Origin of the sequence: Marinobacter azerbaijanicus (assembly GCF_030250645.1) — a bacterium.
Taxonomy (GTDB): Bacteria; Pseudomonadota; Gammaproteobacteria; order Pseudomonadales; family Oleiphilaceae; genus Marinobacter; species Marinobacter azerbaijanicus.
On record NZ_JASSVS010000001.1, the window covers coordinates 1 to 57,671 of the forward strand.

The 57,671-nt window shown below is 55.8% G+C and carries 52 protein-coding genes and 1 tRNA gene (1 of these 53 running past the window's edge); 29 read left to right on the forward strand and 24 right to left on the reverse strand.

What is annotated here, in order from left to right; translation table 11 throughout:
• The first annotated feature begins 212 nt into the window (after positions 1-212).
• The 5 genes from QPM17_RS00005 (at position 213) to QPM17_RS00025 (ending at position 2,898) form a co-directional block, all read left to right on the forward strand.
• Positions 213-593, forward strand: a complete 381-nt coding sequence (locus QPM17_RS00005) for a hypothetical protein (RefSeq protein ID WP_285387664.1) — start codon at positions 213-215, stop codon at positions 591-593.
• 106 nt (positions 594-699) lie between these two features.
• On the forward strand, positions 700-978 hold the full coding sequence (locus tag QPM17_RS00010; protein WP_285387665.1) for a hypothetical protein: 279 nt from the start codon (positions 700-702) through the stop codon (positions 976-978).
• Positions 979-1,078: 100 nt separating this feature from the next.
• Positions 1,079-1,591 (forward strand): DUF411 domain-containing protein, encoded by a 513-nt coding sequence (locus tag QPM17_RS00015; protein ID WP_285387668.1) that lies wholly within the window; start codon positions 1,079-1,081, stop codon positions 1,589-1,591.
• A 10-nt stretch (positions 1,592-1,601) separates the two neighbouring features.
• On the forward strand, positions 1,602-2,456 hold the full coding sequence (locus QPM17_RS00020) for a beta propeller repeat protein (protein ID WP_285387670.1): 855 nt from the start codon (positions 1,602-1,604) through the stop codon (positions 2,454-2,456).
• Entirely contained in the window at positions 2,449-2,898 is a 450-nt protein-coding gene (locus tag QPM17_RS00025) for a c-type cytochrome (protein WP_285387672.1), read from the forward strand. Before QPM17_RS00020 ends, QPM17_RS00025 begins: the two co-directional genes overlap by 8 nt.
• 82 nt (positions 2,899-2,980) lie before the next feature.
• On the opposite strand, the gene QPM17_RS00030 is transcribed toward QPM17_RS00025, so the two are convergent.
• A complete protein-coding gene (locus QPM17_RS00030) occupies positions 2,981-4,981 on the reverse strand; it encodes a hypothetical protein (RefSeq protein WP_422732701.1) in 2,001 nt (666 codons plus the stop codon).
• A 281-nt stretch (positions 4,982-5,262) separates the two neighbouring features.
• Between QPM17_RS00030 and QPM17_RS00035 the strand changes: the two genes are divergently transcribed.
• A complete protein-coding gene (locus QPM17_RS00035; protein ID WP_285387674.1) occupies positions 5,263-6,570 on the forward strand; it encodes an ATP-grasp domain-containing protein in 1,308 nt (435 codons plus the stop codon).
• A 118-nt stretch (positions 6,571-6,688) separates the two neighbouring features.
• Positions 6,689-8,005: an MFS transporter gene (locus QPM17_RS00040; protein WP_285387677.1), complete on the forward strand. Its 1,317-nt coding sequence runs from the start codon at positions 6,689-6,691 to the stop codon at positions 8,003-8,005.
• 57 nt (positions 8,006-8,062) lie between these two features.
• Here the strand turns inward: QPM17_RS00040 and QPM17_RS00045 are convergent, their stop codons facing one another.
• The 6 genes from QPM17_RS00045 to QPM17_RS00070 all read right to left on the reverse strand — a co-directional run bounded on the left by QPM17_RS00045 (position 8,063) and on the right by QPM17_RS00070 (position 11,466).
• A complete protein-coding gene (locus QPM17_RS00045) occupies positions 8,063-8,389 on the reverse strand; it encodes a rhodanese-like domain-containing protein (protein WP_285387679.1) in 327 nt (108 codons plus the stop codon).
• 104 nt (positions 8,390-8,493) lie between these two features.
• Positions 8,494-9,186 (reverse strand): RES family NAD+ phosphorylase, encoded by a 693-nt coding sequence (locus QPM17_RS00050; protein WP_285387681.1) that lies wholly within the window; start codon positions 9,184-9,186, stop codon positions 8,494-8,496.
• The gene (locus QPM17_RS00055) at positions 9,183-9,584 is read right to left on the reverse strand and encodes an antitoxin Xre-like helix-turn-helix domain-containing protein (protein WP_285387683.1); all 402 of its coding nucleotides are present in this window, start codon (positions 9,582-9,584) and stop codon (positions 9,183-9,185) included. Before QPM17_RS00055 ends, QPM17_RS00050 begins: the two co-directional genes overlap by 4 nt.
• 101 nt (positions 9,585-9,685) lie before the next feature.
• Complete coding sequence (locus tag QPM17_RS00060; RefSeq protein WP_285387684.1) at positions 9,686-10,186, reverse strand: ATP-dependent zinc protease family protein; 501 nt, start codon at positions 10,184-10,186, stop codon at positions 9,686-9,688.
• 89 nt (positions 10,187-10,275) lie between these two features.
• On the reverse strand, positions 10,276-10,851 hold the full coding sequence (locus QPM17_RS00065; RefSeq protein WP_285387687.1) for an acyl carrier protein phosphodiesterase: 576 nt from the start codon (positions 10,849-10,851) through the stop codon (positions 10,276-10,278).
• A 69-nt stretch (positions 10,852-10,920) separates the two neighbouring features.
• Complete coding sequence (locus QPM17_RS00070) at positions 10,921-11,466, reverse strand: porin family protein (protein ID WP_285387689.1); 546 nt, start codon at positions 11,464-11,466, stop codon at positions 10,921-10,923.
• A 252-nt stretch (positions 11,467-11,718) separates the two neighbouring features.
• Between QPM17_RS00070 and QPM17_RS00075 the strand changes: the two genes are divergently transcribed.
• Positions 11,719-13,134, forward strand: coding sequence for a TrkH family potassium uptake protein (locus QPM17_RS00075; RefSeq protein ID WP_285387690.1), 1,416 nt, complete (start codon positions 11,719-11,721; stop codon positions 13,132-13,134).
• 8 nt (positions 13,135-13,142) lie between these two features.
• On the opposite strand, the gene glgP (QPM17_RS00080) is transcribed toward QPM17_RS00075, so the two are convergent.
• The 6 genes from glgP (QPM17_RS00080) to glgC form a co-directional block, all read right to left on the reverse strand.
• Positions 13,143-15,668, reverse strand: coding sequence for an alpha-glucan family phosphorylase (gene glgP, locus QPM17_RS00080; protein WP_285387691.1), 2,526 nt, complete (start codon positions 15,666-15,668; stop codon positions 13,143-13,145).
• A gap of 29 nt (positions 15,669-15,697) precedes the next feature.
• Positions 15,698-16,468: an SDR family NAD(P)-dependent oxidoreductase gene (locus QPM17_RS00085; RefSeq protein ID WP_285387693.1), complete on the reverse strand. Its 771-nt coding sequence runs from the start codon at positions 16,466-16,468 to the stop codon at positions 15,698-15,700.
• Positions 16,469-16,486: 18 nt separating this feature from the next.
• Positions 16,487-16,846 carry a PilZ domain-containing protein gene (locus tag QPM17_RS00090; protein ID WP_285387695.1) on the reverse strand — a complete coding sequence of 120 codons (360 nt, stop codon included), beginning with the start codon at positions 16,844-16,846 and terminating at the stop codon, positions 16,487-16,489.
• A 99-nt stretch (positions 16,847-16,945) separates the two neighbouring features.
• Positions 16,946-18,439: a 4-alpha-glucanotransferase gene (malQ, locus tag QPM17_RS00095; RefSeq protein ID WP_285387696.1), complete on the reverse strand. Its 1,494-nt coding sequence runs from the start codon at positions 18,437-18,439 to the stop codon at positions 16,946-16,948.
• Positions 18,436-20,163, reverse strand: a complete 1,728-nt coding sequence (locus tag QPM17_RS00100) for a glycoside hydrolase family 57 protein (protein WP_285387698.1) — start codon at positions 20,161-20,163, stop codon at positions 18,436-18,438. The genes malQ and QPM17_RS00100 overlap by 4 nt, the downstream gene beginning before the upstream one ends.
• Positions 20,153-21,415, reverse strand: coding sequence for a glucose-1-phosphate adenylyltransferase (glgC, locus tag QPM17_RS00105; RefSeq protein WP_285387700.1), 1,263 nt, complete (start codon positions 21,413-21,415; stop codon positions 20,153-20,155). The genes QPM17_RS00100 and glgC overlap by 11 nt, the downstream gene beginning before the upstream one ends.
• A 189-nt stretch (positions 21,416-21,604) precedes the next feature.
• On the opposite strand from glgC, the gene glgB reads away from it, so the two are divergent.
• Genes glgB through glgP (QPM17_RS00120) form a run of 3 tightly spaced genes read left to right on the forward strand, consistent with a single transcriptional unit; the run spans position 21,605 to position 27,536 of the window.
• Entirely contained in the window at positions 21,605-23,491 is a 1,887-nt protein-coding gene (gene glgB / locus QPM17_RS00110; protein ID WP_285387703.1) for a 1,4-alpha-glucan branching protein GlgB, read from the forward strand.
• Positions 23,488-24,942 (forward strand): glycogen synthase GlgA, encoded by a 1,455-nt coding sequence (gene glgA / locus QPM17_RS00115; RefSeq protein ID WP_285387705.1) that lies wholly within the window; start codon positions 23,488-23,490, stop codon positions 24,940-24,942. The genes glgB and glgA overlap by 4 nt, the downstream gene beginning before the upstream one ends.
• Before the next feature lie 41 nt (positions 24,943-24,983).
• Positions 24,984-27,536 (forward strand): alpha-glucan family phosphorylase, encoded by a 2,553-nt coding sequence (gene glgP / locus QPM17_RS00120; protein ID WP_285387707.1) that lies wholly within the window; start codon positions 24,984-24,986, stop codon positions 27,534-27,536.
• A 19-nt stretch (positions 27,537-27,555) separates the two neighbouring features.
• Here glgP (QPM17_RS00120) and QPM17_RS00125 read toward each other — a convergent pair whose 3' ends face one another.
• Positions 27,556-28,215, reverse strand: a complete 660-nt coding sequence (locus QPM17_RS00125) for an alpha/beta hydrolase (RefSeq protein WP_285387708.1) — start codon at positions 28,213-28,215, stop codon at positions 27,556-27,558.
• Between the two features lie 32 nt (positions 28,216-28,247).
• Complete coding sequence (locus QPM17_RS00130; protein WP_285387709.1) at positions 28,248-29,435, reverse strand: 1-acyl-sn-glycerol-3-phosphate acyltransferase; 1,188 nt, start codon at positions 29,433-29,435, stop codon at positions 28,248-28,250.
• Between the two features lie 152 nt (positions 29,436-29,587).
• Here QPM17_RS00130 and recQ point away from each other — a divergent pair, with 152 nt between their 5' ends.
• The gene (gene recQ, locus QPM17_RS00135) at positions 29,588-31,447 is read left to right on the forward strand and encodes a DNA helicase RecQ (protein WP_285387710.1); all 1,860 of its coding nucleotides are present in this window, start codon (positions 29,588-29,590) and stop codon (positions 31,445-31,447) included.
• Between the two features lie 9 nt (positions 31,448-31,456).
• On the opposite strand, the gene QPM17_RS00140 is transcribed toward recQ, so the two are convergent.
• Positions 31,457-32,008 carry a PaaI family thioesterase gene (locus tag QPM17_RS00140; RefSeq protein ID WP_285387712.1) on the reverse strand — a complete coding sequence of 184 codons (552 nt, stop codon included), beginning with the start codon at positions 32,006-32,008 and terminating at the stop codon, positions 31,457-31,459.
• 199 nt (positions 32,009-32,207) lie between these two features.
• On the opposite strand from QPM17_RS00140, the gene QPM17_RS00145 reads away from it, so the two are divergent.
• Positions 32,208-33,155, forward strand: a complete 948-nt coding sequence (locus QPM17_RS00145; RefSeq protein WP_285387715.1) for a hypothetical protein — start codon at positions 32,208-32,210, stop codon at positions 33,153-33,155.
• Here the strand turns inward: QPM17_RS00145 and QPM17_RS00150 are convergent.
• Positions 33,138-35,024 (reverse strand): methyl-accepting chemotaxis protein, encoded by a 1,887-nt coding sequence (locus QPM17_RS00150; protein WP_285387716.1) that lies wholly within the window; start codon positions 35,022-35,024, stop codon positions 33,138-33,140. The two genes, QPM17_RS00145 and QPM17_RS00150, sit on opposite strands and share 18 nt — an antisense overlap.
• A 183-nt stretch (positions 35,025-35,207) precedes the next feature.
• On the opposite strand from QPM17_RS00150, the gene QPM17_RS00155 reads away from it, so the two are divergent.
• From QPM17_RS00155 to selD, 4 genes are all read left to right on the forward strand, one after another.
• On the forward strand, positions 35,208-36,755 hold the full coding sequence (locus tag QPM17_RS00155) for a bifunctional GNAT family N-acetyltransferase/carbon-nitrogen hydrolase family protein (RefSeq protein WP_285387719.1): 1,548 nt from the start codon (positions 35,208-35,210) through the stop codon (positions 36,753-36,755).
• A gap of 122 nt (positions 36,756-36,877) precedes the next feature.
• A complete protein-coding gene (locus tag QPM17_RS00160) occupies positions 36,878-37,276 on the forward strand; it encodes a hypothetical protein (RefSeq protein ID WP_285387721.1) in 399 nt (132 codons plus the stop codon).
• A 46-nt stretch (positions 37,277-37,322) separates the two neighbouring features.
• Positions 37,323-37,997 carry a helix-hairpin-helix domain-containing protein gene (locus QPM17_RS00165; RefSeq protein ID WP_285387723.1) on the forward strand — a complete coding sequence of 225 codons (675 nt, stop codon included), beginning with the start codon at positions 37,323-37,325 and terminating at the stop codon, positions 37,995-37,997.
• A complete protein-coding gene (selD, locus tag QPM17_RS00170; protein ID WP_285387726.1) occupies positions 37,997-40,273 on the forward strand; it encodes a selenide, water dikinase SelD in 2,277 nt (758 codons plus the stop codon). The genes QPM17_RS00165 and selD overlap by 1 nt, the downstream gene beginning before the upstream one ends.
• On the opposite strand, the gene senB is transcribed toward selD, so the two are convergent.
• Positions 40,263-41,237 carry a selenoneine biosynthesis selenosugar synthase SenB gene (gene senB, locus QPM17_RS00175; RefSeq protein ID WP_285387727.1) on the reverse strand — a complete coding sequence of 325 codons (975 nt, stop codon included), beginning with the start codon at positions 41,235-41,237 and terminating at the stop codon, positions 40,263-40,265. The genes selD and senB overlap by 11 nt on opposite strands.
• A gap of 177 nt (positions 41,238-41,414) precedes the next feature.
• Between senB and QPM17_RS00180 the strand changes: the two genes are divergently transcribed.
• The 4 genes from QPM17_RS00180 to QPM17_RS00195 all read left to right on the forward strand — a co-directional run bounded on the left by QPM17_RS00180 (position 41,415) and on the right by QPM17_RS00195 (position 45,158).
• Positions 41,415-42,284, forward strand: coding sequence for a putative selenate ABC transporter substrate-binding protein (locus QPM17_RS00180; protein ID WP_285387729.1), 870 nt, complete (start codon positions 41,415-41,417; stop codon positions 42,282-42,284).
• Entirely contained in the window at positions 42,284-42,934 is a 651-nt protein-coding gene (locus QPM17_RS00185) for an ATP-binding cassette domain-containing protein (protein WP_285387731.1), read from the forward strand. Before QPM17_RS00180 ends, QPM17_RS00185 begins: the two co-directional genes overlap by 1 nt.
• A gap of 16 nt (positions 42,935-42,950) precedes the next feature.
• Positions 42,951-44,417, forward strand: a complete 1,467-nt coding sequence (locus tag QPM17_RS00190) for a PhnE/PtxC family ABC transporter permease (RefSeq protein ID WP_285387733.1) — start codon at positions 42,951-42,953, stop codon at positions 44,415-44,417.
• A 144-nt stretch (positions 44,418-44,561) separates the two neighbouring features.
• On the forward strand, positions 44,562-45,158 hold the full coding sequence (locus QPM17_RS00195) for a hypothetical protein (RefSeq protein ID WP_285387734.1): 597 nt from the start codon (positions 44,562-44,564) through the stop codon (positions 45,156-45,158).
• A 12-nt stretch (positions 45,159-45,170) separates the two neighbouring features.
• Here the strand turns inward: QPM17_RS00195 and QPM17_RS00200 are convergent, their stop codons facing one another.
• Both QPM17_RS00200 and QPM17_RS00205 read right to left on the reverse strand, forming a co-directional pair.
• Positions 45,171-45,491 (reverse strand): hypothetical protein, encoded by a 321-nt coding sequence (locus tag QPM17_RS00200; RefSeq protein ID WP_285387736.1) that lies wholly within the window; start codon positions 45,489-45,491, stop codon positions 45,171-45,173.
• Between the two features lie 68 nt (positions 45,492-45,559).
• Positions 45,560-46,042, reverse strand: coding sequence for a hypothetical protein (locus QPM17_RS00205; RefSeq protein WP_285387738.1), 483 nt, complete (start codon positions 46,040-46,042; stop codon positions 45,560-45,562).
• Between the two features lie 122 nt (positions 46,043-46,164).
• Between QPM17_RS00205 and QPM17_RS00210 the strand changes: the two genes are divergently transcribed.
• The 3 genes from QPM17_RS00210 to QPM17_RS00220 are packed head-to-tail and all read left to right on the forward strand — an operon-like array spanning position 46,165 to position 48,365.
• Entirely contained in the window at positions 46,165-47,085 is a 921-nt protein-coding gene (locus QPM17_RS00210; RefSeq protein ID WP_285387740.1) for an ABC transporter ATP-binding protein, read from the forward strand.
• Between the two features lie 15 nt (positions 47,086-47,100).
• Entirely contained in the window at positions 47,101-47,862 is a 762-nt protein-coding gene (locus QPM17_RS00215; RefSeq protein ID WP_285387742.1) for an ABC transporter permease, read from the forward strand.
• 47 nt (positions 47,863-47,909) lie between these two features.
• Positions 47,910-48,365: a DUF192 domain-containing protein gene (locus QPM17_RS00220; RefSeq protein WP_285388778.1), complete on the forward strand. Its 456-nt coding sequence runs from the start codon at positions 47,910-47,912 to the stop codon at positions 48,363-48,365.
• A 7-nt stretch (positions 48,366-48,372) separates the two neighbouring features.
• Here QPM17_RS00220 and QPM17_RS00225 read toward each other — a convergent pair whose 3' ends face one another.
• On the reverse strand, positions 48,373-49,158 hold the full coding sequence (locus QPM17_RS00225) for an enoyl-CoA hydratase (RefSeq protein ID WP_285387744.1): 786 nt from the start codon (positions 49,156-49,158) through the stop codon (positions 48,373-48,375).
• A 229-nt stretch (positions 49,159-49,387) separates the two neighbouring features.
• Between QPM17_RS00225 and QPM17_RS00230 the strand changes: the two genes are divergently transcribed.
• Genes QPM17_RS00230 through QPM17_RS00245 form a run of 4 tightly spaced genes read left to right on the forward strand, consistent with a single transcriptional unit; the run spans position 49,388 to position 55,235 of the window.
• Positions 49,388-51,991, forward strand: a complete 2,604-nt coding sequence (locus tag QPM17_RS00230) for a DUF6351 family protein (protein WP_285387745.1) — start codon at positions 49,388-49,390, stop codon at positions 51,989-51,991.
• Between the two features lie 37 nt (positions 51,992-52,028).
• The gene (locus QPM17_RS00235) at positions 52,029-53,495 is read left to right on the forward strand and encodes a patatin-like phospholipase family protein (RefSeq protein WP_285387747.1); all 1,467 of its coding nucleotides are present in this window, start codon (positions 52,029-52,031) and stop codon (positions 53,493-53,495) included.
• Between the two features lie 4 nt (positions 53,496-53,499).
• A complete protein-coding gene (locus QPM17_RS00240) occupies positions 53,500-54,378 on the forward strand; it encodes a DMT family transporter (protein ID WP_285387749.1) in 879 nt (292 codons plus the stop codon).
• Positions 54,379-54,431: 53 nt separating this feature from the next.
• Positions 54,432-55,235 (forward strand): enoyl-CoA hydratase-related protein, encoded by an 804-nt coding sequence (locus QPM17_RS00245; protein ID WP_285387751.1) that lies wholly within the window; start codon positions 54,432-54,434, stop codon positions 55,233-55,235.
• Positions 55,236-55,251: 16 nt separating this feature from the next.
• On the opposite strand, the gene QPM17_RS00250 is transcribed toward QPM17_RS00245, so the two are convergent.
• From QPM17_RS00250 to QPM17_RS00260, 3 genes are all read right to left on the reverse strand, one after another.
• Positions 55,252-56,124, reverse strand: coding sequence for a hypothetical protein (locus tag QPM17_RS00250; protein WP_285387753.1), 873 nt, complete (start codon positions 56,122-56,124; stop codon positions 55,252-55,254).
• 172 nt (positions 56,125-56,296) lie between these two features.
• Positions 56,297-56,383 (reverse strand) — tRNA-Leu (locus tag QPM17_RS00255).
• Between the two features lie 86 nt (positions 56,384-56,469).
• Positions 56,470-57,099 carry a class I SAM-dependent methyltransferase gene (locus QPM17_RS00260; protein ID WP_285387755.1) on the reverse strand — a complete coding sequence of 210 codons (630 nt, stop codon included), beginning with the start codon at positions 57,097-57,099 and terminating at the stop codon, positions 56,470-56,472.
• A 184-nt stretch (positions 57,100-57,283) separates the two neighbouring features.
• Here QPM17_RS00260 and QPM17_RS00265 point away from each other — a divergent pair, with 184 nt between their 5' ends.
• Positions 57,284-57,671, forward strand: partial view of a cytochrome ubiquinol oxidase subunit I gene (locus tag QPM17_RS00265; protein ID WP_285387756.1) — the beginning only. 1,043 nt of this gene lie beyond the right edge of the window; 388 of the gene's 1,431 nt are visible here — the first part of the coding sequence; it begins with the start codon at positions 57,284-57,286; the stop codon falls past the right edge of the window.

A 57,671-nucleotide genomic window follows, 5' to 3' on the forward strand; every position in this document is an offset into this window, starting at 1 on the left:
AGTTACAGCGGTAAAAAGGGGTTGCTTTTGGTTGGAATTGCGTCAAACCCGACGCATTCTAGTGCGCATAATGTATATTATGTTAAATGGTGTGCAGAAGTTGAATTGATTGGCTTATGAGTTCCACCTAAAAACCTGCTAGCATCGCGAACTAACAGCTCGACTCCTTGTCACATCCACGTGACTTCCACCATTTGGTGCTTTTAAACAAGATGACTGCAGCAAAGCGTCAAATCATTTCCGCACTTCTGTCACTGCTCCTGGTGCTGAGTGGCTCAGCTTTGGCTGTGCCCGGAGTATCAGGCGGCCAGTCGGATTCTGTGATGGTGGATTGTGGTTCTATTATGATGAGCCAGGCTGCTGATGGAGCGAGTTCCTCACCAGACAGCAAGAGCGACTGTGTTGTTGCTCCCGGCGTGGCCTGCTTAAGTGCAGGTGGTTTGAGCAAGTGCGGGGTGAGCGTCGCTCTGCTGCTTGCTGCAACAGAAAATTCTGTCGATAGCGGTTCCCAGCCTTTATCAACCGCCCGCGTGGCGATTTACCAGAACCCCTTTCTGGCTTCCATTACTCCCCCTCCACTATCTCACTCCTGAGTTTTAACCCGGATTCTTGCCCACAGCGGCAATGTCATTAACGTTAATTCTTGAAAGAAAGGCCCGTACTTTGATTTACCACGAGCCTTGGACTGGAGTGAATCTAATGCGTATTTCATATCCCAAGTTTGCGATCACTGCGGCTATTCTGGCCACTACTCTTGCCACCTACTCTGCCTTTGCCCATGAAGACAAAGCGACCGACATGATGTCCTCGAACGGCATGCCTGGAATGGGCGGCATGATGAGGATGATGAACACGATGTCTGATATATCCCCGGAAGACCGAAAAGCCATGACCGAGGCGTGCATGAAGATGATGCAGGGTCATGGTGGCGATGGCATGCACGGCGGAATGAAAGATAAAGGCACCGACGAGAAGTAACCCGTTGGATACCCGTTCGAGCTGAGGCTCTGGCCCTGGGGATGCAATACGCTCCCCCGGGGCTCGCCGTGCCCAAACCGATTCAAATCGAGGATTTTTTATGAATACCAGAAAACTCGCCCTGTATACGGGTGTAGCCGCTATCGTTATCGGCGCTGGCGCCACCACCTTGGCCATCCAGGCCGACGAATCTGCCGAGCCATCGGTTGCGCCAGCCGAGCGTGGAGAGACAGGCCAGGCCATCACCATTTACAAGAGCCCCAATTGCGGTTGTTGCCAGTCCTGGGCCGAGCACCTCGCGGCCAATGGTTTTGATACCCGCATCGTTGAGACCGACAACCTTAATGGAATCAAGCAGGAGTACGACGTGCCACGCGATATGGCGTCCTGCCACACCGCGCTGATCGATGATCTGGTGATTGAAGGTCATGTGCCGGCCAATGACATCGTCGCCTACCTTGAGAACCCGCAGTTCAACGCGGTTGGTCTGTCCGTACCCGGGATGCCCCATGGTACCCCTGGCATGGAAACCGGCCGGAAGGATGATTACCAGGTCATCGCCTTCAACGCCAATGGCCAGCAAGGTGTTTTCCGTGAACACAAGGATTACTGAGGTCAGCCCTATGAAAGCAATCTGTTACCGCCTGAATTCAGCCCTAACAGGCTTTTTCCTGCTCGCTTTCGCAGTCGTCATGCCGGCACTGGTTCAAGCACAGACTGCGAATGATGGCCAGCCAGTGAAGGCACTGACGACCAACTCGTCAGGCGCCTTACTGGTGCTTCGGGAAAGTGGCCTGTTTGTTCTTGACGGCAAGACAGCCACTGAGATTCCGCTGCCCCCGTCGGACTCAGTGCCCCGGCCCAACTCTCTGGCAACGGGCGCAGACGGCAGTCTGTACCTGTCGGGGCCAGGCCTTGGCATTTGGCGCTATGAGTATGCCAGCGAGCGCTGGCAGTCCCTCAGCCACACCCTGCCCGACCTGGGAATTACGGCCATTGCCGCACATGCCACCCAACCGGATACGCTCTACGCTTATCTTGGTGAAGGTGGCATGTTCCGATCCAGGGATGCCGGTGCCGAATGGATGAAGGTAGACAGTGGCCCCCGGGAGCCCGTGGAGGCGTTCCTTCACTCGGATATGCCTGGCAGTATGGAAAGTGGCTGGCTGTTCGCCGGCACCACCCGTGGAGTCGCACGCTCCATGGACTGTTTCTGCTTCTGGGGCGATGCCGGCGACTTGCGAGGGACTGTGACTGTCATCGGTTACGATCCTTCGGCCCCGGAGAATGTGTACGCCGTGATTGAGGGACAGCTTCACCACAGCTCGGACGGTGGCGAAACCTGGGCTGGGATTGAAACCCCTCAGGCAGTCACCGCTCTAACATTCTCGCCCACGGAAGGACTTTTGGTGGGCACGGAAAACGGAAATCTGCTTTCTCGCCATGCCTCTGGAGGATGGGGACCTGTTCATGAATAAGTGGCTTGTCCCGCTGGTTTTGCTCGTTGCCCCGGCCCTTGTGATGGCGGGGGGCGAGCCATCAAACGGAGACGGTGTTCCGACCGAAATGGCCGAGGGTCGCCAGATTTATGAGCAATACTGCGCCTCCTGCCACGGATGGCAGGGCGAAGGTGCGGCCGATTGGAACAAACCGGATGAGAAAGGCGAAATGCCTCCGCCACCGCACGATGAGACAGGCCACACCTGGCGCCACAGCGATGCCATGTTGTTCCGGATGATCGCGGAGGGATGGCGGCATCCCTTCAATGAAACGGACCAACTGACCATGCCTGCTTTCAAGGACAACCTCACCGACGAGGACATTCGGTCGGTAATCGAGTACCTGAAAACATTCTGGGCCGGGGATCAGCGCCGTTATCAACAAAGCGAAAGTCACAGCAGGGACAGGCATCCATCCTGATCCCTGGCAGTTTGCCCATGCCTCAGGTGTTTTCTAAGGTACCTGCTGGCATGGGGCAAGTAACTACACGAAAGCTGATGGTTTACTCATACACTACTGCCCAGCTGTTGCGGCCAAGCTCCGTAGCCCGGGCGATGTCTGCTTCCAGAACCGCTGATGTATCCCCCAGTTCCCTCGGGTCGAAATGAAACACGCACAAACGGGATGCAAATTCAGCGAACAATAGCGATGCTTCGCCATAGCGCTCACCATTACTCTGCGTCGAGCAGTTAATTCCCTGGCCCCAGTCCTGGCCGCTGTCGTTGTTGGGATTGAAGAAATAGACGCGTATCTCCCCTTCGCGATCCAGGTTGACCCGCAGGATTGTTATGGCATGGCGTCCAACCAGGCGTCCTCCACTGTCAGTGACAGCGATACCGGCCGGTTGCGGATGGACAACGGGTATATTGCCGTTATAGTAAGGGTGATAGCAGGCATAGAAGTGACGGATAAACTGCTCATATTCATGAATTTTCCCTGTCTCCCGGCTAATAACACTGAGAAATCCCTGCCCGACCCACCAGCCATACATCTCCGGATTGATCCAGCGGTGCAGGTCGTCGTCACGCACGCCGCACAGGTGCCCCATTTCGCCATAGATGCGGTCGAGGTGAGGTATAAGGATCAGTGAGACCGGATCCACATCGGTTGGTGGCTCCTTTGCCAGCCCTGCTTCCAGATGCTGCGAGGTAATCTGTTGCCCCTCGAAACGCATCATTACATCGTCATCACGGGCAGCCCAGGCCACCAGTTGCAGCAGGAAATCAGCGTCGTTAAACGCCCACATGGACAGCCCGATGACCGACTGGCAAGTAGGATTATTACCCTGCCCAACGCCCAATGGTTGCCCCAGTAGGCTCAGCACGCCAGCCAGCAGATAAACCCGTGGTGGATGCGCTCCGCCGAAAACAGCGCTCAGCCTGTCGGAGGCTGCAGGACACAATGTCAGTCCCAGCTGACGCCACAGGCCCGATGCCACCGGTGGTGTAAACAGTGAGCCACGCTCAAGGAACATGGCCAGGCCATAAACCGCCTGACAGGTTTCCGGATGAACGACCTGGTCAATCAGCTCGAGCACGAGCTGGTGGTAGCTCTGGAGTGCGTCGTTGCCGGTAATACTCAGCCCCAGCGCCAGCGGGATCAGGTCATCCCGGTACCCCCGAAGGTGTCTCAGTAGTAAGGGGTGGTAGGGAGAAACCATGCCTGTTCCATGCATGGCACTGGCAAAGGCCTGTGCTTCGGCAGATAGAGCAACCTCGTCCATGGTAGCCAGTCGTTCGCCGTAGACCGCAAAGCCCGGATCATCGCGACAACCCGCCGCCGGGCCAAACAGGGCACTGACAAGACGAGCAGCTTTATCCATACCCGAAGTTTCGATTTCCGGATCGAAAAGGCATTTGGCAATCTGGCTGACCATCTGTTTGATGCTGTCAGTCTGTATTGGGCGTTGTGCCAGCAGGCGTTGTACTTCACCCACCAGGCTGTCAAGAATGCTCTCATACCCTAGCCTGTTGAGCAGGAACTGATAGAGCGAATTGACGATCTGCCCCAGCCTCTGCGGTCGCTCCCGGTCCGCTTCGCTCATCTGGCCGGACAACAGATCCAGGTTCAATGCTGTCACCTGGGTCAGGAAGTGTCTGGCCTGCTCAGCTGAAATCCCCGGATGCAGATAGTCACCCATGGCCACGGCTAGCAGGCGGAGCTCACTCAGGGCTTCGATGCAGGTGTAAGGAGGGGCCCCCTGGCGTAGGGTCCGCACCGCCAGTGCGGGCCGCAAAATGGCAGGCTGGTCCCAGTCGCTGTTGGCAAATACACCCTTGGATTCCATCGCCGGTACTCGAGCGTATAACGCGTCCAGTCCACCGGGTGCCTCCATAACAGGAAGTGCCGCTTCCAGTACCTGGGTATTCGGGGCCAGTGGGTCACTCTGGTGAGTAACCGCAAGCTGTTCCAGGGCCTCGTCAAATGCTGCAACAGAGGCGTTGGTGCCGGGGTCAGATCCGAGTGTAGTCACAATGCTTTCCTTGGCCGAGTGACAAGCCATTTTGAATTGTCCATGACCCAACGATGCCCTTAAGACGAATCAGAAGCAAACGATTCCGGGGTCTTCGTTTCTATTTGTAACCAGAGCGACTATATTGATGGTGACGGTTGGGAAGCATAAATCCGCTGTATCCGCTCAGTGATACACTCACGCACTCAAGTGCCTCGCCTGGCTCTGGGCTACTCAATCCTCCGAAAACGACATTGTCAAAAGGCTTAGGTTACCTGGTGCGTACCAATGTCTGCGCAGCTTTCCGGGTTGACCGGCAAGGAGAATATCAAATGTCGACAACATCAGAACCTCAGGTTCCGCAAGACAAGGCTGCCTGGCTTGATCCGAATATGGATTCGGTTAAAGGAACCGAGACGCCGAAGGACCCGAACAAAGGTTATATTGCCCTGCTCGGCTGGAGCGTCAATGCGATCAAGGCTGCGCAAAAATTCGACCGCCGCTACATTGTGATTGCCCCCGAATGGGCTGCAGATTTCTGCGAAGTTAACAAGATACCTTTCATCCCGTGGGACTTTATCCGTCTCAATGATCGGTCTCTCGAGATTGCAACAAGGCTGAAGGCGGAGGGTGTCGATGTCGCCATACCGCTATTCGAGGAGACTGTCGAATGGTCCGGCGCCATCAATTCTGTCCTTCTTGACAGCCCCCGCATGTATGGGCAATCCATCCTGTTCCGTGACAAGGCTCTGATGAAGCGCCGTGCCCAGCTTGGCGGTATTCGTGTCGGGATTTTCGAGGAAGCGCACGAGAAAGAAGACATTGTCCGTTTCATGAAACGCGTCAACCAGACTCTGCTCAAGCTTGATGGCGACCCGGACGATCCGATTCATGTCAAGGCGTTCGACAAGGCCGGTTGCCTGGGCCATCGAATGATCCGCAAGATAGAAGAAATTGACGCTATTCCGGCCGAGGAATACCCACTGTTGATGGAAAGCCACCTCGACGGCTGGGAGTTTGCAGTTGAGGCCTGGATCCATGATGGAAAGATCAAGTTTCTCAACATCTCTGAATATGTGACCTTGGGCTACTCGGTATTCGTACCTGCAACTGCGCAACTCGAGAGCTGGCGCAACGCGATTACCAAGCAAATAGAGCTGTTGGTCAAAACATTCGACATCCATTTCGGCCTGATTCACCCCGAGTACTTTGTCACTGCAGACGGCGAAATGTACTTTGGCGAAGTGGCCTATCGGCCGCCCGGGTTCAAGGCCTTCGAGCTGATTGAGCGTGCCTATGGCTTTAATGCCTATCAGGCTTCAATGTTGGTGTTCGACCCCAAAAGCACCGAAGAGGAAGTGAATAACTTCTTCCCCCGCGAAGTGGTGGATGCGAAGGGCTATGCTGGTTGTTTTGGTGTCTACCCCCGGCGTCGTGTGGTCAGCAAGCTGGAAATGCCCAAAGAAACCATTGAACATCCCTATTTCGAATCTCACGAGCTTGTCGCCCCGGCCGAAGAGACTGTGCCTGACCGGTCTGCTTTCGGCACGCACTGGGGGCTGATCTTCTTCTTTGGAGACGATCCCATCAAGATGCGGGACCTCTTGAAAGCTCAGGAGGATCTGGACTTCTACGTCTAGCCAGTAAGACCGAGCACGGGGTGGGGCTCCCCCACCCTTTTTTTCCCCCAATACCATCCCCACAGTGTCTTCCAGAGTGCCCGCGCGGCTTTTTCCATCAACCCGAGATGGAGGATTGATGCAAAAAACCATTACCAGTCTTTCGTCACTCATCATGAGCATTATTCTGCTCATCATGGGCAACGCGTTCCTCATGACCCTGCTTGGTCTGCGGCTCAGTATTGAGGAGTTCAGTGCCACTGTTATCGGCTGGATTCTGGCGTTCTATTCCATCGGTTTTGTCGCAGGGACTCTCTATGCTGGACGGATAATCGAGAAAGTTGGTCATATCCGGGCGTTTGCGGTTTTTGCTGCGGTGCTTTCGGCGTCAATACTGGTTTATCCGATGGCGGTTGAAGCCAGCCTCTGGGGCTTTCTGCGAGCGCTGGGCGGTTTTGTGATGGCGGGTCTGATGATCGTCATGGAAAGCTGGTTCAGCAGCAAGGCTGATAACCGTAATCGGGCCAGTCTGTTCGCCATTTATCAGGTTATCTTTTTCCTCTCCACTGCAGGGGGTCAGGTGCTTATCCGGGTAGCTGATCCCGCAGGCTTCATCCCTTTCTCCCTGGCAACCATACTGGTGGTGCTTGCATTGACTCCCCTGTCCATGACTCGCCGTGAATCGCCAGTCATTACACGTGGTGACCGGCTGTCATTGATCAGGCTTTATCGGAAATCACCAGCGGGTACCCTCGGAGCACTGATAGCGGGGCTGTTGATCAGCGCATTCTACGCCATGGGCCCGGTATACGCTGATCGCATTGGTCTCGACCTTGGGCAGCTGTCAAACTTCATGGCTTCTGCCATTGTCGCCGCCATGTTGCTGGCCTGGCCTATCGGCCGTCTATGTGACCATTTTGACCGCTACCGGGTAATGCTTGTTGCGGCCGCAGTCGCTGCCCTGTGCAGTCTGGTTGCCGCGGTCATCGGCAGTCTCAACATGATCGCGCTAGTGCTCTTTGTAGGGCTGTATATGGGCATCAGCGCCGCCATCTACCCCATCGCCGTTGCCATTACCAATGATCTGATGGAGCCTCACCAGGTAACCTCCGCCAGTACGACATTGCTGCTCAGTTATGGTCTTGGCAGCATCATCGGTCCGTTGATCAGTGCCCTGTTCATGGACTTTCTGGGGCCCCGTGGACTGTTTATCAGTAATGCCCTGATACTGGGCGGTCTGATCGCATTCATGCTGGTGACGTCCAGGCGCCGTCATCCGTCGGTCACGCAACAGGAACAGTACTACACCACAACCCCTGAAGCGGCTCTTGGTCTCTCCGAACTTGACCCCAGGAATCCTCAGTTTGAGGAGCAGGAAACAGCGAGTAGTGATGAAGAGTCAGGCACCGTTGAGGAGCAGAAAAGTGACGAAAGAGGGAATGAGAAGGAGCAGTAATACCGGGTTATAAAATGGGGCTGCCGCACTCGGGCACAGCCCCTGGCGAGCAAACAGTCACGCAGCGTGTTTCTGTTCGAACCAGTCCCTGGTGCCGCCTTCATAGTCATAAACCTGCGTGAAACCGGCATCCTCCAGTTTCTTCGCGGCTTTGACAGAAGCATCGCAATCGAAGTTTGCACAGTAGACAACGACTTTGCGATCTTTACTGCCGACAACCGCTTCTACCTGCTCCAGAAACGACGGTTCCTCAACCGGAATATTGATTGACGTCCGTATATGCTCCCGATTGAAAGTGTCGCGGGGTAGGACGTTTATCAACACAAAGTCTTCATGCTCGGTTTCATTCATTTGTTTGAGGTCGTCACGGCTAATGGACTTCATATCACTCTCCTTTTGCTGTGAAGCTCATCCTTATACCATGATGGTGTCCGAGCCGATTTCAAGCCATGTTTGACATGATTATGAAAAACCGCAAGAAAGCGATTTTATGTACGGGTGAACCGATTGACTGAACTGATCTCCTTGCCGTTCCAGATAAACTCGAAGTGGGCAGTCTGAATAATGCTGTTCACGTGCTTTGGCGTGAACAGCCCCCAGCAGGTTGCTCCGGGCTTTCTGACAGAATGATAGTGAAGCCCTTCCGAGCCCGCCTGGTACAGTTCGCGGCCAAAGACCCGGGAGGCACTGTAACTGTCCGGGTCATAGATCGGGCTCTTGAACGAAATAGTCGTGGCATCGTGGAGTTCCGTCTGCCCTACTCTGCATTTCAGGCCCCGGAACACAAGCCGGTCGTAGTCCAGGCCGTGTACGCCCTGCCAGTAACGTGACTGGTGATAGGCCACTTCGGCGATGGCGGTATCTAGGCTGTCACCCATGTACAGCACACCGTACTGGCCATCGCTGAACCGGCTGCCTTCGGGGTTTACGTGGGTAAATGGGCCGGTGGCGTAAGAGCAGCCGGGGATACCAAACGGAATGTCCTCCTTCTTCACCAGGTTGAGATTGCCCAGTTCCGTCTGCAACCGGGGGTTGGTCATGGCCTGGAGTTCATACAGAGCATCAAACTCATCCTCGTCCGCCACATCATCAAACAGGCTGATGGGTGGGAATTTCGAGTTGACAAGGCGATACCCGATGATGCTGGCCGCTTTGATGACCGGTGGTAGCCCTGTGGTCACCAGAGCCCCCCGCGCAGCACATCAATGCGCTTGAAGGTTTCATAAAGGGCTGCAAACTGGCCGGTACTGATCACCTCCAGCGGGCTTTTGCCGTTGAAATACGGGTTGTCGTTCTTCAGCGCCATGAAACCGTAAACGTTCCTGGGATTTTCGAAGATCATTCTCAGGCAACCGTGGATATTCACCAGATAGCTGAGCCGCTCGATCTGATCGTGTGTCAGGTTGGCCTGCTCCGGCCGTTTACGATATTTGTAATACGCCGGGCGGGAAATCTGGAGAATCTTCTGAATCTGTTCCGGAGTGCAGCCCCAGCGGTCCAGAATCGTAAACACGGTTTTCAGGCCGACGCTCTGGATTCTGCTTTTTTCAACGGGTTCAAGCTTCTGCGCGTTGCTCATGACTGACACCACCGGCGAATGTTGATTTGAGCCTTAAGGATTAGTGTCAGTGTATACAAAAACAGAAATTTCGTCTATATATAGACAGCCTGGACAGGCCTTCAGTCGCTGTGTTTTGTAGCCACCTCGGCGAGGCTCTTGTGTTCACAGTCTCTTGGCGCAAGAAAGGAATCCGAGGAATCGATCAGTATATTGTCATCGCTCATGAAGCGTCGCCCCAACAGCGCCGGATAGGTAAATGCGCTGCGGTCTGCCAGCGTGAATTCCGTTCTGTGCATGCTGCCGGCAATGCAGAACTCCATATCAACCACGTAACGGTGCTGGGATGGCGCGCCCTTACGCTTGATTTTTACGGTCCGTTCAATCGGAAGAGTGAATTCCAGAATCGCCTGGTCCAGATTCGCACCGTCCGCGTCCTCTTTATCCTGATGGTCAGCCAGCGGCAACTGGAAACGTACCCACTCCTTTTCACCTTTCTCGAAGGGCTCCACGTTAATGGCGTGCAAGGACGACGTTCTGGCACCTGTGTCCAGACGAGCCTTTAACCGCAGCCCTGATTCCTTCAGGACCATCCATTCTACAAACCCCAGTGTTTCAGGCACGTTATTATCATTACTGTGCGCATTTGCCAGAACTGATATGGGTGTCAACAAAAGCAGCAGTGCAAGGAATTTAGGATAGCTGTATAACATCACGCCTCCTGATTGGCGAAGTGTTTGAGTTCAGGAAAGAATCGCAGGAAGCGGCGCTCCAGTTCGTCATCGTGGGCTTCGATCTCTTCGATAATGCCGCTGAATGCATTTGTGAAACGGATGCGATTGGCGACGCGGTCCAGTGCGTAGCCAATGTTTTCGAGATCCATGTAGGAGCGGAACCAGTCGTGACGAATGATCTGTCGGGTCACCCTTTGCATGGAGTCAGGCATCAGGGGTTCGTTGGCATCAAGCTCCCGGTAAACCTGGTCAATAAAGGTATCCGGTTCCATATGGCTGAAGCGTTGCCAGTGTCTTAAAAGATAGTGATCGTACAGGATATCAAGGGCAACGCCTGCGAAACGACGCCTTTGGGCGGAAAATAGCCGCTTGCTGGCGATGACTTCGGGGTGCCTGTCAGTGAAGGCGTCCACTGCGCGATGATGATACAGCCCTTCCCTGACTTCGCTCGGAAGATCCTCGGGGATCACGCCCCGGGCAAAATCGCCGAGCAGGCTTCCAACGCGGGCCTGCGGGGAATCCGGCGCAAGGAAAAGGTGAGCGAGGTGATTCAAACTTGCTCCTGAAACAGTGGCGACAAACCTGCGTCTGCCGCCATAAAAACAGACCGTGAACCAACCGGATCAGAAGCTGAAGGTAACCCCCAGCCCGAGTCCGTCAACGGTAGCGCCATTCTTATCATAGTAACGCATGTATTCCAGGTTGCCAGCCACTTCCGGAGTGAGATCGATATTGACCCCCGCCCCGTATGAGAAGTCGGTTTCGTCCTCTGTGCTGGTACCGAAGACGGATTGCGCCTCCAGCTCAACACGGGTGAAGCCAAATACCAGATAGGGTGTTGCCGGGGATTCGTTGGCCAGATTGAGGGTAGCGTAGCCGCCGAAGAAGTTGTCGAGGGAGTAGTCGACCCCGTTGATGCGATCGTCATCCACACCAAAGCCAGCCCGTGCCTCCACACCGAAGAACGGCGAAACAAGTCCTCCAACTTTTGCTGAGAGCGCGCCAACATCCACTTCATCGTTGCCACTCTCAATGTCGATAAAGCTGTAATTCAGCCCGGCGTAAAGGCTACCTCCACCGGACTTGTAAATATCGGCAGTCGCGGCCTGGGAAACGGTTAGTGCCGAGACTGAGACAAGGCCCAGAATCAATGCAATTGGCTTCTTCATAATCAATGCTCCTTTTGGTTTTTAACCACACTCACGAAATGAAGTTGCATGAGGCTGACGACAATTACCAGTCGCAGGATCCTCATTTACGCGGAACTTACTGCGATTTAATCAAGCGGTAAGGCCCTGACGCTTAAGGGTTCCCGCCTTGCGAAAGCATCAGCCCGGCTGTATTCTGTCGCGATCTCTCTGTTCAGCCGGCTTGAGCATCCTTTGAGAAACCTGAATCCTGTAATATTCATCATCAGCGTCATGTTTATACTTTTGAGTATTTTCATGACGTTACCTGTGCTTCTTCTTGCGTATTCTGAAGCGCCGAATGCCCTCGCATTTGCAGAATCTGCTTCTATCTGCTTTGGCATTGGCCTGTTGGGGGTGCTGACCACCTACCGTCAGGCGCGCGATCTCAAACCTCGCTACATGTTTGTGCTGACGGTTTCCAGCTGGTTTATCATAGCCCTACTCTCCTCTATTCCTTTTTATCTCAGCGACCTGGATCTGACCATCGCCGAGGCGGTTTTTGAAGGTACCTCCGGTATAACCACCACCGGCGCTACGGTACTCACCGGCCTCGACACAATGGATCAGGACCTTCTGCTATGGCGCTCGATACTGCAGTGGATCGGTGGTATCGGGATTATCGGCATGTTCGTCGCCGTCATGCCTTTCCTACGGGTAGGCGGCATGCGACTGTTTGCCACTGAGTCGTCCGAGTGGACCGACAAGGCCCTGCCGCGAATGAAAACGCTCAGCCGCGGCCTGCTTTTCGTGTATGTCGGGTTTACGGTGATTGCAGTAACCACCTACTCATTCTCCGGGATGAGCCTTTTCGATGCTTTCAACCACGGGCTGACCAGCATTGCCACCGGGGGGTTTTCCACCTCGGATATGTCCATGGGCAAATTTGATTCCAACCTGCTCCTGCTGCAGGCAACGCTGTTCATGATGATCGGCAGCCTGCCTTTCTTCCTGTTTGTGCGGGAGATGCATGGTCAGCACGGCGTACTGTTCCGGGACCAGCAGGTGCGCCTTTTCCTGACCATATTGCTGGTGATTCCCGCCCTGCTTACCCTTTATCGCTGGTACGTATCCCCGATTGATTTCGACATCGCAAACGGCTATGTGTCTACGTTGTTCAATGTGACGTCAGTGGTCACCACAACCGGGTATGCTTCCGAAGATTATTCGGCGTGGGGGCCGTTGACCTTTGTCCTGTTCTTCTTTCTGATGTTTGTTGGCGGGTGCTCCGGGTCTACCGCCGGCGGTATGAAGATTTTCCGTTTTCAGCTATCGCTGATCGTGTTACGGGAGCAGCTGATGCGGCTGTTGCACCCGAGGGCGGTATTCACACGGAACTATAATGGTCGTCCAGTGAGCGACGAAATTATTTCCTCCATGATCGCCTACACGTTTATATTTCTGCTGTGTCTGCTGATAATTACCGTTTCTCTGGCTGCACTACAGCTTGACTTTATAACCAGTCTGTCCGGAGCGCTGACGGTACTTACCAACGTCGGCCCCGCTCTTGGTGACATCATCGGTCCGGCCGGCACCTTTGCCCCCCTGCCTGAAACGGCTAAATGGATTCTGTCCGTGGGTATGTTGATGGGGCGCCTGGAGATCCTCAGTGTCGTGATTGTGCTCTCCCCGGCATTCTGGCGCAGTTAAAGCCTGTTTCATCTCAGCCACAGCACGGCGGGATTCTCCAGTGGCAGGTTCAGGCGCTCATCCCTGACTCTCAGGCGCGGGGTGTAGTGCCCCTCAGGGCGAGACGGTACCGTACATTCATACAGGTAGCTGTGGGCCGAACCGGCAAGAGGCCGCCTCTCGGGCATTTCTGTGACGATTCTCGGCCCGTATTCTGATGCCTCGGCCACCAATTCCACAGTAATGCGCGTTTCGTCGATACCATCCAGGTAAATCTCGACGGTGTAAGTCTGGGTACCTTGGGATTCCGTGACATTAAAGGTGCTGAAACGCAGCTTGGGCCAATAACGGGCAATCTCCGCGTGCTCGGCGACAATCTCTGCGGCTGTTCCGGCGCTGCGCTGCTTTCCCCTTTCCACCATGGGCAGATAGAACCTCTCGACATACTCACGGACCATCCGGTTGGCCGAATAGGATGCAGTCAGGCTGTCCATGCTTGCCCGGATCCTTTGCAGCCACGTACGGGGCAGTCCCTGCTCGTCCACATCGTAGAATGACGGAATCACGTCGTTTTCCAGCAGGTCAAACAGTTCCCGGGCATCGTAAAGGTCATGTTCTCTTGATCTGCCAAGTTCCTCGAATGTGGCGCCCGGGCGAATGGCCCAGCCTACCGCATCGTTCCAGGCCTCGGCCCACCAGCCATCGTACTGTGAAAGGTTCAGGCCACCGTTAACGAGCACTTTCATGCCACTGGTGCCACAGGCCTCCCAGGGGTGTCTCGGGCAGTTCAGCCACACATCCACCCCCTGGATCAGTTGGCTGGCAACACCAAGATCATAGTCCTCGATAAAAACCACTTTGCCCTCGACATCCGGCCTGCGGCAAAACGCCTTCCATTGGCGGATAAGGTCTTTCCCCCGTTGGTCATAAGGGTGCGCCTTCCCGGCAAGGACTATCTGCAGGGGCCGGTCCCGGCTGGCCAACAACCCCAACAGCCTTTCCTGGTCTTTCAGTAACAGGTCTGGACGTTTGTATTCGGTAAAGCGTCTGGCAAACCCCAGGGTAAGGGTTTCATTGTCCAGCAGCAGTCCGCAGGATGCGGCGTGGTTGTTGGCAGGGTTCTGTTCACAATGCTGGCTCGCCAGGCGTCGTCGCAGGTAGTTCACCAGCCGGTTGCGCTGAAGCCGCCGCATCTCCCAGAGTTCTTCGTCAGGGATGTGCGTCATTGGGCAGGACATCTGCAGGGGTCTGCGCCATCTGTCCTGGCCACAGGCCCGAGTCCAGACTGCGTCGGATTCCGGTGAATCCCAACTGGGTGTGTGTACGCCGTTGGTTACAAACTCCGCCGGAATGTCCTCCGCCGGCCAGCGGTTAAAGAATGGCTGGAAGATCGTCTGTGATACTTTCTGATGGATGCGGCTGACCCCGTTGATTCGCCCGCACATATTCAGCGCCAATAAAGCCATATTCAGGTGTGGGGCTCCCGCGTCGCTATCCGACACACTTACACTACCCAGCTTAATCAGTTGCTCGATGGTAAGTTCGTGTAACTCAAGCCAGGGAGCCAGGTAAATGCCGAGCAGATCCCGGGAAAAGTGGTCGAACCCGGAGGCAACGGAAGTATGGGTGGTAAACAGGTTGGTGGCTCTGGTGGCTACACGGGCGGTGTGAAAGTCGGCCATGTGCTCTTGCTGCCAACTGAAGGCCCGTTCAATCAACGCGAGCGCACAGTGGCCTTCATTGAGATGGCAAACAGCAGGCTGGATGTCCATCTGCTCGAGCAGGCGCCAGCCGCCGATACCGAGCACCATCTCCTGCTGTAATCGCTTTTCCGGGTCGCCGGTGTAAAGTTCACTGGTGATACCCCGGTCTCCCGGTTCGTTGCGCGGGTCGTTACTATCGAGTAACAGTAGCGCGCATCGGCCCACTTGTGCCTTCCAGGCCCTCAACCGCACATGTCGGCCCGGGAAAGGAACAACTACCCTCACCCACTGGCCATCTTCGTCCCTGAGTGGCGAAACAGGAAGCATCGTGGGATCGTTGTAGGGATAGAACTCCAGTTGCTCGCCATCGGTGCTTATCGCCTGGCGGAAATAGCCCTGTTGATACAGCAAGCCTACCGCAGTGACGGGTATGCCCAGATCACTCGCGGCCTTGAGATAGTCACCGGCGAGAACCCCCAGACCACCACTGTATAACGGCAGGGATTCACTGATGCCGTATTCCATACAGAAGTAGGCGATCCCCCTGCCAAGATCGCCGGGGCAATCATCCGAATACCAGGTACTGGCATCCCTGAATTCATTATGGGCTGCAATCTGTTCCCGGTAGCGTTGCTGAAACTGCGGGTCTTCTGCCAGGTCTTCCAACCGCTCACCGGAAACACTGTTCAATACCAGCCACGCATTGTGTGTGGTTTCCCAGGTTTCCTCATCAAGGGCCCGCCACAGCTCGTCGCTGCCGTGATGCCAGGTCCACCTCAGGTCCAGTGCCAACTGGAACAGACCGATAAGGGGCTCCGGTAAGAACCGTGGCGTATAGGCTGCTAGGGTCACGGATGAGGTCCTGTGTAATCCAGAATCAGTTACCTGGCGGTGTAGCCACCATCAATCACCAGTTCACTGCCGGTCACAAATTTGGACTCGTCCGAGGCCAGGTACACCGCGCCCCAGGCAATATCATCGGGTTCACCCATGTGCCCCACAGGATGTAGTGCATCTGTGGCTTTCCTTGCTTCGTCTGGATCCATCCCGGTTGTTTTCAGGTGGGATTCAACCAACGGCGTCCAGATGAATCCGGGATGGATGGAGTTGACCCTGATGTTTTCTGTTGCGTAGAGCAGCGCATCGGTTTTTGACATCAGGCGCACAGCACCCTTGGATGCGTGGTATGGAGGAATGTCCGGGGCGCTGATAAGGCCATAGATAGACGAGAGGTTGATGATGCTGCCCACCCCGGCCTTTTTCATGTGTGGGATCGCATGCTTGGTGCAGAAAAACACCCCTTTAACGTTCACGTTCTGCACAAGATCCCATTCTTCTTCGGTCAGCTCATGGGTAGGTTTGTTCGCCCCCGCGATGCCGGCGTTATTAACCAGCACGGTCAGGCCACCAAAGGTCTCAGCGACTTTGTCGAGAGTCTGTTTGACTTCCTGTTCGCTTGTCACATCGCAGTGCCAGTAGCCGGCCTTGAGGCCGCGATCCTTGAGTTGTCTGGCCAGGGCCTCACCTTCCTTGTCCTGTCGGTCCAGAATGGCAACGGAGGCCCCCTCCTCTGCCATCCGGATCACAGTAGCGGCTCCGATCCCCACTGCGCCACCAGTGACAGCGGCTACTTTCCCTTCGAGTCGTTCCATGAACCCCTCCTTGAAATTCTAATGGGCATGCCGGCGAACGGGAAAATAGTTCATCGGCCTGTGGTGCTTTTTAAGCCATTGGATCATTGAGGAGATGGTAAAGCCGTCGTTCTCGACCCCCTCAAAATCCACTCCAATGCCGTTGTCGGATTTGCGGACAACATGGGCCCTGAGTCGCCGAAACTGCTTTTCCCGCTTGTCGGGAAAGCAGAATTCAAGTTCCAGGGTCTGGTTTAACTGAACGTCGGTGTAGTCAGTTGCAATGAACAGCCCCCGTTTCGAGGCATCCCTGACCTGGCCCGTGGCTACTGGCATTCCCCGCCTGTACACAAGCAGGCCAAGCTTTCCATGAACGCGTGTGCTGAGTCTGTGTTCCATGTTTCCCCCATTGACTCACAGAGAGCGTTGAATCTTCCTACTGCTTGTGTGTTATATCGAAGTATTGGAGAAGCCTTCTTGATGTTGATCAAAAAACCATCAGGCCTGAAGCAGTCGCCCATGCCGCTGGACTGATTCAGCGATTCTTGCTGACAGATTGCCCGGGCAAAGATTCCAGTCCAGCTGCCATATCCAGTTATTTACAACAGTCCCCGGTGTGTTAAACCTGGCTTCCGTGCCAAGCCCCATGAAATCCTGCATGGGGACGATAGCCAGGGAACAGACCGAGCGGAATGCAGCCTCTATCACAGGCCAGGGCATGTCCTCACCGGAAACACCCAGATAAGCATTAACGTAGCGCCGGGTGCGCTCGTCAAGGCTCTGATACCAGCCAAGCGTGGTGTCGTTATCGTGGGTTCCCGTATACACAAGATCTCTTGAATGATGATTGTGCAGCAGGTGGGGGTTGTCCGGGCTTCCGTCAAAGCCGAATTGCATGACCGTCATACCCGGAAGCCGGAATCGTCTGCGAAGTTCTTCTACATCGTCACTGATAATACCCAGGTTTTCGGCAACCAGTGGCAAATCAGGAAAACGACTGAAGCAGGCTTCAAGAAAGTGGCTCCCTGGCCCGGGTACCCAGTACCCGTGTATGGGTTCGGGTGTCTCTGCCGGGATTTCCCAATAGGCCTGGAGCCCGCGGAAGTGATCAATGCGAATCAGGTCGAACAGATGGCGCTGGCTCTCAAGCCGCTCCAGCCACCACTGATAGCCATCCACGGCCATGGCTTCCCAATTATACAGCGGATTGCCCCAGTGCTGGCCGTGGGGGGAAAAATAGTCGGGTGGTACCCCTGCCACCACCGTGGGTTCACCTTTCTGGTTTAACTTGAACAAGTCGCGATTGGCCCAGACATCAGCGCTGTCGTGGGCAACGAAGATGGGTATGTCGCCAAACAGCAATACGCCTTTTCCCCGGGCGTAGTCGCGAAGGGATTGCCACTGGTGGTGGAACAGAAACTGTTCAAACCGGATTCTGGCGAGTCGGGGCTGGTTCTGGTCAATAAACGCCTGCAGTGCGCCAACATCCCGGTCTCTCAGTGTTTCCGGCCATTGCAGCCAGCCTGGTGAATCCTGAACTTCCCGAATTGCCCCGAAAAGACAGAAGTCATCCAGCCAGTAATCATTAATTGCCCGGAATCGCTGATAATCAGCCTGGTCGAGCCCGCTGCCACCTCTCCCTTCATTGTTGAAAAAGCGTTGGGCTGCCAGGCTCAATAGTTGAGGGCGAGAGTCGGCAGCCGATTGTGCCAGCTCGGACTCGATCAGAAGACCTGCCTGCAAGAGCTCAGACAGATCCATGAAGTCGGGATTGCCGGCATGGGCGCTCAGGGACTGGTACGGCGAGAGATCCCGGTGCGTTGGCCCAATGGGTAGCGTTTGCCAGATACTCAGACCACTATCTGCCAGAAAATCCACAAAGTTACGGGCGCTCTCGCCGAGAACCCCCCAGGTCCCAGGCAGACTGGTTGGGTGAAGAAGAACACCGGCACGTCGGGTACTGAACAGATCCACGGTGCTGTGTGAAGTCATACCGCGTTATCCGCTTCGTGCCCGGGGCGCATGGTTCCGCCCCGCGCGGGCTCGCCGCTGCCCTGGCTCAGTTGCTGGAAGACCGAAGGCGGTGCCGGGTAATCTATCTTCTCGTAAAGGTTGACCAGATGCCTGCGGTACAGATGCTCAAAATCACTGACAATCTGGGCAGGGTTGTAATCTCCGAACCACCAGAACCAGTCTGAACCCTCACAGATCGCCAACTGTTGCCTTGCAGACTCTTTCTGCTCGGAACTGAGACCGCCATTGTCCATCACACGGTCGAAGTGCATCTTGGCTTCACACAGTAGATCCCAGGCGCGGTTCTTGTCCGGATCCCCGATCCAGGTTGAGAAGGTGCCATAGATCCAGCTACCGGCCACCAGATGGGGAAGACGGTCAGGTTCGCTCACCGGATCTGCAACCAGTTCGCTGTAGGTGGTCAGCTGAAGTTTCGGGTGGTGTGCAAGCACCCGGTACAGTTCGTCCAGAAAGTGGAAGCCATTTTCCGGGTAGTATTCCCAGGCATTCTCGCCATCCATGATTACGGAGATAACCTGTGGTGAAGCGCCCCTGGACTGGCCGGCGATGTTTTCCATGTGATGGACAAGGTCGCCAACGGCATCCACGGCATGCCAGTCAGCGTAGGTGAAGCCAATGAGATCGGAGAGCCCGTCATCCCGGAAGAAAACGCTGACTGCAGAGTCACCGAAGGCGTAAGGCTGGTGTATTCCGGCATCCGGAAGGTCAGGATTGGTCTTCCGTGCCAGCTTGAGACTGTTGTGATACACAGAATCGCCACTGGCGGTCCAGCGGAAGCCCTGGTTATCCAGTAACCCGAGCGTGGCCTGGCTGAGGCCACCTTCCGATGCCCAGCAGCCGGTGGGCTCTATACCAAAAAATCGCTGGAAAACCGTTTTCGCCTGCTGGAGTTGCCACTCCGCCCGTTCCTTGCCGCCGGGGTAATGACTGTGGGCGGGCAAGACGATATCCGGCATTGCCTCCCGGGCGCATTCAAGTTCCATTAGCAGGGGCAGCATGGCATGGGTGTAGGGGCTCACCGACAGCTCGACCTGGCCTTTCTGGGCCAGATGCCGGTATCTCGGCCCGATACCTGACAGTACATCGAAAATAACATCAAGAAGGGCGCGCCGGTCATCCAGGGTGAAGTTATGGCTTTTCTCCTGAAGGCTCTGAATACAATGCTCTTTCCGGCGTATGGTTTCGCCCATCCAGCCCAGGTGGTACCAGACCAGCAGATCGGACAGGAAACGACTGGATATATACCGCTGCACTTCCGGTTTTTGCCGGTACACATCGGCCAGTTCAGCCAATCGTGTGAAGGCGGGATAACGACTGATAATCCGTTCAGGATTGGCGCGCAGGCACTTCTCAATCAGTCCCAGAAAGGCCGGTGTTCCGGGTTCAGGTAACTCATCTGCCACTAGAGCGGCAAGCAGTGGATCACCTATCTCTCCGGCGCCGTGACGCCAGCGCTCAATCTGAACCAGGTAGCTTTCAATCTGCTCCAGCAGAATCGGCGCAAAGTTCACCACTGCCCTCGCCTCGGGCTCCCGTTCAAGGTGCGCAGCCATATCGCTGTAATCCTTGATGGTGTGCAGATACACCCAGGGAAACAGGAACTGCCCGGTCCGCATATCCTGATAGGAGGGTTGGTGCATGTGCCAGCAAAGCACAACCGGGGTTTTGGTTTCAGAGACCATGAGGGTAATCCTGCCCGAGCATCTCGGGTGTGACCAGTACGATTCCTTTGGGAGAAACATGAAACCGCTTGCGGTCTTCAGCTTCATCAAACCCGATACGGGAGCCCTCTGGAATGCGGCAGCCCCGATCAATCAGCGCGTTGCGGATGTGGCAGTGGCGGCCAATATCCACATCCGGATAGATGACAGAGTCTGAGATATCGCTGTAGGAATGAACCCTGACCTGTGAGAACAGAAGCGAATGTCTCACCGAAGCACCGGAAACAATACAGCCTCCGGCTACCATCGAATCCACCGCCATTCCGCGACGGTTGTCGTCATCAAAGATAAATTTTGCCGGAGGCAATTGTTCCTGGTACGTCCATATAGGCCAGTGGGAATCGTACAGATTCAGTTCCGGGCTGATACCGATCAGTTCAAGATTGGCCTGCCAGAGAGAATCTATGGTTCCGACATCCCGCCAATAGGCTGGTTTGTTCTGCACCGGGTCCCGGAATGGAAAAGCTGTGACGCGCAGGCGCCGGATCACGGATGGAATAATATCTTTGCCGAAATCGTGAGAGGTTTCACCATCCATGTGGTCTCGCATCAACTCATCGAAAAGGACCTGGGTGCTGAACACATAGATACCCATGGAAGCCAGCGCCTTGCCGGGTTTACCTGGCATGGGCTTGGGGTTCTCCGGCTTTTCCAGAAACTCCGTAATTCTGAGCTCATCGTCGACCGACATAACCCCGAACGCCGAAGCTTCTTCAATGGGCACCTCGATACAACCCACGGTGATATCGGCGTCATTCTCGACATGGGCGGCCAGCATGGTTCCGTAGTCCATCTTGTAGATATGGTCGCCGGCGAGAATCAACACATATTCAGGCTTGTGGCTTCGGATAATATCGAGGTTCTGCAGCACTGCATCCGCAGTGCCTTCGTACCATGAGGTCTCAATTCGCTGCTGCGCGGGCCAGAGTTCAACAAATTCATCCAGTTCCCCGCGAAGGAACCCCCAGCCCCGCTGAATGTGCCGGATCAGGGAGTGGGACTTGTACTGGGTGATCACGCCAACCTGGCCAATACCTGAGTTGACGCAGTTCGACAGCGGAAAATCGATGATCCGGAACTTGCCGCCAAACGGAACGGCCGGTTTGGCGCGCCATTTGGTCAGGTCGTGAAGCCGGGAGCCCCGCCCCCCCGCAAGAACCAGTGCAAGGGTTTGACGAGTAAGGCGACTGACAAAACGCTTGGCCGTATGCATAGCTGCTTCCCTGAAACCCCCTTTACGCATGAGCTGTTGTTCAGCGGCAAGGGTCTGCCATGGATTTGACGCTTGTAATCATATTAGAACACTATCACGGAATTATGACGTAAGATTGCTTTGGGTCATTTTTAAAACAGGCCCGCTATCGTCCAATGGGAATTTCACCTGGTCAGGAAAGCAAGGTCTATGGACAGTCCAGCGCTCAGCGAATTTGACCTCCATCTCTTTGCCGAAGGCAGGCATTGGCACATATACAATGTTCTGGGCGCCCACGTCTGCAGAAACGCGGGTGTCGAGGGTGTTCGGTTTGCAGTCTGGGCGCCCCATGCAAAGGCGGTCAGCGTTATTGGCGAGTTCAATGACTGGGATTCCGGCACCCACCCGATGAGCCTGCATCATGGTTTCGGCGTCTGGTCGTGTTTTATCCCGGAGATCGGTACCGGAACTCTCTACAAGTTCGCTATTACCACCGAGGCGGGCCGTCAGTTACTGAAAACCGATCCTTACGGTCAGGCCTTTGAACTAAGGCCCGCTACCGCCGCCGTAGTGACTGAACGTGGCCACTTCTGCTGGAATGATGGTGACTGGCTGTCCAGACGGGGCCACTGGAACTGGCAGGACTCCCCCATTTCAATCTACGAGGTGCATGCCGCTTCCTGGCGCCACCATGGCTCAGGGCGTTGGCTGACCTATCGCGAACTCGCCGACCAGTTGATTCCCTATGTCCTGGAGCTGGGTTTCACCCACATCGAACTGTTACCGGTTACCGAGCATCCTCTTGATGAGTCCTGGGGATACCAGACCACCGGCTATTACGCACCGACCAGCCGGTTCGGAACGCCCGATGACCTGCGCTATCTGGTTGACCAATGCCATCAGCATAACATCGGCGTTATCCTGGACTGGGTGCCGGGGCACTTCCCCACCGACGAGCACGCACTTGCACTGTTCGATGGCAGCGCTCTTTATGAGCATGAAGATCCCCGCCAGGGTCGCCACCAGGACTGGGGCACTCTGATCTACAATTATGGCCGCCACGAAGTGCGGAACTTTCTCATCGGCAGTGCCCTGTTCTGGCTTGACGCTTTCCATATTGACGGCCTGCGGGTGGATGCCGTGGCTTCCATGCTTTACCTGAACTATTCCCGAAAGGAGGGGGAATGGCTGCCCAATATCCATGGTGGCAATGAAAATCTCGAAGCCATCGACTTTCTGAGAGAACTGAACCAGGTCTGCCAGAGCCGCTTTCCGGGAACGCTGGTCTGTGCCGAGGAATCCACCTCCTGGCCACGGGTTACCCGCCCGCCGGAAATCGGAGGCCTTGGCTTCAACCTGAAATGGAACATGGGCTGGATGCACGATACCCTGGATTACCTGAAACAGGACCCTGTTTACCGACAGTACCACCACGACAAACTGACCTTTGGCCTGGTCTATGCCTTTACCGAGAATTTTCTGCTTCCGTTGTCACACGACGAGGTGGTGCACGGTAAAGGTAGCCTGATCAACAAAATGAACGGGGATGAGTGGCAACAGCGCGCTTCGTTGCGCACACTCTTTACCTATATGTATGCCTATCCCGGAGCCAAGCTTTTGTTCATGGGTGGCGAGTTCGGTCAGCGTCGGGAGTGGAGCGAATCCCGTGAACTGGATTGGTCGTTGCTTTCATATCCCGAACACCAGGGGCTCAGGACACTGGTGCAGGACCTCAACGGCCTGTATCGCCGGGAAGTCTCACTGCACGGAGACTGTTTCCGCCCGCAGGGGTTCGAATGGATCGACTGCCATGACTCACCTCAGTCCGTTATCAGTTTCCTGCGTACTGCAAAAGGCGAAACTTCGGTAATTGTCGTCAACTTCACTCCGATTCCCCGGCATCGATATCGAATCGGATTACCGCAAGGGGGAATCTGGCGGGAAATCTTCAATTCGGATTCCCGGTATTATGGCGGTAGCAACCTGGGCAATCCCTTTCCCATGCCGACTGACGAGCAGCCATGGATGAACCGCAACTGGTCGCTGGAACTGACCCTGCCCCCACTGGGCGCAATTATTCTGAGGCCGGCACCATGATCCGGGTTCTGTTCGCCACCAGTGAAGTATACCCACTGGTTAAAACAGGCGGTCTCGCGGATGTGTCTGCCAGCTTGCCGGAAGCACTCTGCAGGCTGCAATACGATGTCCAGATTCTCCTTCCAGGCTACCCTGCTGCTATCAAAGCCGCCAGGGAAGCAGGTTCCCGGCAAAAATCCCGGTTCCGGGTGGGGCAATATGAAGTCAGCCTCTGGCAGACGCGGCTTCCGGGTACAGCAGTCACGCTCTGGCTGGTGGACTGTCCGCCGTTGTTTGAAAGGGCGGGAAACCCCTATCAGAATGAGAAGGGGCAGGACTGGTGGGATAATGCCCACCGGTTTGAGCTGTTCGGCAAAGTCGGCGCCATGATGGCCGTCGGCGAGGCGGGGCTTGGCTGGAGACCGGATCTGGTGCACTGCAACGATTGGCAAACCGGGCTGATCCCGGTGTTTCTTGAACACTACCCCAACCGGCCCGGTACCGTATTCACGATCCACAACCTGGCGTATCAGGGATTATTCCCCCATGAAACCTTCCGGTCGCTGGGGTTGCCGGACTCTCTCTGGAACATGCACCAGCTGGAATTCTATGGCCAGCTGTCTTTTATTAAAGGCGGGCTGGTTTTCAGCGATCGCATCACCACCGTCAGCCCCGGCTATGCGCAGGAGATTCAGACCCCGGAATTCGGAAATGGTCTTGATGGCGTTCTCAGGCAGCGCCAGCAATACCTGACGGGCATCCTCAACGGCATTGATACCCGGGTCTGGAACCCGGAAGAGGATCCCCAACTGGCGTTCCATTACGGAGCCGATTACCTGGAGAACAAGGCACAGTGTCGTGCAAGCCTGGAGCGGGAACTGGGGCTTGATGTCAGTGGCGGACCGTTGCTTGGCTTCATTGGTCGACTGGTGGAGCAGAAAGGGGTGGACTGGCTGATTGCAGTGATACCGGAGCTGCTTGAACGAGGCTGCCAGTTCGCATTGCTCGGTTCCGGTGAGACAGTCTACGAAGAAGCTCTAAAGGCGCTGGCGCGGCAGTGGCCGGGGCAGATGTCCCTGACTCTGGGTTACGACGAGGGGCTTTCCCATCGTATCACCGCAGGGTGCGATATTTTTCTGATGCCCTCCCGCTTCGAGCCTTGTGGACTGAACCAGATGTACAGTCTGCGCTATGGCACGGTTCCCGTGGTACACGCGGTTGGCGGCCTGTCTGATACGGTAATCGACCCACAGGAAACAGGTTTTGGCAAGGCCAACGGGTTCCGCTTCAAGGACGCCAGCGAACGGGCCCTGCTGGCGGCGGTTGACCGCGCATTGAAACATTTCAGGAACCGGAAATCATGGCGGCAGCTGCAGAGGAATGGAATGGTAGCCGATTATTCCTGGAAAAAGAGGGCTCGCAACTACGGTGACCTTTACCTGGATGTTCTCAAAGAGCGCGAGAATCAATAGCTGGATTAGTGCGAGCATGTGCCCGCCCGGAGACAATCGACATGCATAAAGCAACGGAATTCCGACTTGAGGCCCACCCCCTGCTTCCCGAGGCCCTCGAACGTCTTGAGGATCTGGCCAATGACCTATTCTACAGCTGGGATCACGGGGTCCGCAGTCTGTTTGCCCGGATTGACCTTCGGCTATGGCAGAAAGTCGAACATAACCCCAAACTGTTTCTCAGACGTGTCGCCCAGGACCGACTGGATGAGGCGGCTGAAGATCGCGCATTCCTGGCCGAGTACCGTCGGGTACTGAGCACTTACGATGCCTACCTGGAAGCCGGCCCCGGGCCGGAAGTGACTGAAAAGCTGGACCCTGAAACAGCACTGGTGGCGTACTTCTGTGCCGAATTCGGTTTTCATGAGAGCTTTCCGATCTACTCCGGAGGACTGGGCATTCTGGCTGGCGACCACTGCAAGGCCGCCAGTGACCTGGCTCTGCCCTTCGTGGCTATAGGTCTGCTGTATCAGCAGGGGTACTTCATTCAGAGCATCGACGCCCAGGGCCAGCAGATTGCCCGATATCAGTCCCACTCCAGTGATGAACTGCCGATTACGCCTGTTATCAAGGACGGTGAGGTTCTCAGGATATCCGTGCCCTTCCCTGGCCGTAACGTCATTGCGCGTGTCTGGGAGGCCAGGGTTGGGCATATCCGCTTGTATCTGCTGGACAGTCATACCGACGAAAACAGCCACGAAGACCAGCAACTGACACTGCAGCTTTACGGCGGTGACGAATCCACGCGGATCAGCCAGGAGATGCTCCTCGGTATAGGGGGAACTCGCGTGCTTGAGGCGCTGGGGCTGCAACCGACGGTCTGGCACATTAATGAGGGGCACGCAGCGTTCCAGATTCTTGAACGTTGCCGGCAGACCATGGCCGGAGGATTAAGTTTCGAGGCGGCGCTGGAGGCTGTGGCCGGAGCAACACTGTTCACCACCCATACGCCAGTGGCAGCCGGCCACGATATCTTTCCGAGGGACCTGGTCTACCATGCGCTCGGCAGCTATCTGGAAGAGTCTGGCCTGGACTTCGAGAAAGTGTTTGCCCTCGGCGCGAATGGCGACAGTGAAAGCTTCAATATGACGGGCCTGGGCCTTCGTGGGTCCCGGTTCCACAACGGCGTAAGCCGCATTCACGGTGGTGTGGCTGCTTCCATGGAAGGTGGTATATGGCCCCAGGTCCCGCCAGAGGAAAACCCGATCGGTTACATTACCAACGGCGTGCACGTGCCCACCTTTCTGGCGCCTGAGTGGTCAAGCCTGTTCGACATACAGGCTCCCACCTGGAAGAGCGAGCTTCGCAATCCGCCATTCTGGGAGTTTATCGACCAGATTCCGGATTACCACTACTGGAGTGTTCACAAGGCGCTCAAACAGCAGATGGCTGAATACATTGTTCGCTGTCTCAAACGCCAGCATAAACGTAACGGTATCGGCCATTCAGTAACGGAAAGGATGACGCGCCCTCTGGTCTCACCGGAAAAAGATACTCTGGTGATCGGTTTTGCGCGGCGGTTTGCCACCTATAAACGAGCCACTCTGATCTTTTCCGATCTCGACCGGCTGGAGCAGATTGTCACCAACCCGGACCGCCCGGTGGTACTGGTTTTTGCCGGCAAGGCCCACCCTCGGGACAAACCCGGCCAGCAGCTGATCAAGGTCATTCATGACCTTTCCATGCACCCCTCCCTGATGGGACATCTGATTCTGCTCGAGGATTACGACCAGGCGATGGCCCGGCGTCTGCTCAGTGGCGTGGATGTCTGGCTGAATACCCCCGAATATCCCAAGGAGGCCAGCGGAACCTCTGGCGAAAAAGCCGCCCTGAATGGTGCGCTGAATCTGAGTGTGCTGGATGGCTGGTGGGGCGAGGGTTATGACGGCAAGAATGGCTGGGGCATTCCGCCCCGTGACACGGAACTGGATGCTGAGTTCCGTAATGCTGAGGAGGCTCGCGACCTTATCGATATGCTGGAATTCGAGGTGGTACCGCTCTATTACGAGCGAGCCTCGCAGGGCTATTCCAAGGGCTGGGTAAAACGCTCAAAAGCTTCCATGAAAACTATTACGCCACGGTTCAACAGCCAGCGAATGGTGATGGATTACGTTACCAACTACTACCAGACCGCGTCCAGCCATGGAGCCAGGCTGATGGCTGACGGCGGCAGGCTGGCCAGCGAACTGGCAGACTGGAAATCAAGGGTCCGGGAAGCCTGGCAGGGCGTTACGCTGGGTGTTGTCGGGTGTGTGGAGTCCCACTGTCCCCACGACGGCACTGTGGACCTTCGGGTGGAGGCAGTACTCAATGGCCTGAGTGCCGATGATGTCCGCGTGGAGTGTCTGGTCCGCCCGGAATGCACGGGAACCCACAAGACATCGGGACCCGCGAGTTTCTTTCTGAAACCGGAAAGCGAGGCTGACGGCAGAACCGTATTTGCCACACAGGTCCAACCTTCCTACCCCGGACTTCAGACTCTGAGGCTCAGAATGTACCCCTATCACCAGGCACTAGGCCACCCCCTGGAGATGGGCGCCATGCTCTGGGTCTGAAGCCCGGGCATGGCGGGTCTTACAGAATGTGCTTGCGAATGAATCGACCGATATCCTGTACTTCCTCCAGGCACACACTGTGCTCCATCGGAAAGGTCTGGTACGACGGCTCGAAGCCCAACTCTTTCAGCTTATCGACACTCAGCCGGCCCAGTGATTCCGGCACCATCGGATCTTGGGTACCGTGATAGATGGCGATGGGGATGCCTCGATTGGCGTCAGATACCTCAACCTTTTTTGCGGTCGCAAAGTAGGTGGACAGAGCAACGATACCACCAAGCCGCCGGGGATAGCTCAGCCCCAGTTCGTAGGCCACTGCACCCCCCTGGGAGAAGCCTGCAATAATAATGTTCTCACTGGGTACCCCGCGTTCAATTTCCCGATCCACCAGCTTTGCAACGGCGTCCGACGAAGCCAATAACTGGTTGGTATCGACCACGCGGTCAATGTCCAGCGCCTTGATGTCGTACCATGCCGGCATGGTCATTCCACCATTGATGGTTACCGGCATATTGGGCGCATGGGGAAAGATGAAACGAACCGCTGCGTCTTCCGGCAACCCGAGTTCCGGTACTACCGGCTCAAAGTCGTGACCACTGGCGCCGAGACCATGAAGCCAGATAACGGCTGCGGTCGGTTCGGGGTTGGTTTCCAGTTCAATATATTCGAGTTCTTGCACAAAATACCTCGGGTGTCAGTAATATCAGATATTCAATCCGTCTGATTTTTATGGGCTTCCAGCGCGGTGACCACAGGATTGGCGTACATATCCAGCAGGTAGGGATGAATCGCCGGATCGCAGGCATCAAGTCTTCGCTCCATCTCGGCTTCCGCCGCTTCAATCTCGGCCGCTGACCAGGTTTCCGCCGTCACCACTGCATCACTGACGGAATCCCGTGTCGCGTGTGAATCCGGGTGCATCCCCCTTTGCTGGTAGGCCACCAGATTCGATGTATGAAGGTGATAATTGGCGTGCATCTCACGGTCGATCCGTGCCGCAAGGTCTTTCGGGTTGTCTTCCGCGTCAGTAATGGGCGCGCCGAAATGCACGTGTACGTGCCCCTTGAAGCCTGTCAGGCCCTTCATGATCTGGTCGGTATCCTCACCCTCACTCTTGATGTACTCACCTGTCCGGGCGCGGGTTTCCAGTTCACGTGCCTTGTCCATATCGCAAGGGTCGTATTCATAGGCAATCGACACCGGAACGATATGCAGTCGGTTCATGGCCTCGCTGAACGTCAGGCCGCTCTTTTTCTTGCTCATGTAGAACATCTTGATGATGGCCGGGTCGGTAAAATCAAGTCCGTTCTTGGCGCGACCTTCCCGCTGTGCAATCCAGATACTCTCGTTGTTGTCGATACTGTGGCTTATAAAGGCGGAGAGCATGATATAGGCATCCCGCATCTCCCGCGGGCTGGTCATGTTGCGGCGAACCACGAAGCTTTTGTTAAGCCGCATCATTTCTGCAAATACCCGATTGGCAAGCAGATTATCGCCGATGGCAATCCGTGTAGTTCTGAAGCCGTTCATGAACAGCAGGTAGTTCACTACCATCGGGTCAAAGACTATGTCCCGATGATTGGAGATAAACAGATGGGCGCTGTGTTTATCCAGGTTTTCCAGTCCGCTGTGGGTTACCCGAGTCGTGGTGTTATTTACCAGATCACCCACGTACCCCGACAGCCGGGCCTGTAGATCTTCAATGCGGTCGATACCGGAAAATTGGCTGATCAACCATCGTCTGACCCACGGCCTGAGCATGGCCGGGGCCCATTTCGCAAGCATTGGCGATTTAAAGCGGCCAACCATATCCAGGAATTCCCGGTCCCGGACAAGATTGTTGATGGCGGTTCGCGTTTCCTCGTCCAGGTACGGACGGATGGCATCAAATTCCTGCATGGATTTCCTGTTTGTTGGGTGCAGAAAAAGTCGCATTGTAGCCGTTATAAGGATTGTTTGTCTCCGCCGATTCCGTGACAGGATTCTGGTATCATGGCTCGCCTGCCAGCACACCTGGTTTTTTACCGATAACCAACTCTACCGGCCAAGTCATGGATTTTGCACAACTAAGCACAGAGCGCCCCCGTGTTTCAGATCAGGACCCGGAAGAAGTCCTGCACCGCATTTTTGGTTATGAGACCTTCAGACCTTTGCAGGGCGACATTATCCGTGAAGTTGTCAGTGGCGGCGATGCCCTGGTGTTGATGCCCACCGGTGGCGGTAAATCTCTGTGTTACCAGGTACCCGCCCTCGTGCGTGCCGGAACGGCCATTGTGATTTCGCCACTCATTGCATTGATGCAGGACCAGGTGGCCGCTCTGAAGGAGCTGGGCGTAAGGGCGGCTTTCCTGAACTCCACCATGGACCTCGAGCAGGCCCGGGATACTGAAAATGCTTTGATGACCGGCGAACTTGATCTGTTGTATTGCGCACCGGAACGCCTGATCCAGCCCAGAACCCTGGACCTGCTTCACCACGCGTCCATTTCACTGTTTGCCATCGACGAAGCCCACTGCGTATCCCAGTGGGGCCATGATTTCCGTTCCGACTATCTTGAGCTCAGCCGGCTGGCTCACGAATTCCCCGGTGTGCCCCGTATTGCATTGACGGCCACTGCCGATGAGCGCACCCGCAAAGAAATCGCCGAGAGGTTGTCACTTACCGAAGCCCGCCACTTCATCAGTGGATTTGATCGCCCCAACATTCAGTATCGAATTGCCCCAAAAACCAATGCTAACAAACAATTACTGGATTTTATTAAAGCAGAACATGATGGTGATTGCGGCATCGTTTATTGTCTGTCCCGTAATAAGGTAGACGCCACGGCAAAATTGCTCAGCAGCAAGGGCTACAATGCACTGCCCTATCACGCAGGCCTCAACGCTGCGGACCGGGCGCGACACCAGGAGCGGTTTCTGCGGGAAGACGGTGTGATCATTGTGGCGACCATTGCGTTTGGCATGGGTATCGACAAGCCGGACGTTCGGTTTGTCGCTCACCTGGACCTGCCCAAAAGCCTGGAAGCCTACTACCAGGAAACCGGCCGCGCCGGTCGTGATGGAAAACCTTCTACCGCCTGGATGGTCTATGGCCTGCAGGATGTGATTAAACTGCGCCAGATGCTCGAGGGGTCCATGGGGAACGACCAATTCAAACGGGTCGAACGCCAGAAGCTGGACGCCATGCTAGGGCTGTGCGAAGTCACCAGTTGCCGTCGGCAGGTGCTTCTGCGTTACTTCGGTGACACTCTGGAAGAGCCTTGCGGCAATTGCGATACCTGTCTGAACCCGCCAGAGACCTGGGATGGTAAGGTGGCGGTGCAGAAGGCCCTTTCCTGTGTATTCAGAACCGGGCAACGTTTTGGCGTCAGCTATCTGATTGATGTTCTGCGCGGATCGGAGAACGAACGGATTTTCCAGTTCGGTCATCAGGCCGTCTCGACTTATGGCATCGGCACCGAATTGTCCGCGAACGACTGGAAATCGGTGTTCAGGCAGCTGGTCGCCAACGGTTATCTGAGAGCCGACCCGGAAGGTTACGGTGCGCTGCAGCTCACTGAGGAGTGCCGGCCCCTGCTGAAGGGCGAGGTGCCCATCCAGTTGCGCAAGGACCCGGTGGTCAAAACCTCCGGTGGCCGAGGAACTTCTGGTTCATCGGGTCGCCGGAAGATTGTCGACCAGATAACAGACAAGGCGGGATGGGAGGCCTTGAGGGCCTGTCGTAAGGCTCTGGCGGAAGAAAAAGGCGTGCCTCCCTATGTGATTTTTCACGATGCCACTTTGTTCGAGATTCTGGAAAAACGCCCGAACAGCCTGGCGGAAATGGCCGAGATCAACGGCGTGGGTGCCGCAAAGCTGGAAAAATACGGAGACACCTTCCTGGCCGCCCTGCGGGAGCTGGACGGCCTGTGACTATTTGAATCAGGACGCCTTGAACCCCTTCTTGCGAACCCGGTATTGGGCAATGGAGGTTGCCACGTGGTTACCCTCCCGATCATACAGGGTGCCTTCCAGTGCAAATGCCGCCCTGCCCGTCTCGTCCGCCTCGGCCTTGATGGCTTCAACCGTGGCCTCATCCAGTGAGAACTCCACAAACACATCCGAGTTTGCTGGTTGCAGGAACTGCAGCGTCATTTCCTTGAGAATGGGCGTGTAGGCCGGCCCCAGGTCAAACAGGGTGAGCACACCGCCCGGAATTTCAGCTACCAGGAAGAAGGCCCCGGCGTAAAGGCTGCCAAAATGGTTCTTGTTTCCCTTCAGGCGGATCTTTGCCCTCACGAAACCGGGGCGGACTTCTTCCACACTGAAACCATTGCGGGGTGCAAACGGAATCGAAAGGCCGATAATCCGGTTAACAGCTGCGTAACCACTGGTTTTTCGGAGCCAGGCCAGTGGCTGTGTTATTGGGGCCTTGGGGTCCGATGAGGAGACCCATTGACCGGTAGCCCCGATCAGATTATCTATAAATGCCATATCTCTGCTTTCTCCTGAATGCTCCAATGACCGGCAAGCCGGACCAACTGGCGTAGATGATTACAGCCCGGTGAAAGCCTTCGCAACTATTTTTACGATTTTCGGAGACCATGCCCTGTGAGAACCACAAAATTCACCTAAACTGCTCAGGTGTAATGGAATACAGGGAAGAAACGAGCGCAACTGGAGGCCGGGGTCAATGAAATCGTGGCGAGCGGGTTGGATATTGTTGGGACTGGTGTATATATGCGCCGGTGCAGGGATTGCTTTGTCTGGTGAGCAGGCTGTCGCTGCCGGGCCGAAAGCCAATAACTCGATAACGGATTATCGTCTGTGGCATCGCAATTTTGACAGTCCACCTATTCGCGCCCTCGTCTCCCTGGCATTTGAAAAGACGCCCGAGTACGGCCCATTCCGCATTATCCGCAGCCCGGAAATGGCACAAGGAAGGGTTGTACGGGAGTTGGCGCAGCAGCAGTCATCACTGATTGATATTGCCAACGTTGCCACGTCCAACGAGCGTGAGGAGATTCTCCGGGCCATCCCCATTCCGATCGATGGAGGACTGCTGGGGTTCAGGGTCTGTGTGGTGCTGAGAGAGTCGCTGCCGAAGTTTGAAGGCATCGAGAACCTATCAGACCTGAGAGAGTCGGGCATTCGCATCGGCCAGGGAACACACTGGCCCGACACCCCCATTTTGCGGGTCAACGGCATACCGGTGGTCACCCACTCCCGTTATGAAATTCTTTTCCGTATGTTGGAAAATCAGCGGTTTGAATGTTTTGCACGTGGTGTCAGCGAAGTTCTGTTTGATCTCCAGCTGGAAGCGGACAGTGACTTTGTTATTGAGCCCCATCTGCTGATTGCCTATCCAATGCCTTCCTACTTTTTTGTCGGCAGGCAAGATCATGAAACGGCCCAGCGGCTACAGCTGGGTATGGAACGGGCCATTCACGACGGCAGTTTTGGTCAGTACCTTGAACATTTCTACGGCAGTGCCCTGGAACAGCTCCAACTCGAAAATCGAACGATCCTGGTGCTGGACAACCCCTTCCTGACCGAGGAATCGTGGAACATCGGGCGCCGCACCCTCCCTAATCTGAAACGGCGCATCAGTATTCTATCATCCTCAGACCTTGAATCGTGAAACGTTCTGGCTGAGGGTGTTTCCAATCGATTCAATCTGCCCGCTGTAAACATCGTTCTCACTGGCAGCCCTGGCCGCTTCCTGACCCTCATCAGCAATTCGGGTAATGGAGGAGTTCAGTTCTTCAGTGACCGAGGTCTGTTCCTCAGAGGCAGTGGCAATCTGGGATGTCATCTGGCTGATGGAAGTGATGGCGTTGGCAATCCGGTTCAGCGCTTCCATTGCATCCTGCGCCTTTTCCATACTGACATTGGAAACAGCGGTTGACGCCTTCATCACATCGACCGCATTGTTAGCCCCACTCTGAAGGCGCTCGATCATGTTATTGATTTCTTTCGTGCTGTCCTGGGTGCGACGGGCAAGGTTGCGGACCTCGTCGGCTACCACTGCAAATCCGCGACCGGCATCTCCCGCCCTTGCCGCCTCAATAGCGGCGTTCAGTGCCAATAGGTTGGTCTGTTCGGCAATGCCCTGAATCACTTCCAGCACCGAGGTAATGTCGGTCACATCCTTACCGAGTTTATCAATCACTTCCGCGGCAGAGTTGATCTCCCTGGACAGTTTCTGCACAGCATCCCGGGAGGCGGCTACGGTTTCCAGCGAGTCGCGACTGTCTGAATCGGCGGTATTGGCGGCATCGGCAGTCTGCTGGGCGCTCTGGGCAATCTCGCCGGCCGCGGCGGACATTTCATTGATGGCAGTGGCCACCATATCAATCTCTGCCTGCTGTTTTTCAACACTGCCCCGACTGGTGCGGGCGGTCTCGCGCAGGGAAGTTACATTGTCCCCGAGCTCAACTGTGCATTGCTGAACATCCCGGACCACGCGCTGGATATTTTCAACAAAGCTGTTGAACTCACGGGCCAGTGTGCCGAATTCGTCTTTGGCACTGTCGTCCAGACGCTTGGTGAGGTCAGCGTCACCGCTGGCAATGGAGGACATGGCGCGATTGAGTTTTCTGACCGGCGCCATCAGTACACGTATACCGAAATGCAGGACAACCAGCGAAACCAGCAGGCCAATAACCGCAATAATCAGGCCGGTGACCCGTGCCGCCTGGACCGGTGCGTTGATCTTGTCCTCGTTGATAAAGGTCCCCAGGTACCAGTCCACGCCGCGGGCACCAGCAATAGGATGGAAGCTGGCGGTCCAGCTTACGTCACCCGATTCATAGCGGTGTGCTTCCCCGCTGAGCCTGGGGGACGCTCCCAGAAGCTTGCTGATATTCTTGCCGACCAGAGTCTGGTCGGGATGGAAAAGAACAGTGCCGTCATCGCTGATCAGCGCGGCATAACCTGTATCGGCCAGAGTAATGGTGGAGAGGGTGCGCTCGATGGTTTTCAGTGCAATATCGCCGCCGATGACACCCTCGTAGTCCCCGCGTTTTACCGGGGCCAGGGTAGAAATGATCGTGCCTCCGGTGCCTGCGTCCAGGTAGGGTTCAGTGAAAGACGCAGCGCCGGTCTGCTTGGCCTGCTTGAACCAGGGGCGGGTACGGGGGTCAAAGTCGTCCGGGAGGGTGGCTTCCGATGCATCATCCTTCATCAGCATGTAGCCATCGTCCCGTCCTACGTACACATCAATAAAGCCACCCCCCGTGGTAACCGCAGCCAGAATCACCCGCGCCTCTTCATCGGTTGTCACGGTTTCGAGGGCCTTTGCGGTGGCTTCCGTCATCCTCAGGCGGGTATTCAGCCAGTCGGCAATGCTTGAAGTGCTCTGTGTGACGGTGTCTTCAATCAAAGCTTCGACATAGGTGTCGGTGGTGCTCTGCAGCCTCAGGTTGCCGCTGATAGTGAAGGCGCCCATGACCAGTACAAGCAGCACACCGAAAGCAATCAGCAATTTCTGGCCGAAACTCAGATTCATTTTACGGGTCCTTCTTACTTATTGAGTGCGGGGATGTGAGCATAACGCTTTTGCACATTGCGTTCTGTATGACTTTGTTTTCGGCTTTTGCGGCGAAGTCTTTAGCGCTATCTGATAAAATATGGACTTTAATCAATCCATTCCTGCAGATTAGTTTCTTGCACCCAACGGGAGCCGGCGTGTATGGCCCACGAAGAACTGCACCTCAACCTTCGTAACCTCACCACTGATGACTATTCCCAGCTACAACGACTGATGGACAGGGTGTACGACGATATAGGCGGTGCCTGGCCTGAAGATACCATCAAGGCACTGGTTGAGCAGTTTCCGGACGGCCAGATCTGCATTGAGGAGTCCGGGGAGCTGATTGCTGTGGCGCTGACTGTGTGCGTCAAGTATGAGCGTTTCAGCAACCCCCACACCTACGATGATCTGATCCTGCGTAACGAAAAGATCTGGCACAACCCGAAAGGAGACTCCCTTTACGGGCTGGACGTGTTTATTCACCCCGACTACCGGGGCTATCGCCTGGGGCGGCGGCTTTATGAAGCCCGCAAGGAGCTTTGCCGTTCCATGAACCTGCGGGCCATCCTGGCCGGTGGACGGATTCCGGGGTATCACAAATTTTCGGATCAGTACTCACCGGAAGAGTACATCCAGCGTGTGGATCGCAAGGACATCTATGATCCGATCCTCAGCTTTCAGCTGTCCAACGATTTCCAGGTAACCCGGTTGATGCACAAGTATCTGCCGGAGGACGAGAAGTCCCTGGGTTATGCCACTCTGCTTGAGTGGCGGAATATCCTTTATACCCCGCCCTCTCCGGTCCTCAGCGTCAAGAAAACCCAGGTGCGACTGGGTGCTGTGCAATGGCAGATGCGTGAATTCACGTCCGTGGATGAAGTGCTGGAGCAGGTCGAATACTTTGTGGATGCCTTGTCGGACTACAAAAGCGACTTTGCGCTGTTTCCGGAGTTTTTCAACGCGCCATTGATGGGCCTGACGGATCAGATGGATCAGACCCGGGCTATCCGGTTCCTGGCCGGGTTTACCGAACAGTTCCGCAACCAGATGTCGGAAATGGCGGTCAGTTACAACATCAACATCATTACCGGTTCCATGCCTTTGCTGGAAAACGACCGGGTGTACAACGTGTCCTACCTGTGTCACAGGGATGGCCGCGTTGACGAGCAGCGAAAGATCCACATCACACCCCACGAGCGCCGTGACTGGGTCATTGAGGGTGGTGAAAAGTTCCGGGTATTCGAAACGGACGCCGGCCGCGTTGCCATCATGATCTGTTATGACATCGAGTTCCCGGAACTCGGGCGTCTGGCGGCCAGCGACGAGGTGGATATCATCATGGTGCCGTTCTGGACGGACACCAAGAACGGATATCTGCGGGTGCGTCATTGTGCTCAGGCCCGCGCGATTGAAAACGAATGCTATGTGGTGATTACCGGCAGCGTGGGCAACCTGCCCAAAGTGGAAAATCTGGACGTACAATACGCCCAGTCTTCGGTATTTTCTCCATCGGACTTTGCGTTTCCTCACGATGCGGTCATGGCAGAAACCACACCGAACACAGAGATGATCATGTTCTCGGATATGGACCTGGAAAAACTGAAACTTGTGCGTAACGAAGGGTCGGTAACCAATCTGAAAGATCGGCGTACCGACATATACGCGCTCAATACGTTGGAAAAGGGCCAAAATAATTCTGATAGTTGAAGAACTGTCTGAGAGCTCTATCGTATGACACTGAACACGTTGCCAAACAGTTCGAGTGTGGCTATTGTTTAACCATGTACCGACAGGCCACCTCCCCGGAACACTTCAGAGATGACTGGTAAATGAACGAAGCACTGCCCGATCTTGTTGCACACTTTCACGTCAAGCGTGGCCTCTTCCGGCGCGAGCGGGTTGAAGCAGCCCTGTTTGAACTGGACAACTTTGGCTGTGTAATGAAAACCGACAAGGTATTCAACCCGGGCGATACGGTGGTTCTCGACCTGGTTATGGAAATGCCCTTTGATAACATCCGGGCAGATGGCATATCGGGCCTTGTCACAGAGCGCAGAAAGCACTGCAGCAATTTCTTCTATTCAGTTGATTTTATAGAGTTTAATGGCCAAACCTCATCCGCTCTGGCAGACAAGCTGAAGCGGATTCGGGATGTGGTCACGAAAAAGCAGTTACTGAAATCCAGACGTTCTTCCGGGCCATCCTCCAGCCTTAGACAAATGGCCTGAAATAGCTCGTTTCACATCCAAACCGTACTGTAAGGAGACAATCCTCATGGCCAAGAAAGCCAATAAGCAGAATGTTGATAAAGTCGTCAAAAAAGTTAACAAGGAGTTTGAAAAGACGTCGTCGCGGATTGAAAAACTGATAGACGATGCACTCAAGCAGTTCGACGGCATTCAGAATCAGGTTCAGGAACCGGTTCGCAAGCTGCTGAAAGAACTGGATGAACTTCGTGACCGTGAGATGAAGCGTTTCAGCGACGAGTATGAACGCCGCCTGGGAGAGTTCCACGAATTGCAGGAAAGCATCCTCGACCGTCTTGGCATCGCCAGTAAAGAAGCCAAGGCGGCCAAGGAAGAAGCCAAAAAAGCGGTAAAGAAGGCATCATCTTCCGCCACGACCAAATCGGCGTCCAAAAAATCCTCTTCCGCCAAAGCAACGGCCAGGAAATCAGCCGCCACCAAAAGCGCAACACCGAAAAAAGCGGCCGGGGCCAAGGCAGGTACTGCAACAAAGAAAACCGCATCGCCGAAGCCTAAAGACAAAAGCGACCTGACTCTGATCAAAGGTATTGGTCCGGCCACTGCCCGTAAAATGAAAGAGGCGGGTATTACCTCGATCGACCAGATTGCCAACCCGTCTGCAGAGGATCAGGAAAAACTGCAGGCCTTTTCCAATGTGAAGGGGTTTAGCACCTTCAGCGATGAAGCCAAGAAAGTCATTTAATGCAAAAATCTGAACAGCCTGTATTACGGGACATCGTCCTGGTTGGCGGCGGGCACAGCCACGTCGGAGTTCTGAAGCGCTTTGCCATGAATCCCGTTCCCGGTGTCCGCCTGACCCTGATTTGCAGAGACACCCATACACCCTACTCTGGCATGTTGCCCGGCTATGTGGCCGGGCACTATTCCTATGATGAAGTCCATATAGATCTGAGCAAACTGGCTGAATTCGCCGGCGCCCGGTTCTACCGGGACGAAGCCATTGGCATTGACCGGAGCGCCAAGCGGGTAATCTGCCGGTCAAGGCCGGATGTACCCTATGACATTCTCTCAGTGAACATTGGCTCGTCACCGCGAGTTGTCGATGTTGATGGCGCACGGGAACACGCGGTTCCCGTCAAACCCATTAACGGTTTCAATAACCGGTGGCTGTCGCTGCTGTCGCGGCTGGAGAATCACGAAGGCCCTATGACGGTAGCCGTGGTGGGCGCGGGTGCCGGTGGCGTGGAACTGACGCTTGCGATGCAGTTCCGGCTCCGTAATGAACTTGAAAACCGGGGCCAGGACCCGGATCGGCTGCACTTTCACCTCTTCGACGCCGAGAGCCAGATACTACCCACGCACAACGCCAAGGTACGTGCCGTGTTCGCGGACAAACTGGCAAAACGTGGCGTGAAGGTTCACCTCGGTTCTCCTGTGTCGAAGGTAGAGGCAGGTCGTCTGACCACGGAAGCCGGTGATACCTTTCCAGTGGACGAGGTGCTCTGGGTAACCCGTGCAGGCGGTCCTCAATGGCTTGACGAAACTGGTCTGGCCCTGGATGACGGAAGGTTTATCCGTGTGAGGGATACCCTGCAGACGGAAACCGATGACGACATTTTCGCCGTTGGCGACATTGCCAATGTAGTCAATCACCCCCGTGAAAAAGCCGGTGTCTTTGCTGTACGCCAGGGGCGCCCCTTGGCGGATAACCTCAAACGTCATGCCCTGGGCAAGGCAGTTAAGCCTTTTACACCCCAGAAGAAATGGCTGGCGCTGATCAGCACCGGAGACAAGTTTGCCGTTGCGTCGCGCGGTGACATTTCATTTGCCGGCAAATGGGTCTGGCGCTGGAAAAACCACATCGATCAACGCTTCATGGCGAAGTTTAACGATCTTCCGCCGATGGAGGAGAACGCTGCACTGCCCGACACCGGAGCGGCGCAGAACGCTGAAGAAGCTTCCCAGGCCATATCCGCAGTAGCCATGCGGTGCGGTGGATGCGGCGCGAAGGTCGGGAGTACGGTGTTGTCCCGTGCCCTCGGAGAGCTGCGTCCCATAGAGCGGGATGACATTCTGATTGGCCTGCATGCACCCGATGATGCCGCGGTGCTGAAGGTGCCGCCTGGTAAGGCAGTGGTGCATACCGTCGACTTTTTCCGGGCGTTTATTGATGACCCTTACGTGTTTGGCAAGGTTGCCGCCAACCACGCACTGGGTGATGTATTTGCCATGGGTGCGGAAGCCCAGAGCGCAACGGCCGTTGCAACTGTGCCCTATGGAATCGAGTCCAAGGTGGAAGACATTGTTTACCAGATGATGTCAGGCGCTGTGGAGGTACTGAACGAGGCCGGTTGCGCCCTGGTGGGCGGCCATACCGGGGAAGGTCGCGAGCTGGCGCTGGGCTTTGCCGTGAATGGCCTGATTGATCCCGAAGAGGTGATGAGCAAAGGCGGTCTGCGGGCCGGCGATGTGCTTCTGCTGACCAAACCCATCGGCACCGGCACCCTGTTCGCTGCACACGCCAGGCTGGAAGCAAAGGGGCGCTGGATTGATGCGGCCCTGGCTTCAATGGTGCAGTCCAATAAGGCCGCCGCACAATGCCTGCGGCGCTATGGCTCAAAAGCCTGTACCGATGTAACCGGTTTCGGGTTGCTTGGGCATCTTGTTGAAATGACCCGCCCCTCCGGTGTGGACGCAGAGCTGGATCTGGGAGCGATCCCGATCCTGCCAGGTGCTGAAGAAACCGCTGCAGCGGGCATTCTCAGCTCCCTGCAGCCAGCCAACATCCGGCTGAGACGGGGTATCCGCGACCAGGAGAAGTGGGTAAAGCACCCACGCTACCCGCTGATATTCGACCCCCAGACTGCAGGTGGGTTATTGGCCAGCGTGCCGGCTGACCAGGCTGATGCCTGTGTCAGTGAGCTCAAAGCGCTGGGCTATCCGCACACGGCGATTATTGGCCGGGTATTGCCGCAGGACGAAAGCGGCCCTATCGAGCCGATCACTCTCAGGGACTGAGCCGGGTACGCCCGGCCATGGCCTTATCAATGGCTGCCAATAGTGCGCCCTGCTCCGCCTGCGGGGTAAAACGACTGGCAAGCTCCGTAACGCGACCCGACAACTCCCCCAGAAAATCGGCGGATTCTTCCGCTCGCTGTAACAACCTGGCCAGATCGGTGTCATCACCCACATGGAAATATCCGGGATAATCGTCGCCCAAAAGGCCGATGTTGCCAGAGATATCCGAGGCAATGATGGGCAGGCCCGCGCGGCAGGCCTCAGATACAACGTTGGCGCCGCCCTCCATCACCGAACTGATCACCATGGCCCGGGATTGACTCATCAGCTGGTGGATAGCGGATTTGTCCACTTCCCCGAGCCACTGGAAGCGCGGGTTGGATTGCTGTTCGCTGAGGGCCTTTTGCTCCCACTCCGGTGTATGGGCCTTGCCGGCATTTATCACGCGGATTCTTGAGGTTTGGGGTAACTGCTTTGCTGCCCATGCAGCACGGAGAGGGTCCTTCTCGTCGCGAAGATGGCCGATAACACAGATATCAAAGCCATTTTCAGGTCTTTCCGGGCCGGGTGGCAGATCTGCTGACTGGAGTACCGTCATCAGTTTATTGGTGAAACGTTCGGGGATGTCCTGGTCAACGCGGTCATGGAGCCCTATGAGGCAATCGGCGAGGGTCATGGACTCATGGGTAGCATCAGGAAAGCGGTACTGGTGGTCGTATATGTCGGTTCCTGTAAGTACAACAATCAGTGGGGTGTGGGGATGCTGTACCCGGAATTGAACAACCGCGTCGTGACTTCTCCAGGCATGAAGCGCAATAAAAAGGTCACAGGGCTCGCCCTGGTATTCCGTGACAATAGCGACCCAGTGCCCGGCCTCCTCGAGCAGCTGGCGCCATCGCTCTGCCGTGGCCCGGTTGCCTGCCCTGGAGCCCGGTGGGGCCGGTGTAATCAAGGTGATGTTCATGGATTCAGGGCTCCGGCAAGAAATTTCATTTTTTGATGGATATCCATAACCTGTTTAGCGGAGTGAATCGTATAGATGTTCAGAGTTTGGGTAAATCACGTTATCCTGACCCGCTTCGGGCCGCCTGCCCGTCAGAATATGTTGTTAAATCAAATCTTCAAACCAAGGGAAATTCAAATGGCCTTGAATCTTATACGGAAATTGGCACTGACCAGCTTTCTGATATTTATCGCATCCGCCACAGCTTCTGCGCAAACGCTCGTTTTTACGGCAATACCCGATGAAGATGAAACCAAACTGGTAGAGCGTTTCAGGGGCATTGCTGACTACCTGTCCGCAGAGCTGGATGTGGACGTTCGCTACATTCCGGTGAAGTCCTATGCAGCGGCTATTTCCGCGTTCAGAAACAACCAGGTACAACTGGCCTGGTTTGGCGGACTTTCTGGTGTTCAGGCCAGGGAACTGGTTCCGGGTTCGGAAGCAATTGCCCAGGGCGTGGAGGACAAGGCGTTCTATACTCACATTATTGCCCATCAAAGCACCGGCCTTGACGAAATGGAGGATCTGTCGGATGACCTTCGCGGCAAGACCTTTACCTTCGGTTCCAAGGGCTCCACATCCGGCCGGCTGATTCCCGAATTCTACATTCGTGAAGCCTTCGGTGAGAGCCCGGAAGAGGTCTTCAGCCGCGTTGGTTTCAGTGGCAACCACACTCGTACCCTGCGCCTTGTTGAAGCGGGAACCTATGACCTTGGTGCTATCAATTTCTCGGTCTGGGACAAGGAGATGGAGAACGACAATATCGATTCGGACGCCGTTAAGGTCATCTGGACAACGCCGTCCTACCCCAATTATCAATGGACCATACGTGGCGACGTCGACGAGCAGTTCAGCGATGGGTTCAAAGAGCGCGTCCAGGAAGCATTGCTGAATATGGATGACCCTGCGCTGCTCGAGAGCTTTCCCCGCAGTGGTTTCATTCCGGTTTCAAACGATGCCTATGAGCCTATCCGTGTTGTTGGCAAGCAGATTGGAATCATCGATTGATGTCAGGATTTGATCTAACCGGCCTGACAGCATCGTTCGACGGAGAGCGGGTGATTGGCCCGCTCTCCCTCAGCGTCAACGAAGGTGAGCGGGTTGGCCTCGTGGGCCGTAGCGGTGCCGGTAAGTCAACGCTGATCAGCCTGATACATCAACAGGTAAACCGGACATCGTCCCTGGTTCCCCAGAACCTTGGTTTGGTCAACGCGTTGCCGGTTTTTCATAACGTTTATATGGGGCGACTTGATGCCAATGCGACCTGGTACAACACGCTCACATTGATACGCCCTTTTGCCAGGGATACCCGCGAGATCACGATGCTGCTTGACGAGCTGGCCATGCCCGAAAAGGTCTGGATCCCGGCCGCGTCTCTTTCTGGAGGACAGCGCCAGAGGGTTGCCATTGCACGGGCGCTATACCGGAAGTCCGGGCTGCTACTGGCTGATGAACCGGTGTCTGCGCTGGATGGCCCTACTGCTCATCTGGTTATGAAACTGCTCCGGGAGCGCTTTCAGACCAGTGTTATCGCACTCCATGACGTGGAGCTGGCATTAGCGTACTGCACCAGGATTGTTGGTATCCAGGATGGGCAGATCGCTCTGGATGAGCCCAGCGAAAAGCTGACCCCGGCGGATATCATGCCGCTTTACTGAACCAGAACCCAACTCTATGCTCTTGTCGCCGACCGTAAAAACCAGCCTGATATTTACCGCCATTGCCTTGGTGGGTCTGGTGTTTGCGGACATTGCCATAACTTCGGCCAACCCATGGAAAGACCTTGGGCAATTCTTTCTGGGTGTTGTTACCCCCGATTTCTTCAGCACTGAAGGGCTGGCCACCGCCCTTCTCCGCACCGTTGCGTTTGCATTTGTGGGTGTTGCCCTGGGCAGTGTGTGCGGTTTTCTGCTGGCACTGGTCTATCGCGCCTACCCGGTCAGGATCTTCTGTGCCTTTATACGGGCTATTCATGAACTTTTCTGGGCGCTCATTTTTCTCCAGTTTTTTGGCTTCCACCCGCTGACCGGGGTGCTGGCCATAGCGATTCCCTACTCGGGAATCTTTGCCAAGGTCTACTCTGAAATCCTGGAAGAGGCGGACCCCGAGCCCGGTCGCCTGCTGCCGCCCGGAACCGGCGTTATCTCAGCGTTTCTGTATGCCCGCATACCCGACTGCCGGGTGCAGATGCGCACCTACACCGCCTATCGCCTTGAATGCGGGCTTCGCTCCAGCGCCATTCTGGGGTTTGTGGGTCTGCCCACTCTCGGGTTTTACCTGGAATCTGCATTCTCCCAGGGGCATTACTCTGAGGCCGGCGCCATGCTGATCCTGTTTTACGTGCTGATCGCAACGTTACCGCTGTGGGTCAAGCCCAGGCTGTTACCGGTGTATATCCTTGGAGCGCCGTTTTTCCTGGGGGATGGCATGCCCATTATATGGGGCAATGTCACCCGGTTCTTTACCGAAGACATTGTGCCCTCGCCCCTGAAAGGCGAAGAAGGCTGGTCCGGCATGGGAAGCTGGCTGGGAGACCTGTTTGTCACTCAGGCGCTGCCCGGAATCTGGAACACAGTGATACTCACCCAGATAGCCCTGGTTGCGACGGGGATTATTGCCCTGCTGGCGTTCCCGTTAATCTCAACCCACTTTGGTGGGCCAGTGCGACGCACAAGCGGCCACGTCTTCCTGGTTATTTTGCGTTCGACGCCGGAATACATCCTTGCCTACATTCTGCTGCAACTGTGGGGGCCATCCATGCTACCTGCAGTGGTGGCGCTGGCGTTGCACAATGGTGGCATCATTGGCCATCTGATTGGCCGCCAGTCCAGCTCTATCGTGCTTCGGCCCGATGCGCCAACGGGTCTGAACCGATACACCTACGAGCTTGTGCCCCGGGTCTACCGGTCGTTCCTTGCATTCCTGTTCTACCGCTGGGAAATCATTATGCGGGAGACTGCCATCCTCGGCATTCTGGGTATCTACACGCTCGGTTTCTATGTTGACAGCGCCATCCAGAATATACAGTTCGATAAAGCCATGGTGCTGATACTGATCACCGCCTCCCTGAACATCGGGGTAGACATCCTCGGCCGGTATATTCGCCGTAAACTTGCGCTGCAGACCATGCCCACCTGTTAAAGCCCGCCTGGCAAGTGGTTACCACGTCACAGATCGACATATTGCCGGCCTGATTGCGAAAGGTTCGCTTCGTCTCCCTGGATACATTTAGTTACAATCCGGATCACTAACGTAACAGTCAACCTCAGGCAATCCGGAATGTTTATGACAAACGGCCTTGTTTTACTGATCGAAGTCGGACTCCTCGCCCTGCTGTTGGTGCTTGCCTTCCGAATGCTGACACTGGTCCGTACTGATCCCTTCGTGGCGGCCACAACTGCCACTTATCCCGGGCCGATCTCTGAGACCATGACCGAACCCTCAACAGGCCGCAACCGTATGGACATTGGAAATGGCACAACTGGTTCCAGCCTGGACAAGTGCGGGTTAATCTCCCAGTTGCATATTCTTCTGAGTATCCAGGAAAGGGATTGCCGGGAAAATGGGCTGGATATTGACCGGTCGCCCGATGTGGTGAAGGAGTACGTCGCAGCCTGGTTGTACGGTGCCGCCTGTGCCCTGTGTGACAAACCACAGCGTCATTCGGATGCGCTGGTTAATCTGGTGAGCCAGATGATCAGCCGAAAAGTCGGATTGCGACAGCCGGCAGCGGTGCAGTCACTGTCTACGCTTACCGGTAGCTCTACCCTGCTGGCCTGTTTCCGTTACGGCGTGGATGGCGCAGAGTACTGGAGTGAGCACCGCTACGTGCCAGCGGCAAACAGCCTGTATGGTGCCGTCACGTCGAATGCGTTCATCTGACTCTGAGTTCTCTCAGCTGCGGATTGTGGCCCCTGTTGCGGATTCCTCTTCCAGTGTCCAGTCTGTACCCAGGCTCTGTGCCTCAGCGGTATCCGGACCCTCGGCAGGCGCGCCGTAAATAGCCGGCCGAGAAAAACTACCGTTTTCCAACCGCTCCATGCTGTCCACATCCACCGATCGCACCATGTAGCTCCTGCCGTTGCACTTCACGCGGGAGCGATGGGTCAATCCAAAGATAAAACGACAGTAATCCAGCTTTAACTGAAGCAGATCCTGCTCGGCTTTCTGAATTTTTCTGAGCAAAACCTTATGAACGCTATCGCCATAATCCATGTGTGCTTCCCTGACAATGATTGCAGTTCCATGATTTTACACAATCCTGACCTGCTGTCATCCTGTCGTCAGGCACGGCCTTCGGCCTGGAATGTCAGTTTGATCGGCATATCGATTGGCTTTTCCATACCCGATTGAAGGTCGACCCTCCAGGTCATTTCCGGATTTGTAGTGCATACTGGTGCTGTGAACCGGGCTTCCCAGAGCTTACTACCGCCATCTTCCGCAGGCCCTGTCCTGGTCATTGGTACCGGGTATTCCCCCATGTACATGGATTCGCCGCGCAGTACAGCCAGCAGCCTGGGAAGGTTCTCGTCGGTTTCTACCGACAACTGATAGACCGTACCGTCCGCGTTATCGGCCTCTTTTTCCATATGAGCTTCCCAAAGGGTGCCCTGTTGCGTCCATTGGCACGTATCATTGAGCAGGTCGCAGCTCAACACGCCCTGATCAGCCTGACCATCGGCATCCGACATCAGCCATCGCGGACCGAAAACGCCGAGAGCCACCACGCCGACGATGGCCAACACAGCTACAAGTGCTCTTAACACATCCATTCCTCCAAGATTAATCGGGCATTATGGGGATTATTGCTGCCAAGGCAAAGCTTTCTAAAACAGCACCGGTCATGAGAAAATACCGCGCTTTGATTCATCGCCAACAGGATACGCCTGTGCAACCGGACATTTCCGTAAAGCACCTCAACAAAGTCTATGCTGATGGTTTCAGCGCCCTCAAGGACATAAACCTTGATATCAAGCCGGGAGAGATCTTTGCGCTCCTCGGTCCTAATGGTGCCGGGAAGACAACCCTGATCAGCATTATCTGTGGCATTGTGAACCTCTCCGACGGAGAAGTGAAAGCAGCCGGTTACGATATCGTCAAGGATTACCGCAGAGCCCGTGAAAGCATTGGTCTGGTTCCCCAGGAACTGAACACCGATTCTTTCGAAACCGTCTGGGATGCCGTGTCGTTCAGCCGCGGGCTGTTTGGTAAGCCACCTGCCCCGGATCATATTGAAAAGGTCCTCAAGGATCTGTCGCTCTGGGACAAGCGCAACAACCGGATCATGTCCCTTTCCGGCGGCATGAAACGCCGCGTAATGATCGCCAAAGCCCTGTCCCACGAGCCGCGCATCCTGTTCCTTGATGAGCCAACCGCTGGTGTGGATGTCGAGTTACGTCGCGATATGTGGGAAATGGTCCGGAAGCTCCGGGCAAACGGCGTCACCATTATCCTCACCACACACTACATTGAAGAAGCCGAGGAAATGGCTGATCGCATCGGCGTTATCCGGGAAGGCGAGATCATCCTGGTGGAGGACAAGACCCGGTTGATGAGCAAGCTGGGCAAGAAGGAACTCCGTCTGCATCTGCAGAACCCGCTGGACAAGATTCCGGGGCAGCTGGCCCTGGAGCCGGTGGATCTGTCGGAAGACGGCTATGAACTGATCTACACCTTTGATTCCCAACAGGAACAGGCCGGCGTGGCAAGGCTTCTCCGGACATTGGGCGAAATGGGCATTGAGTTCCGGGATATACAGACCAGAGAAAGCTCCCTTGAGGAAATTTTTGTGGGCCTGGTCAATGAATAACGCGGGAGTGGTGCAATGAACCTTTACGGTGTACGTGCAATCTACAAGTTCGAAATGGCACGCATGCGCCGAACCCTGATGCAGAGTGTGGCCTCGCCGGTCATTTCCACATCCCTGTATTTCGTGGTGTTCGGGTCTGCCATTGGCAGCCGGATGGGGGATATCGACAACATCAGTTACGGCGCCTATATCATCCCCGGGCTGGTGATGCTGTCGTTACTGATGCAGAGTATTTCCAACGCCTCTTTCGGGATCTACATGCCGAAGTTCTCCGGCACCATTTACGAAGTGCTGTCTGCCCCGGTCTCCTATGTGGAGGTGGTGCTTGGCTATGTGGGAGCTGCCGCCACTAAATCGGTGATACTTGGCATTATCATATTGATCACCGCAAAGCTGTTTGTGGATTACGACGTGCTGCATCCCTTCTGGATGTTTGCCTTTCTGGTGCTGACAGCCATTACCTTCAGCCTGTTTGGCTTTATTATCGGTATCTGGGCAGACGGGTTTGAAAAGCTCCAGATTGTACCGCTGATGATCGTCACCCCCCTGGTGTTCCTGGGTGGCACCTTCTATTCCATCGATATGCTGCCGGAGGTCTGGCAAACCATTAGCCTGTTCAACCCGGTGGTGTATCTCATCAGCGGCTTCCGCTGGGCCTTTTATGGCGTGTCGGACGTGCACGTGGGCATTAGCGTGGGAATGACCCTGCTGTTCCTCACCGCCTGTATGGTTGCAGTGTGGTGGATTTTCAAAACCGGCTACCGGCTGCGTTCCTGATGAATGGTCGGGCAACCACGTACAGAGCTAGGGCGCTTTTGCCCCTGATGACCCTGCTGTTGTCAGGTTGCCTGGCCGCCGTTCCAGCCAAGGGCTCGCTGCCGGTGAAACAGGCATGCCTGATATCAGGGGAACGGGCCAATCCCATTACCCTGGAAATCGCCGTAAGTTCTGAACAACGCAGTCGTGGGCTGATGGAGAGAGAAGCGCTTGGGCCGGAGGCGGGAATGCTGTTTGTATACAGTAACCAGCGTCGCGCAGACCATGGCTTCTGGATGTACCGCACGCTGATTCCACTGGACATTGCCTACATGGACCGCCACGGCATTATTCGTGCGATACGCCAGATGGCCCCCTGTCCGGAAGCTCAGGGCAGGGACTGCCCCACCTACCGGGCCGGAGTCCCTTTCTACCTGGCCCTGGAAATGAACCACGGCTATTTTGAAAGTCGAGGAATCGAAGTGGGCGACCGGCTTTCGCTGGCCCCCTCAGACTGTCGCTAGCGCTGGCCTATTCGTCTTTCCACTCGGGCTTGCGCTTGTCCAGGAATGCACAGATGCCCTCTTGGGCATCCGCAGCCTGCATGTTCTTTGCCATCACCTCTGACGTATAGTCGTAGGCGTCCGCCAGTCCCATTTCCAGCTGTCTGTAAAAGGCTTCCTTGCCGATTTTCAGGGTGTGGCCTGATTTGCCCGCAATAGTGGCGGCGAGGCGATTCACGGTTTCATCCAGAACCTGTTCATCCACCACCTGGTTCACCAGCCCCAGGCGCTCGGCCTTGATCGCGCCGACCATTTCGCCGGTCAACAGCATCTCCATGGCATGCTTGCGGGATACGTTGCGGGACAGTGCCACCATGGGTGTGGAGCAGAACAGGCCTATATTCACGCCCGGCGTGGCAAAACGTGCGGTATCGGCAGCCACTGCCAGGTCGCAACTGGCGACCAACTGGCATCCTGCAGCCGTGGCCACACCCGCCACACGTGCAATCACCGGCTTGGGCAGATTGACGATCTGTTGCATCACCTTGCTGCAAAGGTTAAACAGTTCCAGCTGGAATTCATGGCTATCGAGCTGGCTACGGATTTCCTTCAGATCATGGCCCGCACAAAACACCCGGCCACTGGCGGCGAGCACAATTACCCGTGTTTCCGGGTCCTCGGCCAGGGCGCTGAGCCGATCGGAAAGCGCCTGCAACATGGCCATGGACAGGCTATTGCGATTCTCCGGCTGGTTGAGCGTAAGCGTGGTGATACCGCTATCGGTGGCAACCGTAATCATCTCTTCCGCAGTCATGGTGACGTCACTCCTCATCTTTTTCCCCCAGTATTCAGTAGCAGTGCCAGCAAGTCGAGCCGACTTTCGTCGGGATCATCCTCACTAGCCCTTCCAGGCAACTGTGACACAGTTAACACTTTTGACAGAGCCAGATGTCCATGTGGCCAACGCCCTGGCGGCAAAACTTATGGTTTTATGCCAATAAATCGAAACAGAACGTCACAAATTAAAACAAAAAGAGGTAAGCATGAGGTTCATCAAAAAGGCCCTGCCCTTTGCAGTTGTAATGGTTCTGGCCGGCTGTGGTGGCAATGACGCGGAAACCACCTCGCAACCCTCCGAAGGCACAAACAGCAGAGCGGACTCCGAACAGGACACGGTTGCTGACCAGGGCGCTATCCGGGTCCTTTCAAACCGCCCGGACCTGATTAATGGTGGTGATGCGCTGATAGAGATAGATTTGCCGGAAACCAACGGCGCAAGGGTTCAACTGAATGGAAAAGACATCACCGATACCCTGATGGCCATGGAAAACGGTGTGCTCCGTGGACTGATCACCGGCCTGATGCTGGGTGAGAACGAAGTCAAGGTTATTCCAGGCAAGGGACGTGTGTTGCGAGAAACCATCATCAACCACCCCAAGGGTGGTCCCGTATTCTCAGGCCCCCAGGTCCAACCCTGGAACTGCACCAACGGCAACGCCCTGGACGACAAGTGCAATCAGCCAGCGGAATTCGAGCTGAAGTATGTGCCACAGTCGAAGTTTGACCTGTTTGCAGAAAACTTTGACCCGCAGTCACCGGGATTGCCGGGAGCCTTCCTGCCCTATGATCCCGAGAACCCGCCGCCTGACGAGGACATCGCCCAGGTCACGACCGATGAAGGCGTCACTGTGCCCTACATCGTCAGGGTGGAGACTGGCGTCATAAACCGGGACCGCTACCAGATCATGTCGCTGTTCCAGCCGGATCAGGCATGGACAGCACTGTCGCCCCAGGAACAGTGGAACGGCAAGATACTGATCCACCACGGCGGCAATGTCGGTGTCAGCTACGGCATGGGGCGGCCGCCCAATGGCGACATCGCAGGTACGGCGCCAGAGGGAGCAGAAACCCTGCTCGGTGACAGCATCTCGGTCGCCCTTGCCCGCGGGTTTGTCACCCTGTCCACCGCCCAGGCCAATCTTGGTCATAACGTTAATCTGGTGACTGCAGCGGAATCCCTGGTGATGTCCAAGGAGCACATCGTAGAGCAGTATGGCCCGGTGCGTTATACCATCGGCACTGGCTGTTCCGGCGGGGCCATCGCCCAGCAGCACATTGCCAACGCCTATCCCGGTATCTACCAGGGCCTGATCGTGCAATGCTCCTATCCGGACGTGTGGACCACAGCAACCCAGTTCGCCGATTACAACCTGCTGAATGAATACCTCGGCAACCAGGTCTCCGAGGACCCACAAGATCTCCTGGCCTTTGTAGAAAGCCTGCTCACCTCGCCTGTCCTCGCGGTTCAGTGGCCGGCCCTTTACGGCCATTTGCCGCTCAATCCCATCGTTTCCGACATGGCCTTCTTTCCCTCCGCGGAACCGGATCAGGAGAACTGCCCGGGTCTGGCTGGTCAGGCCGAGGTGTATGACCCGGAGACCCGCCCCGACGGCCTGCGCTGCGGTCTGATTGATTACATGTCCAGTCAGTTTGGCGAGCGCCTGCCACAAGCCTGGTCCCCCAATGAACAACTGCTGTCACGGGGATTCACCGGCATCCCGCTGGACAACACCGGCGTGCAGTATGGTCTGAAAGCTCTGCAGGAGGGTGTCATCACGGGTGACCAGTTTCTGGCAGTCAACCGCGACATAGGCGGTCTCGACATCGACATCAACTACCAGCCGGAACGCACTGTCGCCGACCCTGAGGCACTGGAAAACGCCTACCGCACCGGCGCAATCAATACCGCTGAGAATCTCGCTAACGTACCCATCATTGATCTTCGCGGCCCGGACCCCGGCATTGCCCATGATGCCTTCCACTCCTGGCAGGTACGGGCGAGACTGGAAGAGACTCAGGGCCACGCGCGCAATCACGTGATCTGGTACGGAGCCTTCCCCCTGGCGGGCGACTCGATCTTTACCACCGAAGCTCTGCTGGTGATGGATCAGTGGCTCGCGAGTATGGAATCGGATCAGCAAGAGACGCCGGTACCCCACAAAGTCATTGCCAACAAGCCAGTCACCGCAAGGGACCGATGCCTGTCTCTGTCAGCTCCATTCTCGGAAGAAGGCCCGAAGGCTCCCTACACCGGCAACCTGCTTTATCCTGAGCCGCAAGTGCAAGGACTGGAGTCAGACCAGATTCCCACTCTTCCTGCCGAACTGGGACAGATTCTCGATGTTGCCACCGGACAGGTCTGTGGCCTGAACCTGGGCGAACTTGGGTTGCCGGACATTATTACTGACCCGCTCAAGCCCATTACCAACGAGGTGGTGGAAGCCCAGAAACTGGTGGTCCAGACCCGGTTCGGAACACCGCGCACCGTCGCAGGGGACTCCATTACGACATTGAACAATAAATGCCAGCTCAAACCCGTGGACCCGGCGGACTATCCGGTGAACATTCTCAACGGCGTGTACACCTCCGAAGGCTTCGCGCAGAAAGTTGCTGAAATTTTTCCGGACGGCGTCTGCGACTACAGTCACCCGCCTGTCGGCCAGGGGCCTACATTGACCTGGTTGCAGTACGGCGATGAACAGACGGTCAGAACCGGCGGCGAGCCGCTACCCGGGAGCACCGGAAAGGTCGCGGGATGGGCTTCACCGGCATTCGGGGTAGACCTGAGCCCGAGATCCGACCTTTAGTCCCGGATATGTGCTCTCATGATGTATCCTGTACATCATGAGAGCCGACAAGAAACAACGCCGCAAACTGGAAAAACAACTCACTGAAGCCACGTCCTATGAGCAGTGGTACGCCATTGCCGAGCAACTGGACGAGATGGAGGGCTCGCTGACCTGGCGAGAGGAAGCAGGCTGCGAGCTTCTGCACGAATCACTCATTCGCGAACACATCGACGCCATGGTGCGCTGTCGTAAAAAAGGTGACACCCGTGGCCTGACCCGCGTGCTACAGGAAAGTCTCTACCGTCACCTCGGCGAAATCGCCAATCCGGACCTGTACGCCATTGCCTGGACGGGCACCAAGCACCTGGTTACTGAATTCCTGGATGAAGTCGAGCGTTCCATGAACTTCATCTGCGACCACGACATGCCGGGGGTTACCGAAGAACAGAAGCTCCGCCTGTTCCTGGACGCCGAGCGGGTTTACGGTCGCCCTGCCCTGATGCTCAGTGGCGGTGCCGCTTTCGGCGTTTACCATATAGGTGTGACCCGCGCACTCTGGCAGCAGGGCCTGCTCCCGGACGTCATTGCCGGGTCAAGTATGGGGGCCATCGTGGCCGGTGCCATCTGCACCCGGAATAATCAGGAGCTTGAGCGGTTTTTCAACGAACCCGGCGAAATCCACCTGGACGCCTTCCGCTGGCTCGAACCCAGCCGTATCTGGCGGAAACGCCATGCGATGGACCAGTCACAACTGCTCCATCATATTCACACCAACATTGGCAGCACCAGCTTCCGCGAAGCGGCAGAACACAGCGGGCGCACCCTGAATATCTCGGTGTCCCCTACCCGAACCCGGCAGAAACCAAGACTGCTGAACAGCCTGGCATCGCCGGAAGTCCTGGTGGATTCGGCCATCCTCGCATCCTGCGCAGTACCCGGCATCTACCCGCCGGTAACGCTACAGGCCCGGGATAACGAAAAAGGGAGAAACGGGAAAAAACCCTATATGCCGACGGAGCGATGGATTGACGGCAGTGTGCACGGAGACCTCCCCCTGATGCGCATGGCGCGGCTCCACAATGTGAACCGCACCATTGTCAGCCAGGCCAACCCCCATGTGTTGCCGTTTATCAGCCATCACCACCAGCGCGGGCCCGGCGCATCCGCCAAACAGGCGGCGGCTTCGATGATGCACGCCCAGGTGGCCACTACCCTGAATCTGACCCGTAACAGCTGGTCGTCATCCATCCTGCGGCCATTACTGGAACAGGCCCATGCCATGGCCACACAGACGTATCTGGGGGATATCAACATACAGTTCCCGTTCCGGCCGTTGCTGTACCGCAAGATACTCACCAATCCCGGCCGTGAAGACCTGGCGATGTTTATCCGCCTTGGCGAACAGGCCACCTGGCCACGCATGGCCATGATCCGCGACCAGACACGAATCAGCCGCACCTTCAGCGACTGTATCGCACGGCTGAAAAAGGCCTGCGCCGCCAACGACAACATCCCGGAGTAGCGCCTTGCAGACCACCCGGATCAAAGGACTGACCATTGCCGCTCTGGGCGTGCTGTTTATCGTACCCGACGCTCTACTGGTCAAGATTACCTCGGTAGACCCGGTGGTATTCCTGTTCTGGCGTGGCCTGTTGCTGGCCGTCAGCTTTCTTGTGATCAGCTGGGCGAGATACCGTTCCCGCCTGACTACAGAAATCAGGCGCTGCGGCTGGAAAGGCATGTTCTGCGCGGGCGCCTTCGCGGTCAGTACGCTCGGCTTCGTGGTGGGCATGAAAAACACCGCTGCTGGCAACGTCCTGGTTATCCTCAATACCGCTCCGGTACTCGCCGCCCTGATCGCATGGCTGGTCTGGAGGGAAACCCTGCCCTGGAGGACGTGGGTGGTCATCCTGGTGTGCGTGACCGGTGCAACCTTCATGGCCATCGGTGAATGGGGCAAAGGCGACCCGTTGGGGCTGATGATGGCTGGTATTGCCGCCATAGCCCTTGCCTCCAACCTCAATGTGGCCCGTTCCCGGCCCGACTGCGATATGAGCGTAATGCTGATGTTTGGTGCCCTGGCGTTGGCCATTGTAGCGGCGTTTATGGGTGGAGCCGAAACTCTCTCAGCAAGGGACGGTTTTTTCATTGCCCTGCTCTGCCTGGTCTTCCTGCCGACAGCCTGCATCCTCATCCAGATTGGCCCCCGCTACATTCCCGCGGCGGAAGTCAGTCTGATGCTGCTGCTGGAAACCGTGCTGGGGTCCTTCCTGGTGTGGCTGTTCCTGGGCGAAGTGCCACCGGACCTCAGCCTGATTGGTGGCGTGATTGTGTTCTCGGCACTGGCGACCCACGGCTGGCTGGAAGTGAAGCGCTACAGGAAAGCACGGGCGCTAGTTGATTAACCTCGATCCGGCGCGCGAAGATACGCGCTGATGAACCACAAGGAACTGCTGCCATGACAACCGTACCCAAGCTCACTGACGCACTGCTAACCCTGGAAAACCGCGTAGCTACCCTCACCCTGAACCGCCACGATCTACGTAATGCACTGACCGGCTCAAGCCTGATCGAAGACATCGTGACCACCGCGGAGTGGGTAAACCAGTGTGACGAAGTATCGGTACTGGTGATTACCGGCGCCGGTTCCGCCTTCAGTGCCGGCGGCAACATCCGCGACATGGCCAACCGCAGCGGCGATTTCGCCGGCGATGTGGCCGAGTGCGCAGACCGCTACCGCAAAGGTATCCAGCGCATCCCCCTGGCCCTGCAGGGCGTGGAAGTACCGATCATCGCCGCTGTAAACGGTCCCGCCATTGGCGCTGGTTTCGACCTGGCCAACATGGCCGACATCCGCGTCGCCTCGGAAAACGCAAGATTCGGCGAAACCTTCCTAAACCTCGGCATCATTCCCGGCGACGGTGGTGCCTGGTTCATGCAGCGCCTGATTGGCTACCAGCGAGCCTTCGAACTGACGCTCACAGGCCGGATCATTGATGCAACAGAAGCCAAAGAGCTTGGCATTGTCCTGGAAGTGGTGCCGGCTGAGGAATTGCTCAATGCGGTAAATACCATGGCAAGTCGCATTGCCAGCCAACCACCGAAAGCTACACGGCTAACCAAGCGCCTGATGAAAATGGCGCCGCGAATGGACCTGAAAGATTTTCTGGATGTGTGCGCAAATTTTCAGGGCATGTGCCACAACGAGCCGGAGCACCTGGAGGCGGTGAATCGTATGTTGGAGGCTATGGCCAGGAAGTGAACGTGTGTGGATCCGATCACCTTGTGCCCGCGAAATGGAAAGCGATTTCGCCATTGCTTGCGGCAAACTCGATTTTCCCCTCACCTTCAAGATCTGGTGAAGTGAAAGTGCCGACGCCAAGGTAATCCCCATCTCTTTCTTCGCCTGTCGATTTCGCCAGATCACTGCAACCGGACGATTCGTAGGAGAGTTCATAGACATTGATTTCAGCAACCGGAATCGTGATCTGGCCCTTGATAATGCACCCTCTGTCTACTCCGTTTATCCCGCCGTCGACATCTACGGTAATTTGAGGGTCTGACCCGTTAGCTTCGTATATGCCTGCAATCTGATTAAAACTCAGACTCTGATCACTCACTCCGGCATCCCGATTAATCTCGGTATTATCTACAATGCCTCCGGTATAAAGAATCGCAGACTCATTTGAAACGACGCTGCCCGCGATACTCCCCGTAAAACGATACCATTTCTCAAAGAGGTCGTATTCAATCGCGGCCCCCTCAATTTCGGGGCCGTCAAGAGTCAGAGTGCCCAAAACAATGCTGGCATCCCGCGAAGGATCCGAATCGGTATCCAGGATAAACGTGAAATTGCCGGTCGCGCTTAATAACATGAAACCATCGACAGATGGCGTGTCATCTGTGTAATTCACCCGACCCAAAAAAGCACCGGCTTTGAGTGTCGCATCCTCTCCTACGAAGAACTCCTTCACTCCTTCTCCCACAAAGTCGTCACTTCCACTTGAAGTATCCTCAGGCGTTTCGTCAACGGAACTACCAGTATTTACAACGGTAGTACCACTAGAGCCCCCACCACCGCAGGCGGCCAGTGCAAGTGTGGCGAAGAGTAGGGGAAATCTTGATAACGTGTTTCGGGGCAGTTTGAACATCCTGTTTCCTTATTATTAGATTTGGCTTATATCCACGGGTAATCAGAGTCTGGCCTGGGCGGTCTGCAAGTTCTGTACGGTATCTAACATAGTAGGAAGCTGATGGCAGAGATCCGGGCAGGCAGATGGTTCGGGGGGAGGGGCCGGACCGGGAGAATAGTGTCGTAAGATATGGTGCCCGGAGCCGGAATCGAACCGGCACGACCTAACGGTCGAGAGATTTTAAGTCTCTTGTGTCTACCTATTCCACCATCCGGGCATTCGGAGGGAGATTTGAGGTGCAGGATTGTATAAGGCCGCGTTCGGTAACGCAATTCAGAATCTGCCTCTCCTTCAATCGTAAATTCAGGCCTGCGCGGGTTTCACTGCCCTGCCCTTGTAGATATAACCGGCAATCTTCGGTGCTTTGGGCACGTAAAGGTTCTCCAGTTCCACAATCTCGAAGCCGGCATGCCGGATCAGGTCGGCGATATGGCGGTTCAGGTGGCAGCCGCCGGCAATTTTCTTCCAGCCGGGTGTGATCCGGTGTTGCCACTTGCGGGTGCTGTCGTCGGGGGATTCGCCGTGCTCCAGGAACAGGAGCTCGCCACCTGGTTTAAGCACTCGCCACATCTGCTGCAGTGCAGCGTGCCAGTCCGGGATGGTGCACAGGGTGAAGGTAAGCAGAACGGTGTCCACGGAGTGATCGTCCAGAGGTATTTTCTCTCCCGGGAGGTCCAGCCACTCCACCCTGATGGGCGATCGGCTTAGGTTGCGTTGTGCTTTGCGCCGCATGCCCTCTGAGGGCTCAAGGCCATAGACCATGTCAACGTTGTCCGGGTTGTAAAACTCCATGTTGATGGCGGAGCCCATGCCAACTTCAAGCACCCGGCCCCTGGCCTGGGGCACTACCTGGCCGCGAAGTTTCATCACCTGGCCCATTGAGCAGGCACGGTCTATGATGTGGGGCAGTATCCGATTCTCGTAAAAGCTCATTGGCCTTACCATAATTGTTTTATATCAAGGGGTGCGACAATCTGCCCTATCGGCTTTGTCGGGATTTTTAGTAGCATGACAATTATCTGCCGGTAATAACAACATGACAATATGAGCTGAGGCAGCGACTGGACGGGTTCGCTGGGCCCGTTTGTTATGATGCAGACGTTACCGGGGGGTTCCAATGGAACTAGATCCGCTTATCCTATCGCGAATCCAGTTCGCGTTCGTGGTGTCATTTCACGCCATTTTTCCGGTGTTTACCATCGGCCTTGCCTCTTTCATCGCTGTGCTCGAGGCCCTGGCCTTCAAAACGCAGAACCCCGCATGGGTAAAACTCTCTGCCTTCTGGACCAAGGTGTTCGCCGTGGTATTTGGAATGGGGGTGGTATCGGGCATTGTCATGTCGTTCCAGTTTGGTACCAACTGGAGCAACTTTGCCCAGGCATCCGCCAATTTTCTGGGGCCCATGCTGAGTTACGAGGTGGTCACGGCCTTCTTCCTGGAGGCGGCATTCCTGGGTGTCTTGTTATTCGGGCGCGATAAGGTGCCTGCTGGAGTGCACCTGTTTG

Excerpts from the sequence above, each read along its gene's own strand:
- QPM17_RS00005 (WP_285387664.1), top strand. The coding sequence starts at position 213 with ATGACTGCAGCAAAGCGTCAAATCATTTCCGCACTTCTGTCACTGCTC.
- QPM17_RS00010 (WP_285387665.1), top strand. The coding sequence starts at position 700 with ATGCGTATTTCATATCCCAAGTTTGCGATCACTGCGGCTATTCTGGCC.
- QPM17_RS00015 (WP_285387668.1), top strand. The coding sequence starts at position 1,079 with ATGAATACCAGAAAACTCGCCCTGTATACGGGTGTAGCCGCTATCGTT.
- QPM17_RS00020 (WP_285387670.1), top strand. The coding sequence starts at position 1,602 with ATGAAAGCAATCTGTTACCGCCTGAATTCAGCCCTAACAGGCTTTTTC.
- QPM17_RS00025 (WP_285387672.1), top strand. The coding sequence starts at position 2,449 with ATGAATAAGTGGCTTGTCCCGCTGGTTTTGCTCGTTGCCCCGGCCCTT.
- QPM17_RS00030 (WP_422732701.1), bottom strand. The coding sequence starts at position 4,981 with ATGGCTTGTCACTCGGCCAAGGAAAGCATTGTGACTACACTCGGATCT.
- QPM17_RS00035 (WP_285387674.1), top strand. The coding sequence starts at position 5,263 with ATGTCGACAACATCAGAACCTCAGGTTCCGCAAGACAAGGCTGCCTGG.
- QPM17_RS00040 (WP_285387677.1), top strand. The coding sequence starts at position 6,689 with ATGCAAAAAACCATTACCAGTCTTTCGTCACTCATCATGAGCATTATT.
- QPM17_RS00045 (WP_285387679.1), bottom strand. The coding sequence starts at position 8,389 with ATGAAGTCCATTAGCCGTGACGACCTCAAACAAATGAATGAAACCGAG.
- QPM17_RS00055 (WP_285387683.1), bottom strand. The coding sequence starts at position 9,584 with ATGAGCAACGCGCAGAAGCTTGAACCCGTTGAAAAAAGCAGAATCCAG.
- QPM17_RS00070 (WP_285387689.1), bottom strand. The coding sequence starts at position 11,466 with ATGAAGAAGCCAATTGCATTGATTCTGGGCCTTGTCTCAGTCTCGGCA.
- QPM17_RS00075 (WP_285387690.1), top strand. The coding sequence starts at position 11,719 with ATGTTTATACTTTTGAGTATTTTCATGACGTTACCTGTGCTTCTTCTT.
- QPM17_RS00085 (WP_285387693.1), bottom strand. The coding sequence starts at position 16,468 with ATGGAACGACTCGAAGGGAAAGTAGCCGCTGTCACTGGTGGCGCAGTG.
- QPM17_RS00090 (WP_285387695.1), bottom strand. The coding sequence starts at position 16,846 with ATGGAACACAGACTCAGCACACGCGTTCATGGAAAGCTTGGCCTGCTT.
- malQ (WP_285387696.1), bottom strand. The coding sequence starts at position 18,439 with ATGACTTCACACAGCACCGTGGATCTGTTCAGTACCCGACGTGCCGGT.
- QPM17_RS00100 (WP_285387698.1), bottom strand. The coding sequence starts at position 20,163 with ATGGTCTCTGAAACCAAAACCCCGGTTGTGCTTTGCTGGCACATGCAC.
- glgC (WP_285387700.1), bottom strand. The coding sequence starts at position 21,415 with ATGCATACGGCCAAGCGTTTTGTCAGTCGCCTTACTCGTCAAACCCTT.
- glgB (WP_285387703.1), top strand. The coding sequence starts at position 21,605 with ATGGACAGTCCAGCGCTCAGCGAATTTGACCTCCATCTCTTTGCCGAA.
- glgA (WP_285387705.1), top strand. The coding sequence starts at position 23,488 with ATGATCCGGGTTCTGTTCGCCACCAGTGAAGTATACCCACTGGTTAAA.
- glgP (WP_285387707.1), top strand. The coding sequence starts at position 24,984 with ATGCATAAAGCAACGGAATTCCGACTTGAGGCCCACCCCCTGCTTCCC.
- QPM17_RS00130 (WP_285387709.1), bottom strand. The coding sequence starts at position 29,435 with ATGCAGGAATTTGATGCCATCCGTCCGTACCTGGACGAGGAAACGCGA.
- recQ (WP_285387710.1), top strand. The coding sequence starts at position 29,588 with ATGGATTTTGCACAACTAAGCACAGAGCGCCCCCGTGTTTCAGATCAG.
- QPM17_RS00140 (WP_285387712.1), bottom strand. The coding sequence starts at position 32,008 with ATGGCATTTATAGATAATCTGATCGGGGCTACCGGTCAATGGGTCTCC.
- QPM17_RS00145 (WP_285387715.1), top strand. The coding sequence starts at position 32,208 with ATGAAATCGTGGCGAGCGGGTTGGATATTGTTGGGACTGGTGTATATA.
- QPM17_RS00150 (WP_285387716.1), bottom strand. The coding sequence starts at position 35,024 with ATGAATCTGAGTTTCGGCCAGAAATTGCTGATTGCTTTCGGTGTGCTG.
- QPM17_RS00155 (WP_285387719.1), top strand. The coding sequence starts at position 35,208 with ATGGCCCACGAAGAACTGCACCTCAACCTTCGTAACCTCACCACTGAT.
- QPM17_RS00160 (WP_285387721.1), top strand. The coding sequence starts at position 36,878 with ATGAACGAAGCACTGCCCGATCTTGTTGCACACTTTCACGTCAAGCGT.
- QPM17_RS00165 (WP_285387723.1), top strand. The coding sequence starts at position 37,323 with ATGGCCAAGAAAGCCAATAAGCAGAATGTTGATAAAGTCGTCAAAAAA.
- selD (WP_285387726.1), top strand. The coding sequence starts at position 37,997 with ATGCAAAAATCTGAACAGCCTGTATTACGGGACATCGTCCTGGTTGGC.
- senB (WP_285387727.1), bottom strand. The coding sequence starts at position 41,237 with ATGAACATCACCTTGATTACACCGGCCCCACCGGGCTCCAGGGCAGGC.
- QPM17_RS00180 (WP_285387729.1), top strand. The coding sequence starts at position 41,415 with ATGGCCTTGAATCTTATACGGAAATTGGCACTGACCAGCTTTCTGATA.
- QPM17_RS00185 (WP_285387731.1), top strand. The coding sequence starts at position 42,284 with ATGTCAGGATTTGATCTAACCGGCCTGACAGCATCGTTCGACGGAGAG.
- QPM17_RS00190 (WP_285387733.1), top strand. The coding sequence starts at position 42,951 with ATGCTCTTGTCGCCGACCGTAAAAACCAGCCTGATATTTACCGCCATT.
- QPM17_RS00195 (WP_285387734.1), top strand. The coding sequence starts at position 44,562 with ATGACAAACGGCCTTGTTTTACTGATCGAAGTCGGACTCCTCGCCCTG.
- QPM17_RS00200 (WP_285387736.1), bottom strand. The coding sequence starts at position 45,491 with ATGGATTATGGCGATAGCGTTCATAAGGTTTTGCTCAGAAAAATTCAG.
- QPM17_RS00215 (WP_285387742.1), top strand. The coding sequence starts at position 47,101 with ATGAACCTTTACGGTGTACGTGCAATCTACAAGTTCGAAATGGCACGC.
- QPM17_RS00220 (WP_285388778.1), top strand. The coding sequence starts at position 47,910 with ATGACCCTGCTGTTGTCAGGTTGCCTGGCCGCCGTTCCAGCCAAGGGC.
- QPM17_RS00225 (WP_285387744.1), bottom strand. The coding sequence starts at position 49,158 with ATGACTGCGGAAGAGATGATTACGGTTGCCACCGATAGCGGTATCACC.
- QPM17_RS00230 (WP_285387745.1), top strand. The coding sequence starts at position 49,388 with ATGAGGTTCATCAAAAAGGCCCTGCCCTTTGCAGTTGTAATGGTTCTG.
- QPM17_RS00235 (WP_285387747.1), top strand. The coding sequence starts at position 52,029 with ATGAGAGCCGACAAGAAACAACGCCGCAAACTGGAAAAACAACTCACT.
- QPM17_RS00245 (WP_285387751.1), top strand. The coding sequence starts at position 54,432 with ATGACAACCGTACCCAAGCTCACTGACGCACTGCTAACCCTGGAAAAC.
- QPM17_RS00250 (WP_285387753.1), bottom strand. The coding sequence starts at position 56,124 with ATGTTCAAACTGCCCCGAAACACGTTATCAAGATTTCCCCTACTCTTC.
- QPM17_RS00260 (WP_285387755.1), bottom strand. The coding sequence starts at position 57,099 with ATGAGCTTTTACGAGAATCGGATACTGCCCCACATCATAGACCGTGCC.